General features: G+C 72.0%; 51 protein-coding genes (1 of these 51 cut by a window edge). 26 read left to right on the forward strand and 25 right to left on the reverse strand.

The annotated features are described in order from the left end of the window. Nucleotides 1-49: 49 nt before the first annotated feature. The 4 genes from whiA to uvrC are packed head-to-tail and all read right to left on the reverse strand — an operon-like array spanning nucleotide 50 to nucleotide 5140. Entirely contained in the window at nucleotides 50-1039 is a 990-nt protein-coding gene (gene whiA, locus ACFW9D_RS13910; RefSeq protein WP_188339587.1) for a DNA-binding protein WhiA, read from the reverse strand. Further along, the gene (yvcK, locus tag ACFW9D_RS13915; protein ID WP_188339586.1) at nucleotides 1030-2067 is read right to left on the reverse strand and encodes a uridine diphosphate-N-acetylglucosamine-binding protein YvcK; all 1038 of its coding nucleotides are present in this window, start codon (nucleotides 2065-2067) and stop codon (nucleotides 1030-1032) included. Before yvcK ends, whiA begins: the two co-directional genes overlap by 10 nt. Next, on the reverse strand, nucleotides 2064-3068 hold the full coding sequence (gene rapZ, locus ACFW9D_RS13920; protein ID WP_188339585.1) for an RNase adapter RapZ: 1005 nt from the start codon (nucleotides 3066-3068) through the stop codon (nucleotides 2064-2066). The genes yvcK and rapZ overlap by 4 nt, the downstream gene beginning before the upstream one ends. Then, nucleotides 3065-5140, reverse strand: coding sequence for an excinuclease ABC subunit UvrC (gene uvrC / locus ACFW9D_RS13925; RefSeq protein WP_384621480.1), 2076 nt, complete (start codon nucleotides 5138-5140; stop codon nucleotides 3065-3067). Before uvrC ends, rapZ begins: the two co-directional genes overlap by 4 nt. 87 nt (nucleotides 5141-5227) lie before the next feature. Here uvrC and ACFW9D_RS13930 point away from each other — a divergent pair, with 87 nt between their 5' ends. Further along, nucleotides 5228-6259 (forward strand): LacI family DNA-binding transcriptional regulator, encoded by a 1032-nt coding sequence (locus ACFW9D_RS13930; RefSeq protein WP_384621482.1) that lies wholly within the window; start codon nucleotides 5228-5230, stop codon nucleotides 6257-6259. Nucleotides 6260-6497: 238 nt separating this feature from the next. On the opposite strand, the gene ACFW9D_RS13935 is transcribed toward ACFW9D_RS13930, so the two are convergent. Continuing rightward, nucleotides 6498-8102, reverse strand: a complete 1605-nt coding sequence (locus tag ACFW9D_RS13935) for a glycoside hydrolase family 32 protein (RefSeq protein ID WP_384621572.1) — start codon at nucleotides 8100-8102, stop codon at nucleotides 6498-6500. A 244-nt stretch (nucleotides 8103-8346) separates the two neighbouring features. On the opposite strand from ACFW9D_RS13935, the gene ACFW9D_RS13940 reads away from it, so the two are divergent. From ACFW9D_RS13940 to ACFW9D_RS13950, 3 genes are read left to right on the forward strand one after another with little or no spacing between them, the layout of a single operon-like run. Further along, nucleotides 8347-9762 carry an ABC transporter substrate-binding protein gene (locus tag ACFW9D_RS13940; RefSeq protein WP_384621485.1) on the forward strand — a complete coding sequence of 472 codons (1416 nt, stop codon included), beginning with the start codon at nucleotides 8347-8349 and terminating at the stop codon, nucleotides 9760-9762. After that, nucleotides 9759-10694: a carbohydrate ABC transporter permease gene (locus ACFW9D_RS13945; RefSeq protein ID WP_384621488.1), complete on the forward strand. Its 936-nt coding sequence runs from the start codon at nucleotides 9759-9761 to the stop codon at nucleotides 10692-10694. The genes ACFW9D_RS13940 and ACFW9D_RS13945 overlap by 4 nt, the downstream gene beginning before the upstream one ends. A gap of 23 nt (nucleotides 10695-10717) precedes the next feature. Further along, nucleotides 10718-11617 carry a carbohydrate ABC transporter permease gene (locus ACFW9D_RS13950; RefSeq protein WP_384621491.1) on the forward strand — a complete coding sequence of 300 codons (900 nt, stop codon included), beginning with the start codon at nucleotides 10718-10720 and terminating at the stop codon, nucleotides 11615-11617. A 71-nt stretch (nucleotides 11618-11688) separates the two neighbouring features. Here ACFW9D_RS13950 and ACFW9D_RS13955 read toward each other — a convergent pair whose 3' ends face one another. Both ACFW9D_RS13955 and ACFW9D_RS13960 read right to left on the reverse strand, forming a co-directional pair. Further along, the gene (locus ACFW9D_RS13955) at nucleotides 11689-12120 is read right to left on the reverse strand and encodes a Rieske 2Fe-2S domain-containing protein (RefSeq protein WP_384621494.1); all 432 of its coding nucleotides are present in this window, start codon (nucleotides 12118-12120) and stop codon (nucleotides 11689-11691) included. Between the two features lie 473 nt (nucleotides 12121-12593). Next, nucleotides 12594-14018, reverse strand: coding sequence for a glycoside hydrolase family 32 protein (locus ACFW9D_RS13960; protein ID WP_384621497.1), 1425 nt, complete (start codon nucleotides 14016-14018; stop codon nucleotides 12594-12596). 275 nt (nucleotides 14019-14293) lie between these two features. On the opposite strand from ACFW9D_RS13960, the gene ACFW9D_RS13965 reads away from it, so the two are divergent. Next, nucleotides 14294-15673 carry an oligosaccharide MFS transporter gene (locus ACFW9D_RS13965; protein ID WP_384621500.1) on the forward strand — a complete coding sequence of 460 codons (1380 nt, stop codon included), beginning with the start codon at nucleotides 14294-14296 and terminating at the stop codon, nucleotides 15671-15673. A gap of 127 nt (nucleotides 15674-15800) precedes the next feature. Further along, on the forward strand, nucleotides 15801-16742 hold the full coding sequence (locus tag ACFW9D_RS13970; protein WP_384621503.1) for a carbohydrate kinase: 942 nt from the start codon (nucleotides 15801-15803) through the stop codon (nucleotides 16740-16742). 187 nt (nucleotides 16743-16929) lie between these two features. Here the strand turns inward: ACFW9D_RS13970 and uvrA are convergent, their stop codons facing one another. Further along, on the reverse strand, nucleotides 16930-19944 hold the full coding sequence (gene uvrA / locus ACFW9D_RS13975; protein ID WP_384621506.1) for an excinuclease ABC subunit UvrA: 3015 nt from the start codon (nucleotides 19942-19944) through the stop codon (nucleotides 16930-16932). 288 nt (nucleotides 19945-20232) lie between these two features. Between uvrA and ACFW9D_RS13980 the strand changes: the two genes are divergently transcribed. The 5 genes from ACFW9D_RS13980 to ACFW9D_RS14000 all read left to right on the forward strand — a co-directional run bounded on the left by ACFW9D_RS13980 (nucleotide 20233) and on the right by ACFW9D_RS14000 (nucleotide 24327). After that, entirely contained in the window at nucleotides 20233-20958 is a 726-nt protein-coding gene (locus tag ACFW9D_RS13980; RefSeq protein ID WP_188339574.1) for a maleylpyruvate isomerase family mycothiol-dependent enzyme, read from the forward strand. Nucleotides 20959-20967: 9 nt separating this feature from the next. Further along, nucleotides 20968-21624, forward strand: coding sequence for an MBL fold metallo-hydrolase (locus ACFW9D_RS13985; RefSeq protein ID WP_188339573.1), 657 nt, complete (start codon nucleotides 20968-20970; stop codon nucleotides 21622-21624). Between the two features lie 203 nt (nucleotides 21625-21827). Continuing rightward, nucleotides 21828-22700 (forward strand): ABC transporter substrate-binding protein, encoded by an 873-nt coding sequence (locus ACFW9D_RS13990; protein ID WP_384621575.1) that lies wholly within the window; start codon nucleotides 21828-21830, stop codon nucleotides 22698-22700. Then, on the forward strand, nucleotides 22697-23578 hold the full coding sequence (locus tag ACFW9D_RS13995; protein ID WP_188339572.1) for an amino acid ABC transporter permease: 882 nt from the start codon (nucleotides 22697-22699) through the stop codon (nucleotides 23576-23578). The genes ACFW9D_RS13990 and ACFW9D_RS13995 overlap by 4 nt, the downstream gene beginning before the upstream one ends. Further along, nucleotides 23575-24327, forward strand: a complete 753-nt coding sequence (locus ACFW9D_RS14000) for an amino acid ABC transporter ATP-binding protein (RefSeq protein WP_384621510.1) — start codon at nucleotides 23575-23577, stop codon at nucleotides 24325-24327. The genes ACFW9D_RS13995 and ACFW9D_RS14000 overlap by 4 nt, the downstream gene beginning before the upstream one ends. A gap of 37 nt (nucleotides 24328-24364) precedes the next feature. Here ACFW9D_RS14000 and aroQ read toward each other — a convergent pair whose 3' ends face one another. The 8 genes from aroQ to ACFW9D_RS14040 form a co-directional block, all read right to left on the reverse strand. Further along, complete coding sequence (aroQ, locus tag ACFW9D_RS14005) at nucleotides 24365-24838, reverse strand: type II 3-dehydroquinate dehydratase (protein ID WP_384621513.1); 474 nt, start codon at nucleotides 24836-24838, stop codon at nucleotides 24365-24367. Between the two features lie 84 nt (nucleotides 24839-24922). Further along, entirely contained in the window at nucleotides 24923-26023 is a 1101-nt protein-coding gene (locus ACFW9D_RS14010; RefSeq protein ID WP_384621516.1) for a calcium:proton antiporter, read from the reverse strand. A 97-nt stretch (nucleotides 26024-26120) separates the two neighbouring features. Next, entirely contained in the window at nucleotides 26121-26441 is a 321-nt protein-coding gene (locus tag ACFW9D_RS14015) for a hypothetical protein (protein WP_188339569.1), read from the reverse strand. A 129-nt stretch (nucleotides 26442-26570) separates the two neighbouring features. After that, nucleotides 26571-27560, reverse strand: a complete 990-nt coding sequence (locus ACFW9D_RS14020) for a TerC/Alx family metal homeostasis membrane protein (protein ID WP_188339568.1) — start codon at nucleotides 27558-27560, stop codon at nucleotides 26571-26573. Nucleotides 27561-27798: 238 nt separating this feature from the next. Further along, nucleotides 27799-29706, reverse strand: coding sequence for a TerD family protein (locus ACFW9D_RS14025; RefSeq protein ID WP_384621521.1), 1908 nt, complete (start codon nucleotides 29704-29706; stop codon nucleotides 27799-27801). An 11-nt stretch (nucleotides 29707-29717) separates the two neighbouring features. Continuing rightward, nucleotides 29718-30296 (reverse strand): TerD family protein, encoded by a 579-nt coding sequence (locus ACFW9D_RS14030; RefSeq protein WP_188339566.1) that lies wholly within the window; start codon nucleotides 30294-30296, stop codon nucleotides 29718-29720. A gap of 149 nt (nucleotides 30297-30445) precedes the next feature. Then, entirely contained in the window at nucleotides 30446-32578 is a 2133-nt protein-coding gene (gene uvrB / locus ACFW9D_RS14035; RefSeq protein WP_384621524.1) for an excinuclease ABC subunit UvrB, read from the reverse strand. 72 nt (nucleotides 32579-32650) lie between these two features. Then, nucleotides 32651-33502: an MHYT domain-containing protein gene (locus tag ACFW9D_RS14040; protein ID WP_384621578.1), complete on the reverse strand. Its 852-nt coding sequence runs from the start codon at nucleotides 33500-33502 to the stop codon at nucleotides 32651-32653. A 272-nt stretch (nucleotides 33503-33774) separates the two neighbouring features. Between ACFW9D_RS14040 and ACFW9D_RS14045 the strand changes: the two genes are divergently transcribed. The 3 genes from ACFW9D_RS14045 to ACFW9D_RS14055 all read left to right on the forward strand — a co-directional run bounded on the left by ACFW9D_RS14045 (nucleotide 33775) and on the right by ACFW9D_RS14055 (nucleotide 36687). Continuing rightward, a complete protein-coding gene (locus ACFW9D_RS14045; protein WP_188339563.1) occupies nucleotides 33775-34659 on the forward strand; it encodes a glycerophosphodiester phosphodiesterase family protein in 885 nt (294 codons plus the stop codon). Between the two features lie 78 nt (nucleotides 34660-34737). Then, nucleotides 34738-35313, forward strand: coding sequence for a methylated-DNA--[protein]-cysteine S-methyltransferase (locus ACFW9D_RS14050; protein WP_188339562.1), 576 nt, complete (start codon nucleotides 34738-34740; stop codon nucleotides 35311-35313). A 132-nt stretch (nucleotides 35314-35445) separates the two neighbouring features. After that, nucleotides 35446-36687, forward strand: a complete 1242-nt coding sequence (locus tag ACFW9D_RS14055) for an MFS transporter (RefSeq protein WP_384621581.1) — start codon at nucleotides 35446-35448, stop codon at nucleotides 36685-36687. Here the strand turns inward: ACFW9D_RS14055 and ACFW9D_RS14060 are convergent. Continuing rightward, a complete protein-coding gene (locus tag ACFW9D_RS14060; RefSeq protein WP_188339561.1) occupies nucleotides 36674-37051 on the reverse strand; it encodes a cupin domain-containing protein in 378 nt (125 codons plus the stop codon). The genes ACFW9D_RS14055 and ACFW9D_RS14060 overlap by 14 nt on opposite strands. 217 nt (nucleotides 37052-37268) lie before the next feature. Between ACFW9D_RS14060 and ACFW9D_RS14065 the strand changes: the two genes are divergently transcribed. Beyond that, nucleotides 37269-38174 carry a pseudouridine-5'-phosphate glycosidase gene (locus tag ACFW9D_RS14065; RefSeq protein ID WP_188339560.1) on the forward strand — a complete coding sequence of 302 codons (906 nt, stop codon included), beginning with the start codon at nucleotides 37269-37271 and terminating at the stop codon, nucleotides 38172-38174. Continuing rightward, nucleotides 38171-39100 carry a carbohydrate kinase family protein gene (locus ACFW9D_RS14070; RefSeq protein ID WP_384621528.1) on the forward strand — a complete coding sequence of 310 codons (930 nt, stop codon included), beginning with the start codon at nucleotides 38171-38173 and terminating at the stop codon, nucleotides 39098-39100. Before ACFW9D_RS14065 ends, ACFW9D_RS14070 begins: the two co-directional genes overlap by 4 nt. 236 nt (nucleotides 39101-39336) lie before the next feature. On the opposite strand, the gene ACFW9D_RS14075 is transcribed toward ACFW9D_RS14070, so the two are convergent. Beyond that, nucleotides 39337-40137, reverse strand: coding sequence for a methyltransferase domain-containing protein (locus ACFW9D_RS14075; RefSeq protein ID WP_384621531.1), 801 nt, complete (start codon nucleotides 40135-40137; stop codon nucleotides 39337-39339). Nucleotides 40138-40316: 179 nt separating this feature from the next. On the opposite strand from ACFW9D_RS14075, the gene ACFW9D_RS14080 reads away from it, so the two are divergent. Beyond that, entirely contained in the window at nucleotides 40317-41444 is a 1128-nt protein-coding gene (locus tag ACFW9D_RS14080; RefSeq protein WP_384621533.1) for a magnesium and cobalt transport protein CorA, read from the forward strand. 64 nt (nucleotides 41445-41508) lie between these two features. After that, nucleotides 41509-43842: a PQQ-binding-like beta-propeller repeat protein gene (locus tag ACFW9D_RS14085; protein WP_384621536.1), complete on the forward strand. Its 2334-nt coding sequence runs from the start codon at nucleotides 41509-41511 to the stop codon at nucleotides 43840-43842. Between the two features lie 34 nt (nucleotides 43843-43876). Here the strand turns inward: ACFW9D_RS14085 and ACFW9D_RS14090 are convergent, their stop codons facing one another. Then, the gene (locus ACFW9D_RS14090) at nucleotides 43877-44296 is read right to left on the reverse strand and encodes a CBS domain-containing protein (protein WP_384621539.1); all 420 of its coding nucleotides are present in this window, start codon (nucleotides 44294-44296) and stop codon (nucleotides 43877-43879) included. 124 nt (nucleotides 44297-44420) lie between these two features. Continuing rightward, nucleotides 44421-45053 (reverse strand): uridine kinase, encoded by a 633-nt coding sequence (locus ACFW9D_RS14095; RefSeq protein WP_384621542.1) that lies wholly within the window; start codon nucleotides 45051-45053, stop codon nucleotides 44421-44423. A gap of 86 nt (nucleotides 45054-45139) precedes the next feature. Here ACFW9D_RS14095 and ACFW9D_RS14100 point away from each other — a divergent pair, with 86 nt between their 5' ends. The 3 genes from ACFW9D_RS14100 to ACFW9D_RS14110 all read left to right on the forward strand — a co-directional run bounded on the left by ACFW9D_RS14100 (nucleotide 45140) and on the right by ACFW9D_RS14110 (nucleotide 48193). Next, the gene (locus ACFW9D_RS14100) at nucleotides 45140-45868 is read left to right on the forward strand and encodes a DUF2293 domain-containing protein (protein ID WP_384621545.1); all 729 of its coding nucleotides are present in this window, start codon (nucleotides 45140-45142) and stop codon (nucleotides 45866-45868) included. A gap of 276 nt (nucleotides 45869-46144) precedes the next feature. Further along, nucleotides 46145-46630 carry a DUF1772 domain-containing protein gene (locus ACFW9D_RS14105; protein ID WP_188339553.1) on the forward strand — a complete coding sequence of 162 codons (486 nt, stop codon included), beginning with the start codon at nucleotides 46145-46147 and terminating at the stop codon, nucleotides 46628-46630. Nucleotides 46631-46702: 72 nt separating this feature from the next. Further along, nucleotides 46703-48193, forward strand: coding sequence for a glutamate synthase subunit beta (locus ACFW9D_RS14110; protein ID WP_384621549.1), 1491 nt, complete (start codon nucleotides 46703-46705; stop codon nucleotides 48191-48193). Between the two features lie 28 nt (nucleotides 48194-48221). On the opposite strand, the gene ACFW9D_RS14115 is transcribed toward ACFW9D_RS14110, so the two are convergent. Both ACFW9D_RS14115 and ACFW9D_RS14120 read right to left on the reverse strand, forming a co-directional pair. Beyond that, complete coding sequence (locus tag ACFW9D_RS14115; protein WP_188339551.1) at nucleotides 48222-48494, reverse strand: DUF397 domain-containing protein; 273 nt, start codon at nucleotides 48492-48494, stop codon at nucleotides 48222-48224. After that, nucleotides 48495-49364, reverse strand: a complete 870-nt coding sequence (locus tag ACFW9D_RS14120) for a helix-turn-helix transcriptional regulator (protein ID WP_188339550.1) — start codon at nucleotides 49362-49364, stop codon at nucleotides 48495-48497. It lies immediately after the preceding gene. 361 nt (nucleotides 49365-49725) lie between these two features. Between ACFW9D_RS14120 and ACFW9D_RS14125 the strand changes: the two genes are divergently transcribed. Further along, nucleotides 49726-50127, forward strand: coding sequence for an ATP-binding protein (locus tag ACFW9D_RS14125; RefSeq protein WP_384621553.1), 402 nt, complete (start codon nucleotides 49726-49728; stop codon nucleotides 50125-50127). A gap of 113 nt (nucleotides 50128-50240) precedes the next feature. Next, entirely contained in the window at nucleotides 50241-50678 is a 438-nt protein-coding gene (locus ACFW9D_RS14130) for a hypothetical protein (RefSeq protein WP_188339548.1), read from the forward strand. 7 nt (nucleotides 50679-50685) lie between these two features. Here ACFW9D_RS14130 and ACFW9D_RS14135 read toward each other — a convergent pair whose 3' ends face one another. Then, complete coding sequence (locus tag ACFW9D_RS14135; protein WP_384621556.1) at nucleotides 50686-51456, reverse strand: DUF899 domain-containing protein; 771 nt, start codon at nucleotides 51454-51456, stop codon at nucleotides 50686-50688. Between the two features lie 225 nt (nucleotides 51457-51681). Between ACFW9D_RS14135 and ACFW9D_RS14140 the strand changes: the two genes are divergently transcribed. Next, nucleotides 51682-52533: a serine protease gene (locus ACFW9D_RS14140; RefSeq protein ID WP_384621559.1), complete on the forward strand. Its 852-nt coding sequence runs from the start codon at nucleotides 51682-51684 to the stop codon at nucleotides 52531-52533. A gap of 79 nt (nucleotides 52534-52612) precedes the next feature. Further along, on the forward strand, nucleotides 52613-53152 hold the full coding sequence (locus tag ACFW9D_RS14145) for a 2'-5' RNA ligase family protein (RefSeq protein ID WP_188339545.1): 540 nt from the start codon (nucleotides 52613-52615) through the stop codon (nucleotides 53150-53152). On the opposite strand, the gene ACFW9D_RS14150 is transcribed toward ACFW9D_RS14145, so the two are convergent. Then, a complete protein-coding gene (locus ACFW9D_RS14150) occupies nucleotides 53143-53931 on the reverse strand; it encodes a nucleotidyltransferase domain-containing protein (protein ID WP_384621563.1) in 789 nt (262 codons plus the stop codon). The genes ACFW9D_RS14145 and ACFW9D_RS14150 overlap by 10 nt on opposite strands. A 105-nt stretch (nucleotides 53932-54036) precedes the next feature. On the opposite strand from ACFW9D_RS14150, the gene ACFW9D_RS14155 reads away from it, so the two are divergent. Beyond that, nucleotides 54037-54837 carry a hypothetical protein gene (locus ACFW9D_RS14155; protein WP_384621566.1) on the forward strand — a complete coding sequence of 267 codons (801 nt, stop codon included), beginning with the start codon at nucleotides 54037-54039 and terminating at the stop codon, nucleotides 54835-54837. On the opposite strand, the gene ACFW9D_RS14160 is transcribed toward ACFW9D_RS14155, so the two are convergent. Next, nucleotides 54791-55492, reverse strand: part of the annotated coding region (locus ACFW9D_RS14160) for a glycoside hydrolase family 6 protein (protein ID WP_384621569.1) (this coding region is incomplete at its 5' end). The annotated region continues 229 nt past the right edge of the window; 702 of its 931 annotated nt are in view. The genes ACFW9D_RS14155 and ACFW9D_RS14160 overlap by 47 nt on opposite strands.

Raw genomic sequence — 55492 nt, forward strand, 5'->3', positions numbered from 1 at the left:
CTCGTGGGGCGCCACCACCGGCTCGTGGAGCTTCGGGTCGGCGGGCGGCTCAGCCCGCCAGGTTGTCCGCCATCTCCTCGGTCAGGTTCGACTCCGTGCCCGGGATGCCGAGGTCCTGCGCGCGCTTGTCCGCCATGGCGAGCAGCCGCCGGATCCGGCCCGCGACCGCGTCCTTGGTGAGCGGCGGGTCGGCGAGCGCGCCCAGCTCCTCCAGGGAGGCCTGCTTGTGCTCCATGCGCAGCCGGCCGGCCGCCGCGAGGTGCTCGGGCACCTCGTCGGCGAGGATCTCCAGGGCGCGCTGCACGCGGGCCCCGGCGGCGACGGCGGCGCGGGCCGAACGGCGCAGGTTCGCGTCGTCGAAGTTCGCCAGCCGGTTCGCCGTGGCGCGGACCTCGCGGCGCATCCGCCGCTCCTCCCAGGCCAGCACCGACTCGTGGGCTCCCATACGGGTGAGCAGGGCGCCGATCGCGTCGCCGTCACGGACGACGACCCGGTCCACGCCGCGCACCTCACGGGCCTTCGCCGCGATGGACAGCCGGCGGGCGGCGCCCACCAGGGCCAGCGCGGCCTCCGGGCCCGGGCAGGTCACCTCGAGCGAGCTGGAACGGCCCGGCTCCGTCAGCGAGCCGTGCGCCAGGAACGCCCCGCGCCAGGCGGCCTCGGCGTCGCAGGTGGCCCCCGAGACCACCTGCGGCGGAAGACCCCGGATCGGGCGGCCGCGGCCGTCCACGAGCCCGGTCTGCCGGGCCAGCTGGTCGCCGCCCGCCACCACACGTACGACGAAGCGCGAGCCTCGGCGCAGTCCGCCGGGTGCCATCACGATCAGCTCGGAACTGTGTCCGAAGATCTCGAGAATGTCGCGCTTGAGCCGCCGGGCGGCCATCGCGGTGTCCAGCTCCGCCTCGATCACGATGCGGCCGCTCACCAGGTGGAGGCCGCCGGCGAACCGCAGAATGGCCGACACCTCGGCCTTCCTGCAGCAGGTCCGGGTGACGGGGAGCCGGGCAATCTCGTCCTTCACCGCTGCCGTCATCGCCATGGGCCGATCCTTCCATGCATCCGAAAAATACGGTCGTACGCGGCGGCCAACAGCTCCGGATCGTGCCTCGGAGTTCCGTCGGGCCTGGCCACCGGCGCCAGCTCGACCGCGGCACCGAAGCGCTCCTTGGCGGCGTCGGTGAGGGACTCACGATCGGGCACGGCGGCCTCGTCGGCCAGCACCACGTCCAGGGCGAGTTTAGGGGCGTGTCGTCCCAAAACCTCCAAATGACGCTGCGGTGAGAACCCTTCGGTTTCTCCGGGCTGCGGCGCGAGGTTCAGCGAGAGGACCCGGCGGGCCTTCGTCTCGACCAGCGCGTCCAGCAGTTCGGGCACGAGCAGGTGCGGGATCACCGAGGAGAACCAGGATCCCGGGCCGAGCACCACCCAGTCCGCGTCGAGCACCGCGGCGACCGCCTCCGGGACGGCCGGCGGGTCGTGCGGCACCAGGTGCACGGACTGCACCTCGCCCGGCGTGAGCGCGACCGTGGCCTGTCCGCGGACGGTGTCGATGTCGTCCGGGCGGTCCGGGTCGTGCCCCTTGACCAGGGCCTGGAGCTCCAGCGGCACCGCCGACATGGGCAGCACGCGCCCGTGCGCGCCGAGCAGCTTGCCGACCAGGTCCAGGGCCTGGACGTGGTCGCCGAGCTGCTCCCACAGGGCGACGATCAGCAGATTGCCGACCGCGTGCCCGTTCATCTCCCCCGGCGACTGGAAGCGGTGCTGGATGACGCGGGACCAGGTCTGGCCCCAGTCGTCGTCGCCGCACAGGGCCGCGAGGGCCTTGCGCAGGTCGCCGGGCGGCAGCACGCCCAGCTCGTCGCGCAGGCGCCCGCTGGAGCCGCCGTCGTCGGCGACCGTCACGACCGCCGTGAGGTCACCCGTGATGCGGCGCAGGGCGGCCAGCGACGCGGACAGGCCCATGCCCCCGCCGAGGGCGACGACCTTGGGCGTCGCGCCCCTGCCACGCGCCGGTGTCGTGCGCCTGCTGCGCAGCCGGCTGGTGAGCCGCAGCGTACGTCCCGTCATTCGCGGCCCATGTCCCGGTGGACGACCACGGTCTCCACACCCTGCGCGGCGAGGCGGGCGGCGAGCTTCTCCGAAGTGGCGACGGAGCGGTGCTTGCCACCGGTGCAGCCGACCGCGATGGTCACGTAGCGCTTGCCCTCGCGGCGGTAGCCGGCCGCGATCAGCTGGAGCAGCTCCGTGTAGCGGTCGAGGAACTCCTTGGCGCCGGGCTGCGAGAAGACGTAGTTCGACACCTCCTCGTTGAGGCCGGTGAAGGGGCGCAGCTCCGGGACCCAGTGGGGGTTCGGCAGGAAGCGCATGTCGACGACGAGGTCGGCGTCGACGGGCAGGCCGTACTTGAAGCCGAACGACATGACGGTGGCCCGCAGCTCGGGCTCCTCCTCGCCCGCGAACTGGGCGTCCATCTTGGCGCGCAGCTCGTGCACGTTGAGGCTGGAGGTGTCGATGACGAGGTCGGCGTCGCCGCGCAGCTCGCGCAGCAGTTCGCGCTCGGCGGCGATGCCGTCGACGATGCGGCCGTCGCCCTGGAGGGGGTGCGGGCGGCGCACCGACTCGAAGCGGCGTACGAGGGCCTCGTCCGAGGACTCCAGGAAGACGATCCGCCGCGTGACGTTCTTGGACTCGAGGTCGGCGAGGGACTCGCGGAGGTTGTCGAAGAAGCGGCGGCCGCGGACGTCGACGACCACGGCGATCCGCGCGACGTTGCCCTGGGACCGGGCACCGAGCTCCACCATGGTGGGGATCAGGGCCGGCGGCAGGTTGTCGACGACGAACCAGCCGAGGTCCTCCAGGCACTTCGCCGCCGTGGAGCGGCCCGCGCCGGACATGCCGGAGATGATGACCAGCTCGGGGATGGCGGCCTCGGGGACGCCGGGCGCCTCCGCGTGGTGGGCCGCGCCGGGGGTGTCGGTACCGGGGGCGTCCGTCCCGGCCTTGTCGTCGCTGGCGCCTGGGGTGCTCATGTCCGCTCCGCGCTCGTTCTGTGGGTGGTGCTCGCTCATGGTTCCTGCCCCCGTCGTTCTTCCGGGGTGCCCGCGGTGACGGGTCCCCCGCCGGTCGGCGCGTCCGTCGCGCCGGCCGGTGTCTGCTCTTCGTCTTCCAGGATCTCTCCGGTGGCCGTGTTCACCGCGGGCGCCGCCGGTGCCGCTTGCGCGAAGGCCGCGAGGATCGTCTCGGCCGTCCTGCGGCCTATGCCCGGGACCTCGCAGATCTGGTCGATTGTGGCGGACCGTAGCCGCTTCACCGAACCGAAGTGCTTGATCAGTGCCTGTTTGCGCGCGTCGCCCAGTCCGGGTACGTCGTCCAGGGGACCGGCCTTGAACCGCTTGGCCCGCTTGCTGCGCTGGTAGGTGATCGCGAAGCGGTGCGCCTCGTCGCGGACGCGCTGCAGGAGGTAGAGGCCCTCGCTGGTGCGGGGCAGGACCACCGGGTCGTCCTCACCGGGGACCCAGACCTCTTCGAGGCGCTTGGCGAGGCCGCACACCGCGATGTCGTCGATGCCCAGCTCGTCCAGGGCCCGCCGGGCCGCCGCGACCTGCGGCTGGCCGCCGTCCACGACGACGAGCTGCGGCGGGTAGGCGAACTTCTTCGGCCGGCCGTCGTCCTCGGTGAGCCGCGACTCGACCGGGCCCTCTTCGTCGTCCAGCTCGGTGTCGGACCACTCGGCGGACTTCTCCTGGGCGGCCAGGTAGCGCTTGAAGCGGCGGGTGATGACCTCGTGCATGGAGCGGACGTCGTCCTGCCCCTCGAAGCCCTTGATCTGGAAGCGGCGGTACTCGCTCTTGCGGGCGAGGCCGTCCTCGAAGACGACCATGGACGCGACGACGTCGTCTCCCTGGAGGTGCGAGATGTCGTAGCACTCGATGCGCAGCGGGGCGCTGTCCAGGTCGAGGGCCTCGGCGATCTCCTCCAGGGCGCGCGAGCGCGTGGTGAGGTCGGAGGCGCGCTTCGTCTTGTGGAGGGCCAGTGCCTGCAGCGCGTTGCGGTGCACGGTCTCCATGAGGGCCTTCTTGTCGCCACGCTGCGGGATGCGCAGGGACACGTTCGACCCGCGGCGCTCGGTGAGCCAGGTCTGGATGGGCTCCACGGGGTCGGGCAGCGCCGGGACGAGCACCTCCTTGGGGACCGCGTCCCCACTCTCCTCCCCGTAGAGCTGCTGGAGCGCGTGCTCGACGAGGTCGCCGCTGGTGACGGCCTCCACCTTGTCGGTGACCCAGCCGCGCTGGCCGCGCACCCGTCCGCCGCGGACGTGGAAGATCTGGACGGCGGCCTCCAGCTCGTCCTCGGCCAGGGCGATGAGGTCGGCGTCGGTGGCGTCGGCGAGGACGACGGCGCTCTTCTCCATGGCCTTGCGCAGCGCCTCGATGTCGTCGCGCAGGCGGGCCGCCCGCTCGTACTCCATCTCCTCCGCGGCGGCCGTCATGTCCTTCTCCAGACGGCGGATGTACGTGCCGGTGCGGCCGGCCATGAAGTCGCAGAACTCCTCGGCGAGTTCACGGTGCTCGTCCGGGCTGACGCGGCCGACGCACGGGGCGGAGCACTTGCCGATGTAGCCGAGCAGGCAGGGGCGGCCGGTGCGGGCCGCGTTCTTGAACACGCCCGCGGAGCAGGTGCGGACGGGGAAGACACGCAGGAGGAGGTCGACCGTGTCGCGGATCGCCCAGGCGTGGCCGTAGGGGCCGAAGTAGCGGACGCCCTTCTTCTTCTGGCCGCGCATCACCTGGACGCGGGGGAACTCCTCGTTCATCGTCACGGCGAGGTACGGGTAGCTCTTGTCGTCGCGGTACTTCACGTTGAACCGCGGGTCGTACTCCTTGATCCAGGAGTACTCCAGCTGGAGCGCCTCGACCTCCGTGGACACCACCGTCCACTCCACGGACGCGGCCGTGGTGACCATCGTGCGGGTGCGCGGGTGCAGGTTCGCCAGGTCCTGGAAGTAGTTCGCCAGGCGCTGGCGCAGGCTCTTCGCCTTTCCGACGTAGATCACCCTGCGGTGCTCGTCGCGGAACCTGTACACCCCCGGGGAGTCGGGAATCTGTCCCGGCTGGGGGCGGTAGCTGGAGGGGTCGGCCATGTCAGACACCCTACTGTCGGGCACGGACATCACCGGGGCAGACTAGGGAGCGCCCCGTGATCCCCGCCGCTGAAGGAGAACCCTCGCGTGAAGCGTCCGACCGCCCGTGACGTGGCGGAGCTCGCCGGTGTGTCCCGTGCCGCCGTGTCCTTCGTCTTCAGCGGACGCGCCCAGGGCAACCTCTCAGCCGAGACGCAGCGTCGCATCCGCGAGGCCGCCGACGAGCTCGGCTACCGGCCCGACGAGGTGGCGCGGTCGTTGCGCGGACGGCGCACCGGGGTGATCGGGATGCTCAGCGACGAGATCGCCACCAGCCCGTTCGCCGGGCGCATGGTGCTGGGCGCGATGGAGGCGGCACGCGCGCGTGGGCATCAGATCCTGCTCCTGGAGTCGCGCCGGGACCCGGCCGCGGAGGCCGAGGCGATCGCCGAGCTGCGGGCCCGCCGGGTCGACGGTCTGGTGTACGCGTCGATGGAGCTGCGCACGACGGAGGTGCCGGCGGGGGTCGATCCGGCGCGCACGGTGCTCGCCAACTGCCTGCCGCGCGAGGCGGGTTCGTACGCGGCCGTGGTGGCCGACGAACGGGCGGGCGGGCGCCGCGCGGTGGACGCGCTGATCGCCGCGGGGCACCGTGACATCGCGCTGCTGGGCGGGGCGGTGGGCAACATCGCGGCGGAGGATCGCGCGCGCGGCTTCACCGACGGGATGGGCGCGGCCGGTCTGGAGGTGCGCGAGGCCTGGATGCTGCGGGCCGGCTGGCAGATCGACGAGGGCTACGCCGCGGCGCTGCGGGTGCTCGGTGAGGCGGAGCGTCCCACCGGGGTCGTGTGTGCGAACGACCGGGTGGCGGCCGGGGTGCTGCTGGCGGCGGCCCGGCTGGGCATCGCGGTCCCGGAGGCGCTGTCGGTGGTGGGCTACGACGACCAGGACCACATGGCCGACCGGCTCGTCCCGGCGCTCACCACGGTCGCCCTACCTCATCACGCGATGGGGGCGGCGGCGGTGGACGCGCTGCTCGACGCGGTCGAGCGGGACGAGCCGGTGGCCACGGGCGACGTGGTCCGCCTCCCGTGTCCCCTGGTCGAGCGGGCATCGGTGGCGAAGCCCGGCGAGGCCTGAGCCGACTCCGGACCACCCGGTTCTCTCGGACCATCCGGTTCTCTCGGACCGCCCGGACCGCCCAGACCTCCCGGGCCGCCCGTCCGGCCTCCTGCGCCTCGGCCACCGAGGAGCACGTCATACGTAACACGGGGCGACCGGCGATCAGCGGCTCGGTCCGTCATACGTACAACGGCACTCGTCGAGCCGGGCGCCCGGCACCCGGGTGGCCGGTTGCCGAGTGCCGGATACCCGGGTGTCAGCCGAGGTCGTACGTGATGATCCTCAGGTCCTCGAAGACGGCCGGGCCGCCGGAGGAGTAGAGCGCGATGCGGTCGTCGCCGGGGAGCGGGAAGGCCTGGTGGGTGTGGACGTGGCGGCCGTCCCCGACGAACAGTTCGACGGTGGTGCGGTCGACGAAGACGCGCACGTCGAGGGAGCCGGCGGCGGCGTCGACGGGGGTGTGGGTCTCGGCGGGGCCGCCCGGGGTGATGGTGCCGCCGCGGTTGACGTAGGCGAAGCCGCCGGCGACGTACACGCCGACGTCGATGTGACGCAGTCCGCCGGGCGCCTTGCGGAGCTGGAAGCCGAGGTTCTCGGTCGTGCCGGGTGTCCAGCGGAGCCGGGCGCGGATCTCGTAGGAGGTGCCGGTGACGTCGAGGGCCTTGCTGCCGTCGACGGTGACGTCGCCGAGCTTCTTCGTGCCGGTGGCGTAGCGGTCGAGGGCCGGGGCGGGCCGGGAGGCGAGGTGGTAGGTGCCGTCGCCCGCGCGTTCCAGGGTGAGTTCGCGGGTGAGGGAGTCGGTGCCGTTGAAGCCGTCGGCGACGAGGGTCGGCGTGTTGTGCGGGTAGGTCCAGTTGTTGGTCCAGGCGAAGGCGTACCGGGCGGCGGGGTCGACGGTGCCGTCGGCGGCGCGCTTCTCGCAGGTGACGGCCGCGTAGAAGTCGGGGCCGTGGTCGAGCCACTGGGGTTCGGTGGCGTCGGGGCTGAAGGTGGTGCCGTCGAAGTCGCCGGTCCAGTAGGCGTACGTGGCCGGCAGGCCGCGCTGGGTGCCGTTGGCGGAGGCCGCGAGGATCCAGTGCGCGGTGCCGTCCGCGGCCCGGATCTCGAACAGGTCCGGGCATTCCAGGGTGCCGAGGTCGTCGCGGGTGAAGCCGCTGCGGTACGTCCATGACCGCAGATCGGCGGAGGTGTACAGGCCGATCTTGTGCCCTTCGGCGAGGGCCGCGACCCAGCGTCCGCGTGCCTCGTCCCACAGCACCTTGGGGTCGCGGAAGTCCTTGCCCCCGGGGTTGGGGAGCACCGGGTCGTCACTGTGGGAGGTGAAGGTGCGGCCGTGGTCGGTGGAGTACCAGAGGTACTGGGCCTGGGAGGCGGTGCCGGCGTCGGGCTCCATGGTGATCAGCGCGATGACGGCGCCCGCACCGAACCCGGCGGTGTTCTTCTCGTCGACGACCGCGCTGCCCGACCAGACGTCACCGGCGGGGATGGCGTCCTTGGGGACGGCGACCCCCTCGTCGCGGTACCGGACGAGGTCGGTGCTGGTGGCGAGGCGCCAGGCGGTGCCCTCGGATCCGGTGAGGTAGTCGGCGTTGTAGAGGTAGTAGTACAGGTACTGGCCGTTCACCCAGATCGGGCGCTGCGGATCGTTCTTCCAGTTGTCGGGAACGGTGAAGTGGTAGGCGGCGCGGAAGCTGCCGAGACCGGCCGCTTTCGGTGCCGCGGCCGCGCGGCGGGACGGCAGTGCGGCGGCCGCGAGAGCGGTGGAGCCGACGGACAGCAGCGCGGCGCGCCGGCTCAGCGAGCGCGCGCCGCCGGCCGCGGCGGTGTTCCCGGCCGCGCTCTTCCTGCGTCCGGCGGGCATGTCCTGCGCGGGCACGTCTCGTGCGGGCACCTCTCGTGCGGGCATGGCGAACCGACCTTTCGACCAAGGGGATGTTCCGGCGGGGAACGAGGGAGGGCGGTCGCAACCCTAACTCGTGATAGGTCTTGCCGCGCAAGGGTCTTCGGGCATTTCGAAGAAGCTCGCGCAGCCCTCTTGACGGCGCCGTCCGCACCCTCACATCATCCGGAGGCCACGCCAACTATCACGAGTTAGGCCTCTCGGTATGACCCGGAGTCACTTCCCGCCCAGCCGTCGCACCGTGTTGCGCGCCGGCGGCTGGTCCCTGGCCGCCGGCGGTCTCGCCGCCACCGGCGCGAGCTGGGACCGGCTGACCGCCGCCGACATCCCCGGGCGCGACGGTTCGATGCTCACCGTCGCGGTCCTCGGCGCCGCGATCGACCCGACCATGCAGAAGGTGCTGGCCGACGGATTCCAGGAACTGCACCCGGACATCCCGGTGCGGCTGCTGGCCGTCCAGGCCAAGGACTGGAACGACTTCTTCGCGAAGATCCTCACGCAGATCGCCGCGGGCCGGGCGCCCGATGTGGTGTACGTCGCGACGGAGGGCGTCCAGTTGTTCGCCGACCGCCTCGGCGTCCCGCTCGACGCGCGCGGGAAGCGGGACGCCGCCGAGCTCAAGGAGTACTTCGCCGACGTCCACCCGTCGCTCGTCGAATCGATGATGTACGAGGGCTCGCTGTACCAGCTGCCCGTCGAGTTCAACGCCGCGGACATGTACCTCAGCACCACCGTCCTCCGGCGCACCGGCGTCGAACTCCCGCCGGACGACTGGGACCGTGACGACTTCACCCGCCTCCTGCGCACCATGAAGCGCAAGGGCGGGGCGCACTTCACGCCGTTCTACTGGACCAATCGCCTGTGGGGCGGGGTGGTTCCCTGGCTGTTCGTCAACGACACCAACATCCTGCGCGAGTCCAGGGCTCCGGGCGGGGAGTGGCTGTGGAACTCCTTCTACGACGCGCGGCAGCGCGCGGGCCGCGGCGGGGGCTTCCGCTGGACGACGCCGACCGCCACGGCCGACCGCACCGTCGAGACGTACGAGTATCTCGCCGGTCTCGTCCATGACGGGCTCTGTTCACGGCCCGAGGGCGGCAGCGGCACGAACCTGGTCGGCGCCTTCTCCACCGGCCGGGTCGGCGCGACGCCCGCCGGCGGCTTCTGGGCGGGCGGACTGCACCAGGCGGGCGTGGCGCGCGACGCGTACGACGCCACGTACTTCCCCCGCTGGCGGTCGCAGCGCCACCAGTTCGGCGGGGCGGGCTACGCGATCCTGCGCACCTCCCGGCGCCAGGACGAGGCCTGGGAGTTCGTGAAGTACTCGACCCGCAAGGACGTCATGACCTCGCTGTTCGCGGCGAACACGACGACTCCGGCGCGGCGTTCGCTGCTCACCGCGCAGCGGTACGCGCGGACGGGCCCCGCCCACTGGGACGTCTTCTACGACACCTTCGACCGTTTCCCCACGACCGGCCCGATCCCCGCCCCTCCGCAGGTCGCCGCCGTGGAACTGGCCCTGACCAAGCACACCGCCACCGCTCTCGACTCGCCGCGCAAGGTCGCGCCGGCGCTGCGGGCGATGCAGGCGGACCTGGAGCACGCCATGGAGCGTGGGATATGAGAAGCCGAAGCCGTACGACGGACCGCGCCGCGGGCGGGGTCGCGAGGGACCGGGCGGCGCAGCGGCGGCAGCGATGGACGGCCCGGCTGTTCCTGGCACCGACCGTGATCGGCGTCGTCGTGTTCACCGTGGTGCCGATCGCGGGGTCGGTCGTGCTGTCGTTCTTCCGCTGGAACGTGATCGACCCGGCGCACTACACCGGACTCGACAACTACCGTGCTCTGGCGACCGATTCCTCGGTCCGCGCAGCGTTCGGCAACACCCTGCTGTTCATGGTGTTCGCCGTCTCGCTGCAACTGCTGATCGCGCTCGTCCTGGCGCTGGCCCTGCAGGGCCGGATGCCGAACTGGGTTCGGCAGGCGCTGCGTTCGGCTTTCTTCTTCCCGCTCGTCCTGAGCGCGGCCTCGGTGTCCGTCGTGATGAAGTACCTGTTCAACCAGGACTTCGGGGTCGTGAACTGGCTGATCGGGCAGGCCGGCGCGTCACCCGTGCCCTGGCTGACGGACGAGACGTGGGCGCTGTCCGCCGTGGTCCTCGTCTATGTGTGGCAGCAGTTCGGCTTCTCGTTCCTGCTGTTCGTCGGCGGGCTGGCGAACATTCCGAAGGAGCTCCACGAGGCCGCCGCCGTCGACGGAGCGACCGGGCTGCGCAAGCATCTGCGGATCACGCTGCCGCTGCTCTCCCCCACCTTCCTGGTGGCCTCGGTGGTCGGTGTGATCAACGCCCTGCAGGTCTTCGAGCAGCCCTACGTGCTCACGGACGGCGGGCCGGGCGACTCGACCCGGACCGTGGTGATGGTCCTCTACCAGACCGCCTTCGAGGAGCTCCGGTTCGGCGAGGCCTCGGCGGTCGGCGTCGTCCTGTTCGCCCTGATTCTCGTCGTCACGGCGCTGCAGTTCCGGCTCAGCCGCCGCTTCGTGCACTACCAGTGACTGGTTGGAGAGGTCGACCCGCGATGACCGCAGTTCCCTTCACCGAGAAGACGCGGCGCCCCGAGGGCGGTGGCGTCGCCGCGCGCCTGGGCTCGCTCACCACCCGCCGCCTGGGCGTCCTCGGGCGCGTCGCCGGGCTCGCGCTCGTGGCGCTGCTGACCATCGGGCCCGTGGTGTGGACGGTGTCCACGTCCCTGCGCACGCCCGCCGAGTCCTTCGATCTGCCTCCGCGGATCATCCCGGCGCACGGCACGCTCGACGCCTACCGAGGCGTCTTCCAGCAGCTCGACGTCTGGCTGATCGCGCTCAACTCCGCGCTCGTGACCGGCCTGATCGCGATCGGGCAGATGATCTCGGCCGCGCTCGCCGGGTACGCGTTCGCCCGTCTCGACTTCCGTTTCAAGAAGCCCCTGTTCGGACTGGTCCTCGCCACGATGATGGTGCCGGTCCAGATCACCATCGTGCCCGTGTTCCTGATCCTCAAGGAGATAGGGCTGACGGACACGCTGCTCGGCCTGATCGTGCCGGCCGTGCCGACCGCCTTCGGGACGTTCCTGATGCGCCAGTACTTCCTGACGATGCCCAAAGAACTCGGCGAGGCGGCGATGATCGACGGGGCGGGACCCTGGCGGGTCTTCCGGTCCGTGTACGCGCCCCTGGCCCGACCCGGTCTGGCGATCGTCGGGGTACTCGCCTTCAACTATCACTGGAACGAGTTCTTCCGGCCGCTGATCCTGGAGACCAGCAACGAGAACTTCACGATGCCGCTCGGCCTCGTCTCGCTCCAGGGCAACCTCGGCACCGGGTCGATCTCGGTGGTGCTCGCGGGGGTCGTGCTCTCGATGATCCCGGCGGTCGCCGTGTTCGTCATCGGCCAGCGACCGCTCCGCGAGGGGATCACGTCCTCGGGCCTGAAAGGCTGAGGCCTGCTGAGGCCTGTTGAGGCCTGTTGAAAAGCTGAGGCCGAAGGACCGGAGACGCAGAGGGCCGAGGGTCAGGGCGAGACGATGAGCTTGCCGCCCTCGGCCTTCGCCTTGAGCTCGGTGAGCGGAACGGTCGCCGGCTCGTGCAGCACCTTGCCGGTGGTGGCGTCGAACTTGCTGCCGTGGCAGTTGCACGTCAGCTCCGTACCCTTCAGCATCCGGATCGGGCAGCCCGCGTGCGTGCAGACGGTGCTGAACGCCTTGTACGTCCCGTCCTCGGCGCGGCTCACCACCACGTTCTCGTCGTTGTAGAGCTTCGCCCCGCCCTTCGGGACGTCCTCGGCGCTGCCGAGGTCGACTGGCGCGCTGGGAGCGGCCGCCGAGCCGCCGTCCTCCGGGGAGCACGCGGTCAGCCCGAGCCCGACCGTCCCCGCCACGGCCACCCCGCGCAGAGCGGTACGGCGGGACAGGCGTGCACTGCTGGACAGGGGCGTGCCGGGCATCTGGGCTCCACGTTCGGTGACGGTGCGATCGAGACGCACCCACCGCCCGGCCGACCTGGCCGCCCCTTCGGGCTCCACGTACCGAACGGGAACGGGGGGTACGGATGTGACGATACCGGCGGCGAACGGAACACCCGACGGGCCCCCGGGTGACCTGCGCGACATGCCTGCGGGGTGGGGCGGCGGCGCCATAGCGGCGGGCTCGTCGCGGAGCCGACCGGCGGGGCGGCTGGCCGGCAGGGCGGCTGCGACATCCCGCGCGGACAGGGACCGGGGGCGGGGCGAGAAGCGGGCCGCGCCGGAGTGGGGTGCGGGCGGCAGCGCTGCGGCTGCCGCCCCCACAGATCGGACTGGCAGGGCAGGGCAGCTGCGGTGGCGGCACGAAACAGGACAGCGGCCACCCAGAGGCTGGGCCCCACCAGGCAGAGAGGGCAGAGGCCCCCCAGCCCTGCCGGCCGGAGGACCGTCCCCGCTCACACCCCCTCCACCACCGCCTCCCACGCGGACACCGACACGTCCCCCGCCCCCTGCACCAGGTCCACCGACAGGGGCCCGGCCGGGGCGGGGTACACCTTTTCCGTCAGCACGACCCGGTCGTCCCAGAACGCCTCGATCAGCGGCCCGTCCACGAACACCCGCAGGCGTCCACCCGTGCCGCCGGAGGCCACCGCGACCACCGACGAGGCACGGGGGTACGGGTGCGTGCCCGACGCCGGCGTCGCCGAACGGTCAAGTGTGAGCGAGCCCCGCGTCGGATTGACCCGCAGCTCGACCCCGGTGCCCAGCCGGACCGCGAGTTCCGTGTCGGGCTGGGCGACAGCGATGTCGACCTGCACCTCGTACGCCGCCGGCAGCTCCTCCCCGACCCCGACGGCCCGCCCGCGCAGCCCCGCGAGCTCCCGCGCGGGTGCCACCCTCAGCGAACCGTCCGCGTGCGCGCCGACCTCTCTCGGATACGTGAGGCAACCGGCCCAGCCCGCCGCGACGGATTCGGCCTCGGTGCGTGACTCCCAACTCCAGCCCCACACAAGCGTCCTGTCGTCCTCGACGAGCGCGGTGGGCGCGTAACAGTCCCGGCCATGGTCGAACAGACCTCCCGCGGCGGGCTCGAAACGCAACCCGCCCCCGCCTTCCCCCGCGGGCCTGAGCACACCGGTCAGATACGCGGTCGCGTACGTGATGTCGTCGATCCACAGGGAGAGCAACAGCACCCAGCGCCCGTCCCCCGTCGGCAGCAGTGCCGGACACTCCCAGGCCGTCGCGGGCGCCGCGTGCCGTCCGGCGACGGGGTCGGCCGCGTCAAGCAGCGACCCGGCGTACGTCCACCGCGTCATCGAGTCCACGCGGTAGAGCAGCACGTCGGGCCGCCCGCCCCGGTGCCCCGCACCGACGACCGCCCAGCGCCGCCCCTCATGGGTGAAGAGGTACGGGTCGCGGAACGCGATGAGATCGAGGCCGGGCGGCGGGCCGGGCACGACGGGGTCCGGTTCGGCCTTGAACGAGCCGATGGTCGAATCGGTGGCCCGGGCCAGCATCACGGAGCCGACGCCGTCGCGGCGGTCCATGCCGGTGTAGACGGCGGTCGGGATGCCGTCGTCCACGACCGCGCACCCGGACCAGGCACCGAGCTCGTCGGGCGTGCCCGGCGTGGGGGTCAGCGCGACCCCGTGATCCGTCCAGCGCACGAGGTCCGGGCTGGAGGCATGGCCCCAGTGAATGTCGCCCCAGACCGCCGCGTGCGGGTTGTGCTGGAAGAACAGGTGGTAGCGGCCGTCGTGGAAGAGCGGCCCGTTGGGGTCGTTGCACCAGCGGCCGGCACCGGGCCGCACGTGCAGACGCGGAACGTCCCGGTCGACGGCGACGGCGGGCGGGTACGGACGGGTGGCCCGGTCGGACATGCGCCTTCTCCTTGCTTCTGCTGACTCCTGCCGACTCCACCGAGTTCCGGCGAGGTCTTGATTTCGCGAACCTAACACGTGATAGTTGTGCCGCCCTAGCACGTGACAGGAAAGGTGCGAGGGACTTCGGATCACCGCCCGCCGGAACACCGGGAACCACCCGGAACACCACCGCCCCACCCCCGGTCGCAGTCCGCGGCCGCACACGGACTCCAGGCGGAGCCATTCGTTCCGGCATCATGAACGGGCGCCACAGGCGCGAGGGAGCGCAGCACATGACCGACCAGACCACCGGGCAGGGCCCGACCACGGGGCATCACGGTGCCCCCGCAGTCGCCACCGGCCCGAGCCGCCGCCGGCTGAACTTCACGCTCGTCAGCGCGGCCCTGTTCATGTTCTTCGTGACCTGGTCGCTGTCCTGGTCACTCTTCTCCATCTGGCTGACCCAGGACATCGGCCTCTCAGCCGGCCGCAGCTCCCTCGTGATCAGCGCCAACGCCATCGGCTGCCTGGTCACCATGCCGGTCTACGGCTACCTCCAGGACAAGCTCGGCCTGCGCAAGAACCTCCTGTACTGGGTCTCCGGCCTGATGCTCCTCGTGGGCCCCATGTACATCTACGTGTACGGGCCGCTGCTGAAGACCCAGTTCGCCCTCGGCCTGCTGGTCGGGGCCGCCTATCTCGCCATGGCGTTCGCCGTCGCCGTCGCCACGCTGGAGAGCTACACGGAGCGCCTCGGCCGCTTCCACGGTTTCGAGTTCGGCCGCGCCCGCATGTTCGGCTCGCTGGGCTGGGCCGCGGCGACGTTCTTCGCGGGCCGGCTGTTCAACATCGATCCCCGTCTCAACTTCTGGGCCGCCTCCGTCTCGGCCGCCGTCTTCCTCGTCCTGATCGTCTCGATCCGGGTCACCGACGGGCGTCGCTCGGCCGCCGTGGAAGCCGCCGCCTCCTCCGTGTCGATGGCCGACGTGAAGTCCCTGCTGCGCTACCCGGCCTTCTGGGGGCTCCTGCTCTTCGTGATCGCCGTGACCGCGACGTACAACACGTACGACCAGATGTTCCCCTCGTACTTCGCCTCGCTGTTCTCGACAGCCGGCGAGGGCAACCGGATGTACAGCGATCTCAACTCCGTGCAGGTCTTCCTAGAAGCCGGCGGCATGGCGCTCGCCCCCTTCCTCGTGAACCGGCTCGGCCCCAAGAAGTCCCTGCTGCTGTCCGGCTGCATCATGGCCGCCCGCATCGGCCTGTCCGGTCTCGTCACCGATCCGGCCGCCATCTCCGCGGTCAAGCTGATGCACGCCGCCGAACTGCCGATCATGCTCATCGCGATCTTCAAGTACATCAACCTGCACTTCGAGTCGCGTCTGTCCTCCTCGATCTACTTGGTCGGCTTCCAGCTCGCCGCGCAGTTGGGCGCGGCCGTGATCTCGCCCCTGGCCGGCATCGGCTACGACTCCATCGGGTTCGCCCGCACTTATCTCCTGCTGGCCGGTGTCGTCGCCCTGTTCACCGCGCTCTCGGTCCTCACGCTCCGGCCCGACGCGAAGGCGCTCTCCGGGAGCGCGCTGCCCGACCCGGCCCTCGCCGCACCCGCCGGCCGCGAGAACGCGTCGGAGTCGGGCGAGCACGAGACCCTGCTCCCCGCGAAGCTCTAGCCTGCCCACGGGTGGCATCGGCGCGTGCCCGCGGTGCCACCCGCCCCGCCCGACCTCCACACCGTCGCACCACGCCGCGCCACTCCGCAGCAGCCGCCCCACCCCGAACCACCCGAGAGGAACCACCGTGATCGTCGTCGCCGGAGAGGCCCTGATCGACCTCGTCCCGCAGGGGCCGAACGCCGGTGCCGGGCCGGACGGGGGCCGGGGCCCGCTCCCCGACCTCGCTCCGCGCCTGGGCGGCGGCCCCTACAACACGGCGGTGGCGCTGGGCCGGCTCGGCTCCCCCGTCGCCTTCTGCTCCCGCGTGTCCCGTGACGCGTTCGGCGAGGCCCTTCTCGGCGGGCTACGGAAGGCCGGCGTGGACGTCTCCCCCGTACAGCGGGGCGACGAGCCGACGACGCTGGCCGTCGCCTCCATCGGCGCCGACGGCTCCGCCGGATACTCCTTCTACGTGGAGGGCACCGCCGACCGGCTGTTCGCGGTGCCGGGCGCCTTGCCCGTGGGGACGCGGGCGGTGTCGTTCGGCACCTGCTCGCTCGTGCTGGAGCCGGGCGCCACCGCGTACGAGGAGCTGATGCGGTCCGCCGCCGCCTCGGGGGTCTTCACGGCGCTCGACCCCAACATCCGGGCCGGCCTGATCCCCGACCCGGACGCCTACCGCGCCCGCTTCAAGAGCTGGCTGCCCTCGACGGCCCTGCTGAAGCTGTCCGAGGAGGACGCCCGGTGGCTGGGCGGCACCCCTCAGGAATGGCTGACCGCCGGCCCGTCGGCCGTGGTCGTCACGAGCGGCGGCGAGGGCCTGACCGTCTTCACCCGGGACGGCGCAACCCACTCCGTGCCGGGCGAGGACGTGGACGTCGTGGACACGATCGGTGCGGGCGACACCGTCAACGCGGCGCTGCTGCACGGACTTTCGGCGCTCGACGCCCTCTCTCCCATCGCGCTCGGGCAGTTGAGCGGCGAACACTGGAGCCGGTTGCTGCGCTTCGCCGCCCGCGCCGCGGCGATCACGTGCTCCCGGGCGGGCGCGGAGCCGCCGTACGCCGCCGAGGTCGGCTCCCTGTAGCCGCCTCCTCCAGCCCACACCCCCGCCTTCCCCTCCCTTCTTTCCCTCTCCAGTTGTCAACGTGCGTCCGGCGTCGGCCGGTTGATCAGAGAACGCACAGCGCCCCGCGGGGAGTTCCCACGGGGCGCCGAAAATTTCACGGAGCGTGACGGGGTCGCCACGCACCCGCACTCTCTGTTGTCGCGGTTCAGGCCTTGCGCGTCCGGCTCGTCGCCTTCTTCGCAGCCGCCTTGGTCGCCTTGGCCGTCTTGACCGTCTTCGCGGTCGCGGTCTTCTTCGCCGGAGCCTTGGCCGCCGCGGCGACGGCCTTCTTGGCCGACTTGCGCGTCCGCGCCGCCGGCACCACGGCGTCGCCCACCCGGTCCGCGCCCAGCACGTCCTGGAGGAACTTGCCGGTGTGGCTCGTCGGGACGGCCGCGACCTGCTCCGGGGTGCCCTCGGCGACGACCAGACCGCCTCCGTTGCCCCCCTCCGGGCCCATGTCGACGATCCAGTCGGCCGTCTTGATCACGTCGAGGTTGTGCTCGATCACGATGACCGAGTTCCCCTTGTCGACGAGGCCCGACAGGACCGTGATCAGCTTGCTGATGTCCTCGAAGTGCAGACCGGTGGTCGGCTCGTCGAGCACGTAGACCGTGCGGCCCGTCGAACGCTTCTGCAGCTCGCTCGCGAGCTTCACGCGCTGCGCCTCACCGCCGGAGAGGGTCGGCGCCGACTGCCCGAGACGGACGTAGCCGAGGCCCACGTCGTTGAGTGTCCTCAGGTGACGGGCGATCGCCGGGACCGCCTCGAAGAAGCCGAGGGCCTCCTCGATCGGCATGTCCAGGACCTCGGCGATGGACTTGCCCTTGTAGTGGACCTCCAGGGTCTCGCGGTTGTACCGCGCACCGTGGCAGACCTCGCACGGGACGTAGACGTCCGGGAGGAAGTTCATCTCGATCTTGATCGTGCCGTCGCCCGAGCAGTTCTCGCAGCGGCCGCCCTTGACGTTGAAGGAGAAGCGTCCGGGCAGGTAGCCGCGCACCTTGGCCTCGGTGGTCTCGGCGAACAGCTTGCGGACGTGGTCGAAGACGCCCGTGTACGTCGCCGGGTTCGACCGCGGGGTGCGGCCGATGGGCGACTGGTCGACGTGCACGACCTTGTCGACGAGATCGTCGCCCTCGACCCGCGTGTGGCGGCCGGGGACGGACCGCGCGCCGTTGAGCTCGCGGGCCAGGTGCGTGTACAGGATGTCGTTGACCAGCGTCGACTTGCCGGAGCCGGAGACTCCGGTGACCGCCGTGAGGACGCCCAGCGGGAAGGACACGTCGATGTCCCGCAGGTTGTTCTCCTTGGCGCCGTGGACGGTCAGGCGGCGCGAGGGGTCGACGGGCCGGCGGATGTCGGGGACCGGGATCGACTTCTTGCCCGACAGGTACTGGCCGGTCATCGATTCCGCGTTGCCCAGCAGCTCCTTCAAGGGGCCGCTGTGCACGACCTTGCCGCCGTGCTCGCCCGCGCCGGGGCCGATGTCGACGACCCAGTCGGCGACCTTGATCGTGTCCTCGTCGTGCTCGACCACGATGAGCGTGTTGCCCATGTCGCGCAGGCGGACGAGGGTCTCGATCAGCCGGTGGTTGTCCCGCTGGTGCAGGCCGATGGAGGGCTCGTCGAGCACGTAGAGGACACCGACGAGGCCGGACCCGATCTGGGTGGCGAGACGGATGCGCTGGGCCTCGCCGCCGGAGAGGGTGCCCGCCGCGCGGTTGAGCGACAGGTAGTCGAGGCCGACGTCGACGAGGAAGCGGAGCCGCTCGTTGACCTCCTTCAGGACGCGCTCGGCGATCTTCTTGTCGCGCGCGTTCAGCGTCAGCTGGGCCAGGAAGTCGGCGCAGTCGCTGATCGACATGGCCGAGACCTCGGCGATCGACTTCCCCATGACCGTGACGGCCAGGACGATCGGCTTCAGGCGCGTGCCCTCACAGGTGGGGCAGGGCACCTCGCGCATGTAGCCCTCGAAGCGCTCGCGGCTGGAGTCCGACTCGGCCTCGCTGTGGCGGCGCTTCACGAAGGGGACGGCGCCTTCGAAGGGCGTCGTGTAGACCCGCTCGCGCCCGTACCGGTTGCGGTAGCGGACCTCGATCTGGGTCTTGTGGCCGTACAGGAGCGCCTTCCTTGCACGCTGCGGCAGCCCCGCGAAGGGGATGTCCGTACGGAAGCCGAGGGCGTCGGCGAGTGCCCCGATGAGGCGGCCGAAGTAGTCCTTGGTGTGGCCGTGCGACCAGGGGTGGATGGCGCCCTCGTCCAGCGACTTGTCCTCGTCGGGGACGATCAGCTCCGGGTCCACCTCCATGCGGGTGCCGATGCCGGTGCAGTCGGGGCAGGCGCCGAACGGCGAGTTGAACGAGAAGGAGCGGGGCTCGAGCTCCTCGAAGGACAGGTCGTCGTGCGGGCAGTACAGGTGCTCGGAGTACATGCGCTCGCGCTCCGGGTCGTCCTCGGGGAGGTCGACGAAGTCGAGCACGACCATGCCGCCCGACAGGCCGAGGGCGGTCTCCACGGAGTCGGTGAGGCGGCGCTTGGCGGAGTCCTTCACCGTGAGGCGGTCGACGACCACCTCGATGGTGTGCTTCTCCTGCTTCTTCAGCGTGGGCGGCTCGGAGAGCTGGACCGTCGTGCCGTCCACGCGTGCGCGGGCGTAGCCCTTCGTCTGGAGGTCGGCGAAGAGGTCGACGAACTCGCCCTTGCGCTCGCGCACGAGCGGCGACAGGACCTGGAAGCGGCTGCCCTCGGGCAGCTCGAGGACCTTGTCCACGATGGCCTGCGGCGACTGGCGGGCGATCGGGCGGCCGCACTGCGGACAGTGCGGCTTGCCGATGCGCGCGAAGAGCAGGCGCAGGTAGTCGTAGACCTCGGTGATGGTGCCGACCGTGGACCGCGGGTTGCGCGACGTGGACTTCTGGTCGATCGAGACGGCCGGTGAGAGGCCCTCGATGAAGTCGACGTCGGGCTTGTCCATCTGGCCGAGGAACTGGCGGGCGTACGAGGACAGCGACTCCACGTAGCGGCGCTGTCCCTCGGCGAAGATCGTGTCGAAGGCGAGCGAGGACTTGCCGGAGCCGGACAGACCGGTGAAGACGATGAGGGAGTCGCGCGGAAGGTCGAGCGAGACGTTCCGGAGATTGTGCTCGCGCGCACCACGGACGATGAGACGGTCGGCCACGCCGGTCCGCACCTTTCTTGAGTGAAGTGACAGGGGCGGAGCCCCCGTCCCCCGAGGTCGGGCGTCCCGGGCGGGCCGCGTCGCGACGGACGCGGGAGGCCCGGGAGGACTGCCCTTACGAAGACTAGAGGGAGCCACTGACAACGCCGGTCGGATTCCCTGATGGGTAACAAACCCGGACCTTCAAGAATGCCCGACGCCGCACGCGAGCCTATAGCACGTACATTCGATTTCAGTGAGGGGCAGGCGACCTTCACCCGAACGTGTGGCCCGACTATCGTCGGCGTCATGAGTGATCATGTGCGCGACCTGGTGTCTGTACGCGAAGCGACCGACCGGCTGCTCGCCGCTGTCGCCACCCTGGACAACGCCGCCGTGAGCGAGCCGTCACGGCTGCCCGGCTGGAGCCGGGGCCACGTCCTCGCCCACCTCTCCCGGAACGCGGACGCGCTCGTCAACGTTCTCGCGGGCCTGCCGATGTACGCGAGCGCCGAGGCGCGCGACGCCGACATCGTGCGGGACGCCCCGCGCGAGCTGCGCGATCAGGTGGCGGACCTGCGGGCGAGCGCCGAGCGGTTCCAGCGCAAGGGTGCCGAGGAGGCCGACTGGGCCCGCACGGTCGAGCTGCGCAACGGCGTCAAGGACGCGGCCGGCAACGTGCCGTTCCGCCGCTGGATCGAGGTGGACCTGCACCACGTGGACCTCGGGATCGGCTACGAGCTGGAGGACCTCTCGGCGGAGTTCACCCAGCGCGAGATCAACTTCCTCGCCCGGCGCTTCCGCGACCACCCGGGCCTGCCGCCGGTCCTGATCAAGCAGGACGACGGCCGGATGGTCTCCACGGGCGCGGTGCAGAGCCCCACCGTGGAGGAGATCGAGGACGGCGCGGTGCCGCCGCTCGGCATCGTCGTGCGCGGACGCCAGGCGGACCTCCTGGGCTGGCTCTCGGGCCGCCGGGACGGCAGCGCACTGACCGTCGACCGGGGCACGCTGCCCTCCCTGCCCCCGCTATAGGCTGATCCCATGACGTACAGCGGAGCAGTGAAGGTCGGCGGCCCGGCGGACGTGCACGAGCTGCGGGACCTGATGATCTCCAAGGTCGCGGTCGGCCCGATGGACAACAACGCGTACCTGCTGCGCTGCCGGGCGACCGACCAGCAGCTCCTGATCGACGCGGCGAACGAGCCGGCGACCCTGCTGCGCCTCATCGGTGACGACGGCATCGCCGCCGTCGTCACCACCCACCGGCACGGCGACCACTGGCAGGCGCTCGCGGAGGTCGTCGAGGCGACCGGCGCGCGCACGTACGCGGGGCGCGACGACGCCGAGGGCATCCCCGTGGCGACGGACGTGACCGTCGCCGACGGGGACGTGATCGAGTTCGGGAACGTGCGGCTCACGGCCCGCCATCTGGTGGGCCACACGCCGGGCTCCATCGCGCTCGTCTACGACGACCCGCACGGCCACCCGCACGTCTTCACGGGCGACTGCCTCTTCCCGGGCGGCGTGGGCAACACCTGGAAGGACCCGAAGGCGTTCGCCAGCCTCATCGACGACGTGGAGACGAAGCTCTTCGACGTGCTCCCCGACGAGACCTGGGTCTACCCGGGGCACGGGAACGACACGACGCTGGGCGCCGAGCGCCCGGGCCTCCCGGAATGGCGCGCCCGCGGTTGGTGACCCCGCAGACCTCGTAGTCCCCGTAGACCCCGTAGGGACCCACTTGGGCGCGAGCGCGCGAGCACGCGAGCACGCGCGCACGCGCGCAAGTGGGGGCGGGCCGGCCGCTGTTCACAATGCAGCAACACCGTTCCACTATGCGGACAGTTGCCGGCCTGATCTCGACAGGTGAGGCCGCGCACTGTCAGTCTCCCGCCATGCCCATGCCTCTCGCCCGGCGCGTCGCGCGCCTCGCCGTCTGCTCCGCCGTCGTCCTCGTCACCGCTTCGGCCTGCGCCCCCGAGCCCGAGAAGAAGGCCTCGGGGAACGCCACGACGGCCGCCTCCTGCGCTCCGGGCGAGCTGGCCACGGTCGCCTCCGGGAAGCTCACCGTGGGCACGGACAAGCCCGCCTACGCCCCGTGGTTCGAGGACGACGACCCGGCCAACGGGAAGGGCTTCGAGTCCGCCGTCGCCTACGCCGTGGCGAAGCAGCTCGGCTACGACAAGGGCCAAGTGGTCTGGCAGACCGTGCCGTTCAACAGCTCCTTCGCCCCGGGCGCCAAGAAGTTCGACTTCGACATCAACCAGGTGTCGATCAGCGACCAGCGCAAGAAGGCCGTCGCGTTCTCGTCCGGCTACTACGACGTGCGCCAGGCCGTCGTCGCCCTGAAGACGTCCAAGGCCGCCAAGGCGAAGAGCGTCGCCGACCTCAAGGACGTGAAGCTGGGCGCCCAAGTGGGCACCACCAGCCTGGACTTCGTCAACGACCTCGTGAAGCCCACCCAGAAGCCGTCCGTCTACCAGAAGAACGACTTCGCCAAGTCCGCTCTCAAGAACGGCCAGGTGGACGCCATCGTCGTCGACCTGCCGACCGCCTTCTACATCACGGGCGCCGAGGTCACCGACGCCGAAGTGGTGGGCCAGTTCGAGAACACGACGGGCACGCCCGAGCGGTTCGGCCTCGTGCTCGACAAGGAGAGCGCGCTGACCTCGTGCGTCTCCGGCGCCGTGGACAAGCTCCGCGACAACGGCACGCTCGCCTCCCTGGAGAAGAAGTGGCTCTCCGAAGCCGTCGACGCTCCGGTGCTCAAGTGACCGTCACCAAGGAGGCGTCCGCCGTCGAGGACGCCTACGTACCCTCGGAGCGCCGTCTGGCGCGCGAGCGGCACAAGCGGGTCCGCGCGCGCCGGGCGACGGCCGTGGCGGCGCTGAGCACCCTGGTGACCGGCGCGGTGCTGTTCCTCGTCGTCGTCAACTCCCCCGGCTGGGAGCGGACGAAGGAGACGTTCTTCAGTGCGCACTACGCGCGCGTGGCGCTGCCCCAGGTCCTGGACGGGCTGTGGCTGAACGTGCGCCTTCTTGTGGTGTGCGGCGCGTGCGTGCTCGTCCTGGGGATGCTGCTGGCGCTCGCGCGGACGCTGCGCGGCCCGGTCTTCTTCCCGCTGCGCGCCCTGGCGACGGCCTACACGGACTTCTTCCGCGGACTGCCGCTCATCATCTGCCTGTTGCTCGTCATCTTCGGCGTGCCCGCGCTGCGCCTCCAGGGCGTGACGACGGATCCGGTGCTGCTCGGCGGCGCCGCGCTCGTGCTCACGTACTCGGCGTACGTCGCCGAGGTGTTCCGGGCCGGCATCGAGTCCGTGCACCCCTCGCAGCGGGCCGCCGCGCGCTCCCTGGGGCTGAGCAACCGGCAGACGCTGCGGCACGTGGTGATCCCCCAGGCGGTGCGCCGTGTCGTGCCGCCGTTGCTGAACGACCTGGTCTCGCTCCAGAAGGACACGGGCCTGGTCTCCATCGGCGGGGCGGTGGACGCCGTGTACGCGGCGCAGATCATCGCGAGCAAGGACTTCAACTACACGCCCTACGTGGTGGCGGGTCTGGTGTTCGTCGCGCTCACGATCCCCATGACCCGGTTCACCGACTGGGTGACGGCCCGGATGGACCGGCGCCGGGCGCAAGGAGGTCTCGTATGACCGAGCCGGTGCTGCGGATGGAGTCCGTCCGCAAGACGTTCGGCGAGACGGTGGTGCTGCGGGACGTCGACCTGGACGTGCCGCAGCACACCGTGACCGCCCTGATCGGCGCCTCGGGGTCCGGCAAGTCGACCCTGTTGCGCTGCGCCAATCTCCTGGAGGAGATCGACGACGGGGCGATCTGGCTGGACGGCGAGGAGATCACCGACCCGCGCGCGGACGCGGACGCGGTGCGCCGGCGGATCGGGGTGGTCTTCCAGGCCTACAACCTGTTCCCGCACATGACCGTCCTGGAGAACGTGACGCTCGCGCCGCGCCGGGTGCACGGCGTGCCCCGCGAGAAGGCCGAGGAAGAGGCCAGGGGGCTCCTGGAGCGGCTCGGGCTCGGGGCGAAGGCCACGGAGTACCCGGACCGGCTCAGCGGCGGCCAGCAGCAGCGTGCGGCGATCGTGCGGGCCCTGGCCGTGCGTCCCCGGCTGCTGCTGCTCGACGAGATCACCGCCGCCCTGGACCCGGAGCTCGTCGGTGAGGTCCTGGACGTCGTGCGCGACCTCAAGGGCGAGGGCATGACCATGGTGCTGGCGACGCACGAGATGAGCTTCGCGCGCGAGGTCGCCGACCAGGTGTGCTTCCTGGACGGCGGTGTCGTCCTCGAACGGGGCGCTCCGGAGGTGGTGTTCGAGGACCCGCAGGAGGAACGCACGCGGAAGTTCCTGCGCCGCATCGTGGAGGCGGGCCGTCTGAACTGAGCGCCGCGTGCGCGTGCCTCGGGCGCCCGTGGACCGCTCAGGCCCCCGCGGCACCGGGTGCGGCGAGCGCGGCGACGCGCTCCACGCCGAACGCGTAGCCCTGTACGCCGCATCCCGCGATCACGCCGTCGGCGCGCAGCGACACGTAGGAGTGGTGCCGGAACTCCTCGCGCTGGTGGATGTTCGAGATGTGGACCTCGACCACGGGCAGTCCGTCGCAGGTGTTGAGCGCGTCGAGGATCGCGACGGAGGTGTGCGAGTAGGCGGCGGGATTGATGACGATGCCGACGTGGTTCTCGCGGGCTTCGTGGATCCAGTCGACGAGTTCGCCCTCGTGGTTGGACTGCCGGAAGTCGACGGTGGCACCGTGCGCGGCGGCCGCCTCGACGCACAGGGCCTCGACGTCGGCGAGCGTGTCCCGGCCGTAGATCTCGGGCTGCCGCTTGCCCAGCAGGTTCAGGTTCGGACCGTTGAGAACCATGATCGGGGCGGTTGCGAGGGTGTGCGGCACGAGGACCTCCGTACGTCGGGCGTTTGCTCCCTGTGGGTCTATCACGCGGGCGCGCCGCCCAACGGGGCGTATCGGTCCGCGGGATCAGGGCGTGACCGCGAGTTCCACGTAGGCGGCCAGGATGACGAGGTGGACGCCGCCCTGCAGCGGGGTCGCCCGGCCGGGGACGACGGTCAGTGTGCTGACGATCAGGGTGAGCGCGAGCAGCACCATGTGTGTGGCGCCGAGGCCGAGGACGAGGGGGCCCGACAGCCAGAACGAGGCGATGGCGACGGCGGGGACGGTCAGGCCGATGCTGGCCATCGCGGAGCCGAGCGCGAGGTTGAGGCTGGTCTGCACGCGGTCGCGGCGGGCCGCGCGGAGGGCCGCGATGGTCTCCGGCAGCAGGACGAGCAGCGCGATGATCACGCCGACGACGGCGTGCGGCATGCCGGCCGCCTCCACGCCGTGCTCGATCGTCTTGGAGACGCCCTTGGCGAGGCCCACGACGCCGACCAGGGCCAGGCCGAGCAGCCCGAGGCTGATCAGGGCGGTGCGGGTGGTCGGCACGTCGGCGTGGTCGTCCGCGTCGATGACCTCGCCGTGCTTGGTGATCGGCAGGAAGTAGTCGCGGTGCCGGACGGTCTGCGTCGCGACGAAGAGGCCGTACAGGACGACCGCGGCGACGGCCGCGAAGATCAGCTGCGAGGTGGAGAACTCGGGGCCGAGCTTGCTGGTGGTGAAGGTCGGCAGGACCAGGCAGAGGGTCGCGAGGGTGGCGACGGTGGCGAGGGCTCCGCCGGTCCCCTCGGACTGGAAGACGGCCACGCGGTGGCGCAGCGCGGCGGAGAGCAGGCTGATGCCGACGATGCCGTTGCAGGTGATCATGACGGCGGCGAACACCGTGTCCCGGGCGAGGGTGGCGCTCTTGTCTCCGCCGTCGGCCATCAGCGTGACGATGAGAGCCACTTCGATGATGGTGACGGCGACGGCGAGGACCAGGGAGCCGAAGGGTTCGCCGACGCGGTGGGCGACGACCTCGGCGTGGTGGACGGCCGCGAGGACGGACGCGGCGAGGACCACGGAGGCGATCGCGACCACGGCACCGGGCAGATCGCGCCCCCAGGTGAACCCGAGCAGGACGACGGCCACCACCGGGACGACGACGTACCACTGTGTGGCGAGGGCCCGGAGTCTGGTGATCATGCCTCGATGGTGCCCGGGGGCGGGCGGGGGCGCGACTTCGGCGCGGGCCGTCAGGGGTGTGCCGGGCGGCGGCCTCGTGCCGGTGCGGCGGGCTGCCTCACTTCAGCTCGCGGGAGTCGGTCAGGTCGCAATTGGTGAAGACCGGCGGGCGCGTGCACAGGGCGACGAGCTGCTCGCTGAGTTTGTTGATCTCGGGCCGGTCGTTGTTGCGCATCGCGTCCTCGTAGGACTCGAACTCCACGATGGCGAGATGCCGGCCCTCGGTGTCCCGGTCCGTAAGCATCATGCGGTGCGTGGGCGCGCTGTCGGGGCGCGGCGACTGCGCCATCATCTGCTTCTCGAAGTCGAGGAGAAGCGCTCTCACCTCGTCGATGCGTTGCGTCTCGAAGTCGATGATCTGAACGAATTTCTGGCTCATGGGGTCCATCCCCGTCGTGCCGTGGCTCCCCGGGGCGGGCAGCCCTCATAGCCAAACAAGCACCGGGAGGCGCGTGCGGCAACCGGACGCCGCACCTCCCGGTGCTGGTGTTTTCTACGCCTGTCGTGGTCAGGCCTCGACGCTGTCCTTCGGAGTCTCTTCGGCGGCTTCCCGCTCGGCCTGCTTCTTGGAGGCGATGAGGCTCGTGATCGTCGTGATGACGAGGACGCCGCAGATGACGGCGAGCGAGACCGGGATGGAGATCTCGGGCACGTGCACCCCGGACTCGTGCAGCGCGTGGAGCACGAGCTTGATGCCGATGAAGCCGAGGATCACCGACAGGCCGTAGCTGAGGTGGACCAGCTTGCGCAGCAGACCGCCGATGAGGAAGTACAGCTGGCGCAGGCCCATCAGCGCGAACGCGTTGGCCGTGAAGACGATGTACGGGTCCTGGGTGAGGCCGAAGATCGCGGGGATCGAGTCCATCGCGAACAGCACGTCGGTCATGCCGATGGCGAGCATGACGACCAGGAGCGGCGTCATGACCTTCTTGCCGTGCTGCTGGATGAAGAGCTTGGTGCCGTGGTAGCGGTCCGCGACGCCGAACTTCTTCTCGATGGACTTCAGGAGCCTGTTCTCCTCGAACTCCTCGTCCTCCTCGTCCGCCATGGCCTCCTTGATGAGCTTCCAGGCGGTGTAGATGAGGAAGGCACCGAAGAGGTAGAAGACCCACGAGAAGCTGGCGATGATCGCCGCGCCGGCCGCGATGAAGATCGCCCGCAGGACGAGCGCGATGAGCACGCCGAAGAGCAGCACCCGCTGCTGCAGGTGGGACGGCACCGAGAACTTCGCCATGATCAGGATGAAGACGAAGAGGTTGTCGACGCTGAGCGACTTCTCGGTGATGAAGCCCGCGAAGAACTCGCCGCCGGCCTGTCCGCTGCCCCAGATCGTGATGCCGACGCCGAAGAGCGCGGCGAGCACGATCCAGACCACCGTCCAGATGCCCGCTTCCTTGATCGACACGTCATGGGGCTTGCGCCCGATGAAGAAGTCGACCGCGATGAGGGCACACAGACCGAGAACGGTCAGTACCCAGAGAGTGATCGATACGTCCACTGCGCCTCCGGCGTCGTACGGCTACTGATCAGCGTCGTCGCTGCCGGAGGTCTCTTCCACCCGGGCGCGGGGACCGCGCCGCGGGCCGACGCCCCGGGATCCACGGCATCGGGCCGGGTCCGTACTGACGGGAACGTCGCGCAAGGAGTACTCCCCTCCGCGTAAAGGAGAGTACCCGAATGCACCATGGAAGGTAAAGGTTTAAGTAAAGTGCAGACCAAGTCTGCAGGTCAGGGGATCAGAGACCTCTTTCCCTTCGGAGGTCCGTCCGCGCTCTGGCGACCTCGGCGAGGACCTGGGACAGCACCGCGCTGCCGTGCGGGACGGCCGGCGGCTCGTACGTCCACGCGTGCCCGACCCAGGGGTCGGCCAGGTGGTCGTCGGGTACGGGCGTCAGGCGGAGCAGCGCGCGCCACAGCGGGTCCAGGAGCGGCCCGTACTCGGCGGCGTCCGCGCGGTCGGCGACCAGCATCAGGTGGACGCCGACCCGTGGGCCCTCGTCCGCGAGATAGCGCAGCCGGGTGACGGCCCGGTCGTCGAAGCCGTGCGGGAAGTCGTGCACGATCAGAAGCTGCTCGGCGATGTCCAGGTCGGGCGGCAGCGCGTCCGCGGCGCCGGCCCGGACCGCCATCTGCACGAGGTCGACGCGCTCGGTCAGCCGGGCGAGCGTCTCGGAGACACCGGCCGCTCCCCTGGCCACCGGTCCGGCGAGCACTCCCGCGTCGACGAGCGGGGCGAGCGCTCCCGCCGCCGTGCCGGCCGGATCGACGACGTGGACGCTGAACTCGCCGGCCGGGTAGGCGGCGAGGAGCCGGGCCGCGTGCAGGACCGCGGTGTGGGCCGCGCGGGAGCGCAGCTCGTCGGCGTCGGTGAGCGCGTCACCGGCCGCGGCCCCGGAGTCGATCCACAGGCCGCGCTCCAGCGGCAGCCGCACCAGCATCGGGATGCCGATCCCGGCGGCGTCCCCCTCGGGCAGCCGCAGGTCGCCGAGCCGGACCGCCATGGGCATCTCCATGGGGCTGCGGTAGGCGTGCCAGCAGGGGTTGTCCCAGCGGGCGTACGGGGCCGGGAGCGCGGGCTCGACGACGTCGGCCTCGGCGGCGAGCTGGGCCAGGTCCCGGTCCAGGGCCTCCCGCGCGCGGTCGACGAGGGCCTCGTGCTTGGCCCGGGCGGCCTCGCGCGCCGCGTCCGCCTGGCCGCCGATGCGGCTGCGCGGGTCGGAGAGGACCTGGTCGAGCTCCTGCTCCATACGGGAGTCGGCGAAGTCGACGGCGCTGCGGTAGGCGGCCGTGCTGCGGGCCATGTCCTCGAACATGCCCCAGACCTGGTTGTAGAGCCGCTCCTCCATGGACCAGCCGGTGGCGTCGCCCGCGACCGGGGTCGCGGGGCGGTCCGGCTGGGCCGGTGCCGGTGCCGAGGGCGGCGGGGGTGCCTGGCGGCCCGGGTGGCTGTAGTCGATCGGGCCGCCCGAGGACGGGGTGCTGCTCGGGGGCTGCGTGGTGGGCGGCAGGCCACCCGTGGCGGCGCCGGCCGCCGCCGTCTGGCGGACCTGCGTCTCGTCGCTCGACCGGGGCGGCGGCGCGACCACTCGGGCCAGTCCCCGCGCGACCGCGTCGTGGACGGCGCCGGCCAGGGCGGGCGCGTCGGTCAGGCCCTGGTCGGCGAGGAGCGCGGCGAGGCCGTCGGCGTAGCCCTGACCGATCGCGCGCACCTTCCAGGCGCCCGCTCGGCGGTACAGCTCCAGGGCGACGACCGCGGACTCCGTGTCGAGGTCGGTGATCGTGTAGCTGGCCTGCTCGGTGCCGTCGAGGCCGGTGACGGCGAGGAACGGGGCCGCGACGGCACCGAACCGGGTCGGGCCGCCGGTGCCGGGCGGCAGGGCGAGGAGCACGGTGACGCGGTGCACGTCCTGCGGCATCGCGTCGAGGTCGACGGCGATGCGGTGGTCGGCCGCCGCCTGACGCGGGACCTCCAGGCCCGGGAGCGAGGGCGCGCCGGGATGGGCCACGCGCGCGGTGCCGTGCACGGCACCGCGGTCGTCGGCGAGCGTGGCGCCCGCGACGACCGGGTGCCCGGCCGACACCCGGATCTCCAGACGGGTCTCGGTGAGGGGGTGGTTCTGCCCCCTCACCAGTTCGGCCGCCATCTCGGGCCCCGCTACAGGGCGGGCAGGATCGCGGGCATCAGGTCCTGGAACGTACGGCCGTTGGCCGCGTTGCCCAGGGCCGTCATCTTCCAGCCCGCTCCGGCACGGTGGACCTTGGCCATGATCTGCGCCGTGTACTGGCCGCCGCCGTCCAGCGTGTAACGCGCGAGCTCCTGGCCGTTCGACTCGTCGACCAGGCGGCAGAACGCGTTCTGCACCTCCTGGAAGGTCTGCCCCGTGAACGAGTTGACCGTGAAGACGATCTGGTCGATGTGGACCGGCACGCGCTGCAGGTCGACGAGGATCGCCTCGTCGTCCCCGCCCTGGCCGACGCCGCCGACCAGGTTGTCCCCGGTGTGGCGGACCGAGCCGTCGTCGCTGACGAGGTGGCGGAAGAAGACCACGTCGACGGGCTGCTTGTCGGCGAAGAGCACCGCCGAGGCGTCCAGGTCGATCTCGCGGGTGCGCGAGCCGAACAGGCCGCGGCGCGGGGCCGCCTGCCAGCCGAGCCCCATGCGCACCGCGGTGAGGGTGCCTCCGTCCTGCTTCTCCAGGCTGATGGCCTGACCCTTGGTCAAGTCGATGCCCACGCGCTGTCCCCTCTCGAACCGTCCCCTGTTGCCGCGGCCTGCGCTCGCGGTTGGTCCAAACCCTAGAGGGCGGCACCGACAGCGCCGCCATGCCGGGCGGGGTTTGTGTCGTTCTTGCAACACAGCAGGTGCCCCCGCCCGGGCGCGGGTCAGGCGATGCCCGCCTCCCTCATCTGCCTCAGTTCCTTCTTCATCTCCGACACCTCGTCGCGCAGGCGTGCCGCGATCTCGAACTGGAGGTCCGCGGCGGCGGCCCGCATCCGCTCCGTCAGTTCCTCGATCTGCTCGGAGAGTTCGGCAGCGGGGCGGTCGGTGGGCTTCGCCGGCTCGGACTTGCCGCGCTTCTTCTTGGCCGCTTCCTTGCCGAGGGTGGGCACCGGGGCCTTGAGGCCCTTCCCGTCCTTGCCGCCCTTGCGGTAGCCGCTGCCGAGCAGTTCCTCGGTGTCGACGTCCTCGCGCGCGATGGACGCGACGATGTCGTTGATCTTCTTCCGGAGCGGCTGGGGGTCGATGCCGTGCGCCTCGTTGTAGGCGATCTGCTTCTCCCGGCGGCGGTTGGTCTCGTCGATGGCCTTCTCCATCGCCGGGGTGATCTTGTCGGCGTACATGTGGACCTGGCCCGACACGTTGCGCGCCGCGCGGCCGATCGTCTGGATCAGGGAGGTGCCGGAGCGCAGGAAGCCCTCCTTGTCGGCGTCGAGGATCGCCACCAGGGAGACCTCGGGCAGGTCGAGGCCCTCGCGCAGCAGGTTGATGCCGACCAGGACGTCGTACTCGCCGGCGCGCAGCTCGCGCAGCAGCTCGACGCGGCGCAGGGTGTCGACGTCGCTGTGCAGGTAGCGCACCTGGATGCCGAGCTCCAGGAAGTAGTCGGTGAGGTCCTCGGCCATCTTCTTGGTGAGCGTGGTCACCAGGACGCGCTCGTCCTTCTCGGTGCGCGTGCGGATCTCGTGCACCAGGTCGTCGATCTGCCCCTCGGTGGGCTTGACGACGACCTCCGGGTCGACGAGGCCGGTGGGGCGGATGATCTGCTCGACGTAGCCGTCGGAACGGGCGAGCTCGTACTGGCCCGGCGTCGCCGACAGATAGACGGTCTGGCCGACGCGCTCCTGGAACTCCTCCCACTTCAGCGGGCGGTTGTCGAGCGCGGACGGCAGCCGGAATCCGTGGTCGACGAGGGTGCGCTTGCGGGAGGCGTCGCCCTCGTACATGGCGCCGATCTGCGGGACCGTGACGTGCGACTCGTCGATGACGAGCAGGAAGTCGTCCGGGAAGTAGTCCAGCAGCGTGTTCGGCGGAGAGCCGGGCTCGCGGCCGTCGAAGTGCATCGAGTAGTTCTCCACGCCGGAGCAGGAGCCGATCTGGCGGAGCATCTCGAGGTCGTACGTGGTGCGCATGCGCAGCCGCTGGGCCTCGAGCATCTTGCCCTGCTTCTCGAGCTCGGTGAGGCGCTCCCCGAGCTCCTTCTCGATGTCGTTGGCCGCGCGCTCCAGGCGCTCGGGGCCCGCCACGTAGTGCGTGGCCGGGAAGACGTAGAGCGACTCGTCGTCGCTGATGACCTCGCCGGTCAGGGGGTGGAGGGTGGAGAGGGACTCGATCTCGTCGCCGAACATCTCGATGCGGACGGCGAGCTCCTCGTACACGGGGAAGATCTCGATGGTGTCGCCGCGGACGCGGAAGGTGCCGCGCTGGAACGCCAGGTCGTTGCGCGTGTACTGGATGTCGACGAAGCGGCGCAGCAGGTCGTCGCGGTCGATCTCGTCGCCGACCTTCAGCTGGACCATGCGGTCCACGTACTCCTGCGGGGTGCCGAGGCCGTAGATGCAGGAGACGGAGGCGACCACGACGACGTCGCGCCGGGTCAGCAGCGAGTTCGTCGCGGAGTGGCGCAGGCGCTCCACCTCCTCGTTGATCGAGGAGTCCTTCTCGATGTAGGTGTCCGACTGCGGGACGTAGGCCTCGGGCTGGTAGTAGTCGTAGTACGAGACGAAGTACTCGACCGCGTTGTTCGGCAGGAGCTCGCGGAACTCGTTGGCCAGCTGGGCGGCCAGCGTCTTGTTCGGCGCCATCACCAGGGTGGGGCGCTGCAGCTTCTCGATCATCCACGCCGTGGTGGCGGACTTGCCGGTGCCGGTCGCGCCGAGGAGGACCACGTCCTTCTCACCTGCGCGGATGCGCTGGTCCAGCTCGGCGATGGCCGCGGGCTGGTCACCGCTGGGCTGGTAGGGGCTGACGACCTCGAAAGGCGCCACCGTGCGTTCGATCTTCGATACGGGCCGCATGGGATCCACCGTACGACCCACCACTGACAACCGGGTGCGAAGCGGCGTCGGGCCGGGCGTCCGGCGGTGCGGTCACCAGCGCTGCGGGGTCCGCGAGGGCTGCTTGTCGGGGGCGCGGCGGGGGCGCGGGATCCGGGCGGCGGGGGCGCCCACCTGGCGGGCGGCGTCCCGGGCGTCGCGCCAGTCGGGGCGGCCCATGACCATCATCGGGTCGAACAGGACGACCACCCCGGCCAGCAGGAGGAAGCACAGGGGGCCGATCAGCATGGGGGCGAGGATGCCGGCGGCCGAGTCCCCCGCGGGGCTGCCGGTCGCGGCGCCGTGCAGCTGGACGCTGACGCCGGCCATCCCCATGTAGTGCATGCCGGACACGGCGAGCCCCATGACGAGGCTCGCGCCGAGGCTCCACAGGATGCCGCGCACCTGGACGGCCGCCCACAGGGCCGCCGTGGCGGCCACCATGGCGATCAGCACGGAGGCCCCGACGGTGTACGTGTTGTACTGAAGCGTCCCGTGGAGTCGCATTCCGGCCATGCCCAGGTAGTGCATCGAGGCGACCCCCAGGCCGGTGATCGTCCCTCCGGTGAAGAGGGCCGGGCCGCTCGCTCCCTTGTAGCCGACGATGAAGACGCCCACGCCCACCATGACGACGGCGACGCCGAGGCTCGCGAAGGTCGTCGGTTTGTCGTAGTGGATCGGCACCCCGCGCACGGTGAAGCCCATCATCGCGATGAAGTGCATCGTCCAGATGCCGGAGCCGATGGCCGCGGACCCGAGGGCGAGCCAGCCGGCCCTCCAGGTGTGCGCCACATGGAGGGATCTCGTGGTGCAGCGCAGGCCGAGCGCGCCTCCCAGGCAGGCCATGAGATACGCCACCACCGGAGTGACGAGTCCATAACTGAAGCCGTCGACCGTGCCCTGCATACGACGCAGCCCTTCCACCCTTTTGCCCCTACATGTCCTGCACGTTCCCCTTCTGCCAACGGCCACCGGGGTGACCGTGGTTGAGGCTGAGAGTAGAACCCTCACAGGAACGTTCGAACGATTTTCCGGCAAAGACCTGGCCCGTACGTCACGGGGTGGGTCGCAGTTGGATAACGCCGTTCAACCCCTGACCATTCTTCGCCTGTTTGGCGTTGGCCCCGCGGTGTCAGTCTCATGCGAGTCCGTGATGTCACGACCCATGAGGAGCAGACGTGTACGCACGCGCAGCAGCCGCACTCACCTCGGTGACGGGATCCGTCGTCGTCGCCGTCCTGGTCCTTCCCGGCACGGCGCAGGCCGCCGACGGAACCGGCAGACAGGTGGTGATCGCGCACCGCGGCGCCTCCGCCTACGCCCCGGAGAACACCCTGGAGGCCGTCGACAAGGCGGACGAACTGGGCATCTCCTGGGTCGAGAACGACGTGCAGCGCACCAAGGACGGCGCGCTCGTCGTCATCCACGACAACACGCTGTCCCGCACCACGAACGTCGAGCAGGTCTACCCCGACCGGGCCCCGTGGAACGTACGGGACTTCACGGCCGCCGAGATCGCCAAGCTGGACGCGGGCAGCTGGAAGGGCGCCCAGTTCGCCGGCGCGCGGATCCCGACGCTCCATCAGTACCTGGAGCGGGTGGACCGCAACCACCAGCGGCTGCTCCTGGAGATCAAGTCGCCCGAGCTCTATCCCGGCATCGAGGACCAGATCCTGCGTCAGCTCGGCCGGGACGGCTGGCTGCGGCACAGCCGCGTCAAGCACCGCCTCATCGTCCAGAGCTTCAGCGCGGACAGCGTGAAGACCGTGCACCAGCGCCGCCCCGACATCAAGACCGGCTTCCTCGGCACGCCCGCCGTGGCCGACCTGCCCGCGTACGCGAAGTTCGCGGACCAGATCAACCCCTCGCACACGACGATCTCCGCCGGCTACGTCGACGCGGTCCACGCGCTCAAGGGCCCGCACGACAAACCGCTCGAGGTCTTCACCTGGACCGTGAACGACACGGCGAACGCGGTGAAGGCGATCGGGTTCGGGGTCGACGGGATCATCACGAACAACCCGGACGTCGTCCGCGACGCCGTGGACGCCATGTCGTACTGACCGTCGCGGATCGGCTCCGACCGCCGGGCGAACGGCTCCGGCCGGGCGTTGTCAGTGCCCGGCCGTACCGTGGTCGGCATGGACTCCATCGGCGGCACCGGGCAGGACGGGCGGAACGAGAGCGCACGGGTCGTGTGGACCGTCGTGGGCAGCGACATCGGTCCGCTGCTGCTGGCGGCGACGGACACGGGGCTCGTGACCGTCGGCTTCCACGCGACGGACGCCGTGCGCGACCACATGCTCGGCCGGCTCGCCTCCCGCTTCGGGACCGAGCCGGTCGAGGCGCCCGACGCACCGCTGCTCGCGGAGGCGAGAGCCCAGCTGGCGGACTACTTCGCCGGGCGCCGGCACACCTTCGAGCTGCCGCTCGACTGGTCGCTCAGCGCGGGCTTCAACCGGGAGGTGCTGCGCGAGCTGGCGACCGGGGTGCCGTACGGGTCGGTCGTCGGGTACGGGGATCTGGCGCGCCGGGTCGGCCAGCCGGGAGCGGCGCAGGCGGTCGGCGCGGCGATGGGGTCGAATCCGCTGCCCGTCGTGGTGCCGTGCCACCGGGTCGTGGAGAGCGACGGGGGCATCGGCGGGTTCGGGGGCGGACTGGAGACGAAGCGGAAGCTGCTCGCGCTCGAAGGGGTGTTGCCCGAGCCGCTGTTCTGAGAAGGTCCCGGGGGCGGGACGCGGTGATCGGTACGGGGTGTGCAGGGGGTGGGGTCGTTGGGTGCGGGTTCGCTGGAATCGGGTGAGACGCCGGACGCGCAGGAGGTGCGCGCCGAGCCGGCCGGGGACGCGGTGGAGCGCTCCGGCGGGGTCGGTGAGGCCGTCCAGAGACGTACGCAGCGGGTGCTCGTCGCCTCGCAGATCCTCGGCGGGCTCGGCACCGCCACCGGGATCGCGCTGGCCGCGGTGCTCGCCAAGAAGGTGAGCGGCGACGAGGCGCTGTCCGGGCTGGCGTCCACGGCCAGCGTGGTGGGCACGGCGGTGCTGTCGATGCCACTGGCCGCGTTGATGAACGCGCGCGGGCGGCGGGCCGGGCTCGTCCTCGCCTATCTGGTGGGCGCGGCCGGCGCGCTGCTGACGGTGGTCGCCGCCGCGATGGGGAACTTTCCGCTGCTGCTCGTGGGCCTCGCCGGGTTCGGCGCCGCGTCCTCCGCCAATCTGCAGGCGCGCTACGCGGCGGCCGACCTGGCCGAGCCCGACCGGCGGGCGCGCGCCATCTCGACCGTGGTGTGGGCGACGACGATCGGCGCGGTCCTCGGGCCGAACATCGCGGCGCCCGCGGGCCGCAGCGTGACCGGGCTCGGCATCCCGGAGGAGTCCGGGCCGTTCGTGTGGGCTGCCGGGGTCTTCCTGATCTCCGCCGTCCTCGTGCATCTGCTGCTCAGACCCGACCCCCTGCTGACCGCCCGGGCGCTGGCTCCGGCGGCGGAGCAGTCGGCCGAGGCGCGCTCGCTGCGCGCGGGGTTCGCGGCCGTGTCCGCGTCGCCCATGGCCCGGCTCGCGCTGGTGACGGTGGCGGTGTCACACACGGCGATGGTCTCGGTCATGTCGATGACCCCGGTCGACCTGGAGCACCACGGCGCCGGCATCGAGCTGATCGGGCTCGTCATCAGTGGTCACATCGCCGGCATGTACGCGTTCTCGCCGGTGATGGGGCGGCTCGCGGACCGGTTCGGGCGGCTGACCGTGATCGGGCTCGCCGTGGGGCTGCTGGCGCTGGCCGCCCTGCTCGCGGGGACGGCGGGCGGCAGCCATGTGCGCAGTGCGGCCGGGCTGTTCGTACTGGGGCTCGGCTGGTCGGCGGGGCTGGTCGCCGGTTCCGCGCTGCTCACCGACTCGGTGCCGCAGGCCGCGCGCGCCGCCGCGCAGGGGTTGTCGGACCTGACGACGAGTCTGGCGGCGGGCATCGGCGGTGCGACGGCCGGTCTGGTGGTCGCGACGGCGAGCTACGCGTGGCTGAACCTGGCGGCGGCCTGTCTCCTGCTGCCGCTCGGCGCGCTCGCCCTGTTCACGAGACGGTTCAGCTCAGGCTGATCTGGTAGGCCTTGCGCAGCGTCTCGTGCACGGTCCACGTCGTCCGGTCGCCCTCGCGCAGCACGGCGGCGGTGCCGGGGCCGAGCTCCAGGGTGTCTCCGCCCTCGACCTCGACGGTGGCGCGTCCGCTGACGACGACGAACAGCTCGTCGGCCTCGGTGTCGGTGACCACACCCGGCGTGATCTGCCAGATGCCCCGCAGCTGCTTGCCGTCGGCGGACTCCCACAGGACCGCGCCGGTGACTTCGGGGGTGCCCGAGACGATCTGGGCGGGGTCGAGCGGCTCCGGCTCCAGGGTCACGTCGGGGACGTGGACGGCGAAGGAGGGGACGGGGCCGGTGGTGGGCTGAGCGTTCGTGGTCATGGCCGGACCCTAGTTGACCTGCGCCCCCGCGCTCACTGGACGCCTCGTAGCGTCGTACGGCCGCCGACTGGACGGGCCGTCGAGCCGTGGGCCGTCGCGCGGGGAAGGCCGGGGCCGCGCGTGTGGCGATCTCCCGGGCGGTGTTTGAGGAGGAGGCCCGTCCGCCAGGGATCACAGGGACGGCACATCCGGGTCCGACCGGCGGAGGGATGACGGCATGGTGGTCGTGGCGGACGAGGTTCGGGACGCGCTCGCGCAAGGGCGTCCGGTGGTGGCACTGGAGTCGACGATCATCGCGCACGGGTTGCCGAGGCCGCGCAACCTGCAGGTCGCGGGCGAGCTGGAGCAGCTCGTGCGGGACGCGGGTGCGGTGCCCGCGACCATCGCGGTGCTCGACGGGAAGCCGTACGTCGGCCTGGACAAGGGGCAGTTGGAGCGGGTCGCGAGCGAGGACGGCATCCGCAAGCTCAGCCGGAGGGACCTTCCGCTGGCGTTCGCCACGGGGGCGAGCGGGGCGACCACGGTGTCGGCCACGGCGCTGCTGGCGGCGCTCGCGGGGGTGCGGGTGTTCGCGACGGGCGGGCTCGGCGGGGTGCACCGGGGCTGGACGGAGACGCAGGACGAGTCGGCGGACCTCGGACTGCTCGCGCGGACGCGGATCACGGTGGTGTGCGCGGGCGTGAAGTCCGTCCTGGACGTTCCTGCGACGCTGCAGCGCCTGGAGACACTCGGGGTGTCCGTCGCGGGGTACGGGACGGATCGCTTCCCGGGGTTCTACCTGGCCGACTCGGGTGAGCCGGTGGACTGGACGCTGCGCTCGCCGGACGAGGTCGCGGCGGTGATGCGGGCCCAGGACGAGCTGCCCGGTACGGACGCGGCGCTGATCGTCGCCAACCCCGTACCGGAGGCGGAGCAGCTGGATCCGGTGCTGCACGCGCGTGTGCTGGAGAACGGGCTGCGGGAGTGCGCGGAGCGTGAGGTGAGCGGGCAGGCGGTGACTCCGTTCCTGCTCGACTATCTGGTGCGGCACACGGCCGGCGCGTCCCTGGAGGCGAACCTGGCGGCGGTGCGCGGGAACGTGCGGCTCGCCGGGCGGATCGCGGTCGCCTGGGCGGGGGCGTGACGCCGCGCGGGCTGCTGGTGGTCGGGGATGTCGTCACGGACGTCGTGGCGCGTCACCACGGGCCGCTCGCCGCGGGGACGGACACGCAGGCCGCCATCCGTACGGTGCCGGGCGGAGCGGGGGCGAACGTGGCGTGCTGGGCGGCGTACCGGGGGTGCCCGGACGTCACGCTGCTCGGCCGGGTCGGGGCGGAGTCCGCGCGCTGGCACGAGGAGGCGCTCGTACGGGCCGGGGTGCGGCCGCGCCTCGTGGTGGATACCGACGCGCCGACCGGGTCGGTGGTCTGCCTGGTGGACTCCGCGGACGGGGGCGAGCGGACGTTCCTGACGGACAGCGGGGCCTGTCTGCGGATCGGGCCCGAGAATTGGTCGGCCGGTCTGCTCGACGGGGTCGGCTGGCTGCACCTGTCCGGGTACCTGTTCTTCTCGGCGACCGGGCGGGAGCTGGTGGCGGCCGCCGTGCGGGACGCACGCGCGCGGGGCGTGCCCATGAGTGTGGATCCGGCGTCGGCGGGATTTCTGCGGGAGTTGGGCGCCGAGCGGTTTCTGGAGCTCGCGGAGGGGGTGGACGTGCTGCTGCCCAGCCGGGACGAGGCGGTGCTGCTCGCGGGCGGGGCCGGCGGAGGTGGAGGTGCCGGTGGAGTGGACGGGGCCGCGGCGGAGTTGAGCGGGCGGTTCTCCGTGGTGGTCGTGAAGGCGGGGGCGGAGGGGGCCTGTGTGGCGTGGGGCGGAGTGGTGCGGGAGTGGGTGAAGGCGGCGGCGGGGGTCGTGGTGCGGGATGCGACGGGGGCGGGGGACGCCTTCGTGGGGGCGGTGGTGGGGGCCCGGGTGCGCGGGACCTCGTGGCGAGGCGCGTTGGAGGACGGGTGCGGGGCGGGGGCGGTGGCGGTCGGGGTGGTCGGCGGCCGGCCGCCGCGCGGTTCCTAGGGACCGCAGCCTGATGCGCCAACTGGGTCGCCCGTTCGTCCCGTTGGCGGCCCCGGCCTGTGGGGCTACCGACCTGTGGGCTACCTGCCTGTGGGGTCACCTGCCCGTGGGGTCACAGGCCCGTGGGGTCACAGGCCGGTGCGGGCCGCCCGCGCAGTGACCCGCGCCCCTGAAGGCATGCGCCTTCGCCGCGCCTTCAGGAAGCGTGCGCGGCCGGCCACGACGGCGCACGGCCGTCAGGGCTTCTTGCCCCAGGCCGAGATCAGCGGGGAGGTCGCCAGGTCCATCGTGCCGTGGGAGATGTTGGCGAGGTGGCGGTCGATCTCCTCGTTCGTGGCGAGGCCCGCCTGCACCAGGGACCCGCGGACCTGCTCGACCGTGGCCGCCTCCAGCGCCGTGCAGGCGGGCGAGGCGACGGGGAAGTACGCGTCGGCCTCGACCTGGCGCAGGCCCGCCGCCCGCAGCAGCCCCGGGAGCTTGCGCCCGTACGAGAGATCCGCCCCGCGCCTGGCGAGCAGCGAGCGGAAGCCGTGGCGCAGGCGGTTGGCGAGCTGCTCCTCGGGGCCGCGCTCGTCGGGGCAGAGCAGGGGCTGGAGCGCCGGGTCCGCGTCCTCCACGAGGAGCCGGCCGCCGGGCCGCAGCGCGCGGATCATCGACTGCAACGCCCGCTCCCGGTCCGGGACATGGACGAGGACGAGCCGCGCGTGGACCAGGTCGAAGGACTCGGCGGGCGGCTCGTCGGCGCCGATGTCGTGCCGGCGCACCTCGACGGGCGGGCGCGGCGCGCTGTGCTGCCAGGACGTGTCGATGTCGGTGGCGAGGACACGTCCGGTCGGGCCGACCTTGCGGGCCAGCCAGGAGACGACGGACGTGCCGCCGGCGCCGACCTCCCAGCAGCGCCAGCCGGAGCCGATGCCGAGCCGCTCGATGTGCCGGAACGTCGTGGGGTCGAACAGCGCCGACAGGGCGTCGAAGCGCTGCCCCGCCTCGGGCTGCTGGTTGTCCAGGAGGTACGCGTGGCCGCCGGATCGCATCATGCTCAGATCATCGCAGCAGGCTCCGACCACACCGGACATTTCGGAACGGAATCCTCCGTTCCCCCAGGCCCTGACGCGTGGTCGGCGTTCGCTGGCAGACTGGCCCGCCAGGTCGTCCTCGTCGCGAGGACGTCCCGGTCAGACACGAGTACGTGAGAATCCGGCGCGAGGAGCCGAGCATGTCGATGGCGGGCAATCTGCGGAAGGTCGGCAGCCTGCGCAAGGTGGGCGGGCTGCGCAGAGTGGCACGGCTGGCGCGCCGGCGGCCCCGGGTGGACCTGAGCCATCCGGCCCGCTCCCCGCTGGGGTCCGCGGTGGTCAACTGCGTGACGTACGTCGACGGGCGGCGCAAGGAGGGCGAGCACGACCTGCGCGAGGCCGTGCGTCGGGTGCGCAAGAGCGAGGAGGGCTTCGTCTGGCTCGGCCTGCACGAGCCGACGGAGTCGGAGATCGCCGAGGTCGCCGAGCTGTTCGACCTGCACCCGCTGGCGGTCGAGGACGCGGTGCACGCGCACCAGCGGCCGAAGGTGGAGCGGTACGGGCAGACGCTGTTCGCCGTGCTCAAGACGGTCTGCTACGTGGAGCACACGCAGGTCACCGCGACGAGCGAGGTGGTCGACACCGGCGAGATCATGGTGTTCGTCGGCAGCGACTTCGTCATCACGGTGCGGCACGGCCGGCACGGCTCGCTGGGTCCGGTGCGCGAGGGCCTCGAGGCGGATCCGGAGCAGCTGGCCAAGGGGCCCGCGGCGGTGCTGCACGCGATCGCGGACGGCGTGGTCGACGACTATCTGACGGTGCTCGACGAGTTCCAGGCCGACATAGACGAGGTCGAGGCGGCGGTCTTCGCGCAGAACGGCGCGAAGGTCGACCCGGGCCGGATCTACCAGCTCAAGCGCGAACTGCTGGAGCTGAAGCGGGCGGTGGTCCCGCTGTCCCGGCCGGTGCTCGAGCTCGCCGGGCGGCCGCTGCCGTCGGTGCCGCCGGAGATACAGGCGTACTTCCGTGACGTCTCGGACCATCTGCTGCGGGCGGCGGAGCAGATAGCGGCGTTCGACGAACTGCTCAACTCGATCCTGCAGGCGCACCTCGCGCAGGTGACGGTCGCGCAGAACGAGGACATGCGCAAGATCACGGCGTGGGCGGCGATCGTGGCCGTGCCGACGATGGGCTGCGGCATCTACGGAATGAACTTCGACCACATGCCGGAGCTGCACTGGCGCTACGGCTATCCGCTGATGCTGTCGGTGATCGCCGGGCTCTGTCTCGTCGTGTACCGGGGGTTCAAGCGCAACGGCTGGCTGTGAGGAGGCGCCGGGGGCGGGGCGCACTATTCTGTACCGTCCATGTCAGCGCCCAGGGGGATGAGCGATGCCTTTGCGGGAGGACGATCCCGAGTCGATCGGCGGCTACCGGATCGAGTCGCGGATCGGCACGGGCGGCATGGGGGTGGTGTACCGCGCCCGCACTCCGTCGGGCCGCACGGTCGCGGTCAAGGTCGTGCACGCCCAGTACGCGGACGACCCGGAGTTCCGGGCGCGGTTCCGTCAGGAGGTCCGGGCCGCGCGCCGGGTGAGCGGGGCGTTCACGGCTCCGGTCGTGGACGCGGACCCGGACGCGGCGCGCCCCTGGATGGCGACCGTGTACGTCGCCGGGGACACGCTCGCGCAGCGGGTCGCCGAGCAGGGCACCCTGGACTGGCCGCAGTTGCGCCGGCTCGGGGTGGAGCTGGCGGAGGCGCTGCGGGAGTTGCACCGGGCGGAGGTCGTGCACCGCGACCTGAAGCCGAGCAATGTGCTGCTGCTCGGTCCGGGCCGGGCCGACGAGGGCGGCCCTGACCCGGACGGGGCGGCGGGTGCGGTGCGGGTCATCGACTTCGGCATCTCGCGGGCCGCGCAGAGCGATGTGCGCACGCAGACGGGCATGGTGCTGGGGTCGCCGCCGTTCATGGCGCCCGAGCAGTTCAGCAGTCCGCGGGACGTGGGGCCGCCGGTCGACGTGTTCTCGTTCGGGGCGCTGCTGGTGTACGCGGCGACGGGCCGCAGCCCGTTCGAGGCGGAGAACGCGTATCTGGCGGCGTACCAGACGGTGCATCACGCACCCGAACTGGGCGCGCTGCCCGCCGAGTTGCGGCCACTGGTGCTGTCCTGCCTCGCGAAGGCGCCGCAGGAGCGGCCGACGCCGGACGCGCTGCGGGAGGCGCTGGCCGCGCTGCCGGAGCAGGTGTCCGGTGACGGCGAGCCCGCACCGACCGGCACGGCGGGCGGCCCGACCCTGGCGCTCAGCCGTGGTGACGCGACGGTGCCGGACGCGTCCACGCGGGGCGGCGGCGAGAGCACCGGCGCCGACCTGACCGCCGTCACGCCGCACACCCCTCGCGGATCGCGGCGCCGGCGCATCACTGTCGCGGCGAGTGCGCTCGCCGTGGCCCTGGTGGCGGCCGCCGGGATCTCCGTCGCCGTACGGGGCGGCGCGGCCGGCGAGGAATCGGTCGCGCGGCAGGGCGCACCGGCCTCCGTGCCGGGCTGGCGGCCCTGGACGACGTCACTCGCCAAGGCGCCGGAGAACGGCAAGGACGGCAAGCACGGGTCCAAGGTGTCGGATCCGCGGGAGCTGATGCCGGACTCGTACCAGTGCACTCCGTCGCGGCTCGGCGTCTACTGCGCATCGTTCACCACGACCCTGATCAAGCTGGACCCGGCGTCCGGCGAGGTCGACTGGAAAGTGCCGATGGGAGACGCGGGCCGGTCGGGCGGCAGGCTGACGAACCCCGTGGTGGCGGCGGGCGAGGGACTCGTCTTCACGTTCAGCGGCGACGGCACGCAGGGCGTGGACGCCTACGACGCCGGCACGGGCCACCGGGTGTGGCGGAAGAAGGGCCCGCACTCCGAGTTCGCGCTGATGAGCGGGGTACTGGTCGTGCATCTGGGCGAGTTGGGCCCGTCGTCCACGGCCCGGTACGCGGCGTTCGACCCACGCAGCGGGAAGGAGCTGTGGCGGCGCACGCTCACCGCGGACTCGCCGAGCCCGCTGTACGCGGGGGCCGACGGGACCCTCGTCGCGGACCTGCGCCGGGCGAAGGCGGGCGTGCGCACGGTGGAGCGGCTCGACGCCCGTACGGGCCGCACGCTGGGCCGGGCGCAGGCGCCGAAGGGCGATCTGTGGCTGGCGACGGTGCGGGGGAACCGGGCGTACTACGCGCGCTGGGAGAACGACACGGGCGTCTCCTCCCGCGTCTTCGTCCAGGACCTCATATCGGGCCGGGTCCGCTCCGTGGACTTCCCCTGGGCCGTCGAGCCGGAGGCGCCGCCGCTGGTCGTGGGCGACACCATGTACCTCTTCGACTACGCGAACGAGATCGTGCTGGCGCTCGATCTGAAGCGCGGGAAGGCACTGTGGACGACCTCGCGCGAGCTGCGGCTGTTCAGCGAGCCGACGGTGAGCGGCGACACGCTGTACGCGACGACGCCGGGCAACAGCGTGGTGGCGATCGACACCCGCACCGGCAAGGAGCGCTGGCGCACCCGGCCTCCCGTGGAGCCCGCCGGGCAGCAGGGCGGGCCGAAGGGCGGCGGCGGCACGATCGACCAGCGATCGCCCAGCGGGACCGGCCCGCTCCGGGTCGGTGACGTGTTCTACGGGGTGACCGGGGACGGCGCGTTCTCGGTGGCCGTGCCGGGGAAGGGAGCACGGCCACCGAGATGACGACGGCGCGGAGTGCGCGCCGGACCGGCGCGGGTCAGGACTTCGCGTACACGCTCTCGACCCAGGCGGCGATCTGGTCGTCGTTCAGATGCATGGCCAGGTCGGCCTCGCTGATCATGCCGACGAGCTTCTTGTCCTTGATCACGGGCAGGCGGCGGATCTGGTGGTCCTGCATCTCGTGGAGGACCTCACCGATGTCGGCGCCGGCGTCGATCCAGCGCGGGGTGCCCTTGGCCATCTCGCCCGCGGTGACCTTGGCGGGGTCGTGCCCCATGGCGACGCAGCCGACCACGATGTCGCGGTCGGTGAGGATGCCGCACAGCCGCTCGTTCTCGTCGCTGATGGGCAGGGCGCCGACGTTCAGTTCACGCATCAACTGGGCGGCGCGGTCCAGGGTTTCGTGGGCGGGGATCCAGCGTGCGCCGGAGTGCATGATGTCCGCGGCGGTGGTCATGGTGGTACCTCCCGATGCCGGGTCGAAGGGGGGTTCCCGGCGCCGTCCCTCATTCTCGTCCCGGTCGGTACTGGGCGCATGTCATGGCTTTGACCTGTGCCTTCTCGCTCCGCGTTCGCTCTGTTCAGCCGTTCCAGGCGGGGTGGCGGGGGTCGTCGGCGCGGATGACGACGTCGGCCGCGGCGCCGGGGCCGGTCTCGTCGTCGTAGCGGGCGAAGGCGGGGAGGGTCCACTGCTCGGGCTCGGGGGTGCGGCGGCGCAGGGCGCCGGCGGACAGGCTGATGTGCACGGTGAGGTCGAAGGGGAACCAGTGGTTGAGGAGGAACGGGCCGTGCAGCAACAGGGGGCTGCCGGGCGGGAGTTCGACGTAGTCGCTGCGGGTCGCCCGGTCGGTGACCGGGTCCCACAGGTCGGGCAGGACGCGGCCGGTGCCGTCCGCTTCGAGGGGGCCGAAGACCTCGCGCCACAGGGCGCCGGTGTCGAGCCAGCCGCTGTAGTAGGCCTCGGTGTCCTGGTGGCCGTACTCCAGGCGGAGCGAGGCGGGCCGCAGGAAGCCGTCCGCGGGCACGACCAGGCAGGAGCGGCCGCGGACGCGCAGGGCCTCGGCGACACGGCCGGCGAGATCGCCGGGGCGGGCGGCCGGTGCGCCGTCGAAGGCGATCCGCGGCCAGGGAGAGCCGTCGGCCGGGGCGAGGTCGAGCAGGCGCTCGGCGAGGGTGTCGCCGAGCCGTTCCCAGGTGATCGCTTGGAGTCGCACGGGTCCATGATGCCGGGGCCCGCCCGGGTGACCACGCGCGGTGCCCAGGGGGTGCCGGACAGTGCCCGGCCGGGCATGGAACGGGTATGAGCAGCGTCGTACCGTCGTCGCCCCTCGCGGTGCGCGGCCCCCTCGTGTTCCAGCCCGTCCGGCGCCAGAGGTGCGCGGTGTGCCGGAGCGGGCCGCTCCGGCTGCTGGTCCTGGACGAGGGGCGGCCGCGCTGTCTGGACTGCGCGGATCTGGCGCATCTGGTGTTCCTGCCGCGCGGGGACACGGCGCTGACGCGGCGGGCGCGGGAGGAGAGCGGGCTGTCGGCGGTGGTCGTGCGCTTCCATCGGCGGCGCGGCCGGTACGAGCGGCAGGGGGTGCTGGTCGAGCCGACGGCGCTCGCACGGGCGGAGGCCCGCTGTCTGGCGGACGCGGAGGCGCGGGCGCGGCGGCGGGAGCGGGACGCGGCGCGGCGGGCGGTGCGCGACGAGTTGTTCGTGGCGGCGTTCGCGGCGGAGATCCGGCGGCTGTTCCCGGGGTGCCCGGTGGAGCGGGCCGAGGCGATCGCCGCGCACGCGGGGGCGCGGGGCAGCGGCCGGGTCGGGCGGACGGCGGCGGGCCGGGCGTTGTCGGAGGGCGCGGTGCGGGCGGCGGTCCGGGCGGGCGTACGGCATGTGGAGACGCCGTACGACGCGCTGCTGATGTCAGGGGTGCCGTGGCGGGAGGCGCGGGCGCGGGTGGCCGCGCCGGTGGAGGCGGTGCTGGCGGCGTGGCGGATGCGGGGCGCGGGGGACGAGCCGGCTCGGGCCGAGCCCGAGGCGTCCTGAGCCAGGACCCCGAACCCGAGCCCCGCCCCCGAACTCGGAACCCCCTGAGCCCGGACCCGGAACCCAGAACCCCTGACCCCTGACCCCGAACCCCGAACCCGGAGCCCCGAACCCCGAACCCGGAAACCGGAACCCCGGACCCCTCCCCTCCGCTCCCCTCGTCACACCGCCCCTCCCCTAATTACCCGCCGCCCTCCACCGGACTGCGGCATGATCTCGGGGTCGGTGGCGGCGGGGCCGTACGGGGCCGGGGGCCGGCCGGCCGAGGGGGTTGGCATGATCGAAGGACCGTACTTCGTGCTCGTGGTGTTCGGGGCCCTGTGGTGCGGGCTCGCCGCGGGCGTCTTCGTCGCGTTCTCGACGTTCGTGATGCGCGGCCTCGGCGCCCTGCCGCCGGACCGCGGGATCGCCGCGATGAACGCGATCAACGTGGCCGCCGTGAACCCGGCGTTCATGGTCGTCTTCCTCGGCGCCGCCGCGCTGTGCGCCGTGATCGCCGTCGTGACGTTCGTGCTCTGGCCCGAGCAGGGCACCGTCGAGCTGCTGCTGGGCTGCGCGCTGTATCTGGTGGGGTCGTTCGGCGTGACGGTGCTGGCGAACGTCCCGCGCAACGAGGCGCTGGCGAAGCTCGCCGGTGACGAGGAGGCCGAGGCGAGCGCCGCGTACTGGGGGACGTATCGGAGCGAGTGGTCGGGCTGGAACCACATCCGCAGCGGCGCCTCCCTGGCCGCCTCCGCCTCCTTCCTGCTCGCGCTGACCTGAGCCGGCCTGAGATGTCCCGGGGCCGGGCCGGACGTATCGTGGCGAAAAGAGCCGCGGCGTAGGGAGACGGCCATGGCCGACCCCAAGGGCTTTCTCAGGACGCCCCGGCGGGAGGCGCCGCGCCGCCCCGTCGAGGAGCGCGTCCGGGACTGGGACGAGGTGTACGTGCCGGGCGGTCTGCTGCCGATCGTCGGCGGGCAGGCCGACCGGTGCATGGACTGCGGCGTCCCGTTCTGCCACGACGCGTGCCCGCTCGGGAACCTGATCCCGGAGTGGAACGACCTGGTCGCGCGGGACGACTGGCGGGCGGCGAGCGAGCGGCTGCACGCCACGAACAACTTCCCGGAGTTCACCGGCACGCTCTGCCCGGCCCCCTGCGAGGCCGGCTGTGTGCTCGCGATCAATCAGCCCGCGGTGACCATCAAGAACGTGGAGCTGGCGATCGCCGACCGCGCATGGGACGAGGGCTTCGTGTCCGTGCGCCCGCCGGAGCGCCTGTCTGGCCGCAGCGTCGGCGTGATCGGTTCGGGGCCCGCGGGGCTCGCCGCGGCCCAGCAGCTGACCCGCGCGGGCCACACGGTCGCGGTGTACGAGCGCGACGACCGGCCGGGCGGGCTGCTCCGGTACGGCATCCCCGCGTTCAAGATGGACAAGCGCCGGCTGGAGCGCCGGCTGCGGCAGCTGGCGGACGAGGGCGTGCGGTTCCGTACGTCGACGGAGGTCGGCCGGGACGTCGGGGCGGCCGAGCTGCGGGCCCGGCACGACGCGGTCGTGATCGCCACGGGTGCCACGCAATGGCGCGAACTGGATGTGCCGGGGCGCGACTTGACCGGGATCCACCAGGCGATGGAGTACCTGCCGCTGGCGAACCGGGTGGGCGAGGGCGATCTGCCGGTCTCGCCGCTGAACGCCGAGGGCCGGCACGTCGTGATCGTCGGCGGCGGTGACACGGGCGCGGACTGCCTGGGGACGGCGCTGCGCGAGCGGGCCGCGTCCGTCACCCAGCTCGACATCTACGGCAGGCCGGGCGACGAGCGCGACGAGGAGGCGGAGCCCTGGCCGACGTATCCGAAGCTGTACCGCCTGTCGCCGGCGCACGAGGAGGCGGACGAGCTGAGGTCGTCGCCGCCGGCGCACGCGGACGCGCGGCTGTTCGCGGCGTCGACGCTGCGGTTCACGGGGGACGAGCGGGGCCGGGTGCGGGAGCTGCATCTCGTGGAGGTGGACGCGGGCCGGCGGCCGCGGCCGGGGACGGAGCAGGTGCTGCCCGCCGATCTGGTGCTGCTCGCGCTGGGGTTCCAGGGGCCGGAGCGGCGGCCCGGGGGTCTCGTGGACCAGTTGGGGCTCGGCGCGGACGCGCGGGGCGGGCTGGCCCGGGACGCGGGGTTCGCGACGCCGGTGCCGGGCGTGTTCGTCGCCGGGGACGCGGGACGCGGGCAGTCGCTGGTGGTGTGGGCGATCGCGGAGGGCCGGGCGGTGGCCGCGGCGGTCGACCGGTGGCTGACGGGGGCGACGGTGCTCCCGGCCCCGATCGGTGCGCACGACCGGCCGATGACCGCGTGACGGTCCCCGCGGCCGGCCCCGGAGCGGTTCAGGACAGCAGGAAGTCGGCGGCGCCGGCCTTGGCGCCCTCGATGAACGCGGTGATCTCACCCGGGGTGTAGATCAGCGCGGGACCGTCCGGGTCGGAGGACTGGCGCACGGCGACGCGGCCGTCGGCCAGCTTCATGGCCTCGACGCAGTTGCCGCCGTTGCCCCCGCTCCAGGGCTTGTGCCAGCCCTCGGTGCCGAGTTCGCGCGCGGGCATGCCGTTGTAGACCGGCTCGCCGTCCACGCCTCGTATCCGGTCCTTGATCCGGTCCATTCAGAGCTCCTTGCGGAGATCGCTCAGGATCTCCTTTGTGCGTTGTGCCGTCGCGGCGTGCGCCGCCATGCGGTCCATGACCTCCAGGTGGGTGGCCACCTCGGGGCGCGCGTCGAGGTAGACGGCGCCGGTCAGGTACTCGCTGTAGACCATGTCCGGGAGTTCGGGCACGGCGAAGCGGAACAGGACGAAGGGTCCGTACGTGCCCGGGTGCGGGCCGGACGCGAACTCCGCGACCTGAAGCGTGACGTTGGGCAGCTCCATCACGTCGAGCAGACGGTCGAGCTGGGCGCGCATCACGTCCGCGCCGCCGACCGGGCGGCGCAGCGCCGTCTCGTCCATGACCATCCACACGCGGGGCGCGTCCTCGCGGGTGAGCAGGGCCTGGCGCCGCATCCGCAGGTCGACGTGGCGGTCGACGACCTCCGGGTCCTCGACGAGCGCCCGGCCGACGGCCCCGGAGCGGAGCACGCCACGCGCGTAGTCCGCGGTCTGGAGCAGTCCGGGCACGAAGTGCGGCTCGTACGACCTGATGAGGGAGGCGGCGCCCTCCAGGCTGACGTACATCGAGAACCAGCCGGGCAGGATGTCGTGGAACCGCTGCCACCAGCCCGGCTTGTTCGCCTCCTCGGCGAGCTGTACGAACGCCTCGGCCTCGTCCCGGTCGACGTCGTAGGACTTCAGGAGCAGCTGGAGGTAGGGGATCTTGAGGGCGACCTCGGCGGTCTCCATGCGCCGGATGGTCGCGGCGGTCACGCGCAGTACACGGGCGGCGTCCTCGCGCTTGAGCCCCGCGCTCTCCCGCAGGTCCTGGAGACGCCGGCCGAGCACGACCTGGCCGACCGTCGGCGCGGACCGCGGTTCGCTCACGCCCCTGCCCTCCCAGTAGTCCCTGTGTCGAGTTCCAGCCGCGGAAGAAGACCCGGAACCATCAGGTCACCGGCCGATTCCCCGCGGTCCACCCCCATTGGGCGCCGCGCGACGAGCTGTTGGCAGCAGTGTGCCATGCCCGCTCCGCGCGGCACACTGCACTCTGCACTTTTCAGAGTGGCTCTTGCCAAGTGTTCACGACGGGGAGATAGTGGCAAGCGTGACTCCGTCCGCGCCTTTAGGAACAGCAGCCCGCGAAGCTACGCTCGGTGACCTTTCCGGTACGCCGTTCGGGCCACCGGCCCGCCGCAGCAGCTTCGAACTGGCTCCCCACCCGGGCTCCGCCGCACAGGCCCGGCGCATGACGCGTGCCCATCTCACGGGATGGGGCGCGTGCGAGGACACCTGCGACGCGGCGGCTCTCGTCGTGTCCGAACTGGTCACGAACGCGATCGTGCACACCGCCAGCCGCCGGATCCACTGCGAGCTGCACGAGCTGTGCGACGACGCGGGCGAGCGCGTGCGGATAGCCGTGCGCGACGAGGGCCGGATGCCCGGCGACACCGCTCCGGCGGGCCGTGTCGCACCCGAGGAGGAGCACGGCAGGGGGCTTCTTCTCGTGGCCGCGGTCTCCAGCGCGTGGGGCGCTCAGGAGACCGGGCCGGGCCTGGTCGTATGGGCCGAACTGCCGCGCGACGGAGGGCAGGGCGCCGCCGCGGGCCCGATGCCCGAGGCCTCCGGCCCCGCCGAGTGGTCCTGGTGAACGGCCACTGCGCGCAGCCGGCTTCAACGGCTGCGCGGACGGCCTGAACGTACTGGTGAACGTCCGCCCCGAGCTGTTCGGCGGAGAACGACGAGCGTGCTGAGCGGGAACGGATGGGCGTGTTGACGACGAGGACGATGCACCTGGACTCGCTGGTCGGCCTCGCGCGGCGACGGCCGATGTCGAGCCCCGTCCCACCGACCCTGCGCCTGGGCGTTCCTGACGGCATGACGGCACCGCTCGGCTGCGACGCGGTGTCCGTCCCCGAGGACTTCGCCCGCGCGATGACGCACCGGCTGCCCCGCATGGGCTGTGTCTACGCGGACGGCGCGCACTGGTGGTGGATCGTGCCCTCGGACTCGGACGTGGCCCTGGAGTGGCCCGCGCCCGCCCGGTACACGACGGGCGCGCTGGTGCCGGACGCCCGGCGCACACCCGCGCTCATCCACTGCCCCGACGGGGCCGTGCCGTACACGCCGCCGATCCCGCTGTACCTGGCCCTGTGCCGGGTGACGGGGACGACGCCGTCCTGGTCCCGCTCGGCGGCCTGAGCGGGCGTCAGTCGACGTACTCGTCGTGGTAGCGCACCGCCGCGGGGGGGGCGGGGGGGCCCGGCGCCGCGGGCCGCCCCCCCCGGCGCCCCCCCCCCCCCCCCCCCCCCCAGGGGGGGGTGGTCGCGCCCGCGGGGGCGCCGAGCGCCGAGGACCGCCCCGCGGGCAGCTCCCACGCCTCCTGCCGTCCGAGTGCGGTGAGGTCCAGCAGGTTCGTGGTGAAGCCGATGCCGTCGAGGCCGCGGTCGAACGTCGAGTACGTGTGGAAGACCCGCTCGCCGTCGCGCAGGAAGCAGCTGATCGCGGGGCGCTCCTGGAGGCAGCCGCCGACCTCCACGGTGGTGCCGAAGTCCTGGTTGAAGTCGCTGAGGTTCGAGGAGTACCAGGGCACCGTCCAGCCCATGCGGGCCTTGAACGGCAGGATCTTGGTGAACGGGGCGCGGGAGACGGCCGCCAAGGCGGTGCCGCGGGCCCGCAGGTGCGCCAGGTGCCCGATCTGGTCGAGGAATCCGGAGCAGCTGGGGCAGCCGGCCTCCCACTCGGGCGCGAACATGAAGTGGTAGACGACGAGTTGGGTCCGGCCCTCGAACAGGTCGAGCAGCTCGGCCTTGCCGTCCGGCCCCTCGAAGACGTACAGCTTGTCGATCTCGACCATGGGCAGCTCGCGCCGTCGCGCGTTCAGTGCGTCGCGCGCCCGGGTCGCCGCCTTCTCCAGTGCGAGCAGTTCCTCACGGGCGGCGCGCCACTCCTCGTGCGTGACCACCTTCGGCAGCCCCATGGTTCCTCCTCGGATCGGGGTCTCTGGGAGGTGTGACCGGGGGTGTGCGCGGAACTCATCGCTGCCGCCGAAGTTTTTTCCGTCAATTCTCGTGGGGTTCTCGGGGGTTCCCCGAATGTTCGCTGAGGGTGCACTGTTGTCCGCTGAGCCCGACACCATCACAATGCTCATGCCAAACATGGCGCTCGGTGCACCACTCTCACCTCGGGAGAGGAACCCCCCACTATGAAGAAGTCTCTCGTCGGCGCGCTCTTCGGCGTGCTCCTGCTGGGCGCGACCGCCGCCCCGGCCACGGCCCTCGGCGACACCGCGACGTCCCAGCACGCGGCGAAGGTCAAGCCCAGGGCCGTCAGCTTCGCCGGCACGGTGGCGCTCAGCAACTGTTCCGGCTCGGTCGTGCGGGTGCCGAACTCGCAGCCGACCGACCCGGCCCTGGTGATGTCCAACGGCCACTGCCTGGAGTCCGGTTTCCCCGGCCCGGGCGAGGTCGTCGTCGACCAGCCCTCGACCCGCAGCTTCAGCCTGCTCAACTCGTCGGGCAGCAAGGTCGCGACGCTGCGCGCGAGCAAGGTCGCGTACGGGACGATGACCGACACGGACGTCTCGCTGTACGAACTCACCAGCACCTACCAGCAGATAGAGAGCTCCTACGGCATCAAGGCCCTGGAGCTGTCCGCGGACCACCCCACCCAGGGCACGGCGATCAGCGTCGTCTCGGGCTACTGGAAGAAGATCTACAACTGCTCGATCGACGGCTTCGCCTACCGGCTCAAGGAGGGCGAATGGACCTGGAAGGACTCGGTCCGCTACACCTCGGCCTGCGACACGATCGGCGGCACCTCCGGCTCCCCGGTGCTCGACCAGGCGACCGGCAAGGTCGTCGCGGTCAACAACACCGGCAACGAGAGCGGTGAGGAGTGCACGGACAACAACCCGTGCGAGGTGGACGAGAACGGCCAGGTGACCGTGCGCCAGGGCATCAACTACGCCCAGCAGACGTACGGGATCGTGCCCTGCGTCGGCACGGGCAACAAGATCGACCTGTCGGCTCCGGGCTGCGCCCTGCCCAAGCCGTGACCTGACCGGCCCGTCCTCGCGCCCCGCCCCACAGGGGGCGCGGGGACGGGTCTCCGGCACCGGTGTGACACTGGGGCGCGTGACCAGGGACGACACGGAACCGGACGACGGCGGATGGCCGGACGTCGCGGGCGACACCGCCCTGACGATCCACGTCCCGGAGGCGGACGCGCTGGTGCGCACCCCGTCCCGGGCGCACGTCACGGTGCTCTACCCGTTCCTGCCGCTCCCCCGCCTCACCGGCGCGCCGGACGCGCGACTGGCCGCCCTCTTCGCCTCCGTGCGCCCCTTCACCCTGACCTTCCGCGAGACGCGCCGCTGGCCGGGCGTCCTGTACCTGCCGCCGGAACCGGACGATCCGCTGCGCGCCCTGACGAAGGCGGTCCGCGATCTGTGGCCGGAGGCCGTCCCCTATCGCGGTGTCTTCGGGCACGAGGGCCTCGACCCGCATCTCACGCTGGCGAGCGGAGACGGTACGGACGCGCTGCCCGCCCGCGACTTCACCGCGGCCCTGCCCGTCCGGACCCGGGTCGAGGAGGTCCGGCTGATCGTGACGGACGGCCCCGGGACCGGCTGGCGGGACGTCCGCGCGTACCGGCTCGGCGGCGCTCAGCCCTGACCGCGTGCCGCGCGCACGACACCCTCCAGCAACTCCTGTGCCCGGTCGACGAGTCGGCCCGGGTCGGGCTCGGCGAGGACGTCGTCGATGCCCCGCAGTCCGGCGCGGGCCAGCAGCCGCTTCTCGTTGGTGACCCATTCCCCGCGCGCGGCGAGCACGGCGTGCGCGGCCTGCATCGCGGCGACGCTCACGGCGCCGAGGACCTCGGCGCGGCCGCCGTTCGGCACGTTCCCCGCGCGCGCGTACCCGAGTGTCATGGCGGCCTTGCCCCACCATTCCCCGGCGGCGGCCTCGCGCAGCGCCGCCGGATACCGGTCGACCGCGGGAGTCGTGCCGCGCAGGACACGGTTGAGGGCGAGTTCGGCGACGACGAGGTAGCTGGGGATGCCGGCGAGGTGGAACATGAGCGGCTCCCAGCGGAACCGGCCCGCCTCGGCCTCCTTCACCTCGTGCTCGACCTCGTCGAGGTCGCGGTAGTGCACGTCGACCCGCCGCCCGTCGACGACGAGCCAGGCGCCGCCGTTGAACACGCCGCCGCCCCAGCCGCCGATCTCGGATGCCTCGCCCTCCCAGCCGAGGTCCCTCAGGTCCTGCGGGTCGAAGGGGCCCCGGTAGTACACGGCGAGGTCCCAGTCGCTGGACTCCTTGTGCGTGCCCTGGGCCCGCGATCCGCCGAGCGCGACGGCGTGGACGTGCGGCAGGGCGGCGAGGCGGTCGGCGAGGGAGTCGAGGAAGGCGGCGTCCTGGTCGAGGGCGCTCTCGGTGGTCTCGGGGTCCATGGGACAGCACGGTAGCGGGAGTTCGCCGCCGGTCGGTTGTCAGTACCCCGCTGTACGGTGGCCGCAGTTCCACACATGATCCACATCCACGGGGGATGCGCAGCCATGAGTTCGACCTTGCGCGGGCCGAGTGCCCCGCACCCCGCCGCGCGGTCCGGGCGGCGGCCCGGGTGTCTCGCGGCGCCGTTCGTCCTCGCGGGCCGCGTCTTCCGGCCGGCCCGCCCGGACCGGGTGACCGACGGTGCCATCGAATCGGCCCAGATCGCCCGCACGGCCATCGGGATCGTGGCGACGCTCTGGCTCGTGTACGCGTACCCGATGCGCCAGTCGGTCGGTTCGTTCGCGATGGACAAGTTCGCGGAGACGCTGCTGAGCACGGGGGTCCTCGTGGTGGCGGGGCCACTGGCGCTCGCGGTGTTCGTGGCCGCCGCGCGTCCGCCGCTGCGGGGCGTGTACCTGCGACGGCTGAGCGGTCCGCTGCGCGGCTTCGCGGCACTGCTCGCGGCCGTACTCGCCCTGGCGCTGCCCTCGTTGACGAACGGGGGCGTGGCGCTGGACGGGCCGCTGTACTACGTGTTCCTGATCGCCGGGCTGCCGCTCGTCCTGTTCGCGCTGCCGTTCGCGCTCACCGCGTGCGTGCTCTGCGTCCACCACGCGTTCCGCACCGCCGACGTGCACGAGGTGCTGCCGCCGCTGCTGTCCCCGCTGCTGGTGTGGGCCATGTTCGGCGTGCAGGTGCTCGACGACGCGCCGGTCGCCGCTCCGCTGCCGGTACGGATCCTGTTCCTGGCCGGTCCCCCGCTGTCGGTGACGGCCCTGTCCTGGTGGGAGCTGAGACGGCTGCGCACGCACTTCGGCATCACGCTGCGCGGGGCGCTGAACCGCCAGGGGCCGGCGCGCCCGTGAGCGGGGGCGTGCTGTTGCGGGCCAGTTCCAGCGCGCCGCTCTCCCACCACTGGCCCGCCGGGGGCCCGCCGCGGCAGGTCCCGTCGGACTCGCCGGGCCGCTTGATCCAGAGGTAGGCGTCGAGGGCGGGGTCCGCCGTCCCGGTGGTGGGCGGGGTGCCGAGGGCGCGGCCGGGCGGGTTGCACCAGGCGTCGGTGCCTTCGTAGGGGCCGTTGCCGTTGCGGCTGCTGTCGATGACGAAGTGCGGGGTGCCGCCGAGCGCGGCGAGGAGCCGGTGGCCGTAGGCGGACGTCTCGGCGTTCGTGCGGTAGTTGGCGACGTTCAGGGCGACGCCGGTGGCCGCGGCGACGCCCGAGCGGCGCAGGGGGTCGACCAGGCGGGCGGGGTCGGGGATCCAGCCCGCGTTGCCGGCGTCGAGGTAGACGCGGGTCCCGGGGCGGGCGGCGAGGCGCTGGACCGCGTAGGACAGGAGGGCGTAGCGCTCCTCGGTGTCGGCGCCGGGGCAGCCCGCGACGGCCGAGGCGACGGCGTCGGGCTCCACGACGACGTAGGCGCCGCCGCTGCCGAGGCCGGAGGCGAGGGAGTCGATGTAGGCGCGGTAGGCGGCGGCGTCGGGGGCGCCGCCCGCGGAGTAGGAACCGCAGTCGCGGTGCGG

The organism is Streptomyces sp. NPDC059524, assembly GCF_042749255.1.
Classification (GTDB): domain Bacteria; phylum Actinomycetota; class Actinomycetes; order Streptomycetales; family Streptomycetaceae; genus Streptomyces; species Streptomyces xanthii.

What these genes read in the sequence shown, in the direction of transcription:
- ACFW9D_RS14065 (WP_188339560.1), top strand. Translation starts at nt 37,269, where the DNA reads ATGGTGGTCGTGGCGGACGAGGTTCGGGACGCGCTCGCGCAAGGGCGT.
- ACFW9D_RS14080 (WP_384621533.1), top strand. Translation starts at nt 40,317, where the DNA reads ATGTCGATGGCGGGCAATCTGCGGAAGGTCGGCAGCCTGCGCAAGGTG.
- ACFW9D_RS13965 (WP_384621500.1), top strand. Translation starts at nt 14,294, where the DNA reads ATGACCGACCAGACCACCGGGCAGGGCCCGACCACGGGGCATCACGGT.
- uvrB (WP_384621524.1), bottom strand. Translation starts at nt 32,578, where the DNA reads ATGCGGCCCGTATCGAAGATCGAACGCACGGTGGCGCCTTTCGAGGTC.
- yvcK (WP_188339586.1), bottom strand. Translation starts at nt 2,067, where the DNA reads ATGACGGGACGTACGCTGCGGCTCACCAGCCGGCTGCGCAGCAGGCGC.
- ACFW9D_RS14130 (WP_188339548.1), top strand. Translation starts at nt 50,241, where the DNA reads ATGGGCGTGTTGACGACGAGGACGATGCACCTGGACTCGCTGGTCGGC.
- ACFW9D_RS14140 (WP_384621559.1), top strand. Translation starts at nt 51,682, where the DNA reads ATGAAGAAGTCTCTCGTCGGCGCGCTCTTCGGCGTGCTCCTGCTGGGC.
- ACFW9D_RS14040 (WP_384621578.1), bottom strand. Translation starts at nt 33,502, where the DNA reads ATGCAGGGCACGGTCGACGGCTTCAGTTATGGACTCGTCACTCCGGTG.
- uvrC (WP_384621480.1), bottom strand. Translation starts at nt 5,140, where the DNA reads ATGGCCGACCCCTCCAGCTACCGCCCCCAGCCGGGACAGATTCCCGAC.
- ACFW9D_RS13990 (WP_384621575.1), top strand. Translation starts at nt 21,828, where the DNA reads ATGCCTCTCGCCCGGCGCGTCGCGCGCCTCGCCGTCTGCTCCGCCGTC.
- ACFW9D_RS14000 (WP_384621510.1), top strand. Translation starts at nt 23,575, where the DNA reads ATGACCGAGCCGGTGCTGCGGATGGAGTCCGTCCGCAAGACGTTCGGC.
- ACFW9D_RS14015 (WP_188339569.1), bottom strand. Translation starts at nt 26,441, where the DNA reads ATGAGCCAGAAATTCGTTCAGATCATCGACTTCGAGACGCAACGCATC.
- ACFW9D_RS13950 (WP_384621491.1), top strand. Translation starts at nt 10,718, where the DNA reads ATGACCGCAGTTCCCTTCACCGAGAAGACGCGGCGCCCCGAGGGCGGT.
- rapZ (WP_188339585.1), bottom strand. Translation starts at nt 3,068, where the DNA reads ATGAGCGAGCACCACCCACAGAACGAGCGCGGAGCGGACATGAGCACC.
- ACFW9D_RS14110 (WP_384621549.1), top strand. Translation starts at nt 46,703, where the DNA reads ATGGCCGACCCCAAGGGCTTTCTCAGGACGCCCCGGCGGGAGGCGCCG.
- ACFW9D_RS13940 (WP_384621485.1), top strand. Translation starts at nt 8,347, where the DNA reads ATGACCCGGAGTCACTTCCCGCCCAGCCGTCGCACCGTGTTGCGCGCC.
- ACFW9D_RS14050 (WP_188339562.1), top strand. Translation starts at nt 34,738, where the DNA reads ATGGACTCCATCGGCGGCACCGGGCAGGACGGGCGGAACGAGAGCGCA.
- ACFW9D_RS14085 (WP_384621536.1), top strand. Translation starts at nt 41,509, where the DNA reads ATGCCTTTGCGGGAGGACGATCCCGAGTCGATCGGCGGCTACCGGATC.
- ACFW9D_RS13955 (WP_384621494.1), bottom strand. Translation starts at nt 12,120, where the DNA reads ATGCCCGGCACGCCCCTGTCCAGCAGTGCACGCCTGTCCCGCCGTACC.
- ACFW9D_RS14125 (WP_384621553.1), top strand. Translation starts at nt 49,726, where the DNA reads ATGACGCGTGCCCATCTCACGGGATGGGGCGCGTGCGAGGACACCTGC.
- ACFW9D_RS14060 (WP_188339561.1), bottom strand. Translation starts at nt 37,051, where the DNA reads ATGACCACGAACGCTCAGCCCACCACCGGCCCCGTCCCCTCCTTCGCC.
- ACFW9D_RS14105 (WP_188339553.1), top strand. Translation starts at nt 46,145, where the DNA reads ATGATCGAAGGACCGTACTTCGTGCTCGTGGTGTTCGGGGCCCTGTGG.
- ACFW9D_RS13935 (WP_384621572.1), bottom strand. Translation starts at nt 8,102, where the DNA reads ATGCCCGCCGGACGCAGGAAGAGCGCGGCCGGGAACACCGCCGCGGCC.
- ACFW9D_RS13960 (WP_384621497.1), bottom strand. Translation starts at nt 14,018, where the DNA reads ATGTCCGACCGGGCCACCCGTCCGTACCCGCCCGCCGTCGCCGTCGAC.
- ACFW9D_RS14155 (WP_384621566.1), top strand. Translation starts at nt 54,037, where the DNA reads ATGAGTTCGACCTTGCGCGGGCCGAGTGCCCCGCACCCCGCCGCGCGG.
- ACFW9D_RS14100 (WP_384621545.1), top strand. Translation starts at nt 45,140, where the DNA reads ATGAGCAGCGTCGTACCGTCGTCGCCCCTCGCGGTGCGCGGCCCCCTC.
- ACFW9D_RS13985 (WP_188339573.1), top strand. Translation starts at nt 20,968, where the DNA reads ATGACGTACAGCGGAGCAGTGAAGGTCGGCGGCCCGGCGGACGTGCAC.
- ACFW9D_RS14010 (WP_384621516.1), bottom strand. Translation starts at nt 26,023, where the DNA reads ATGATCACCAGACTCCGGGCCCTCGCCACACAGTGGTACGTCGTCGTC.
- ACFW9D_RS14090 (WP_384621539.1), bottom strand. Translation starts at nt 44,296, where the DNA reads ATGACCACCGCCGCGGACATCATGCACTCCGGCGCACGCTGGATCCCC.
- ACFW9D_RS14075 (WP_384621531.1), bottom strand. Translation starts at nt 40,137, where the DNA reads ATGATGCGATCCGGCGGCCACGCGTACCTCCTGGACAACCAGCAGCCC.
- whiA (WP_188339587.1), bottom strand. Translation starts at nt 1,039, where the DNA reads ATGGCGATGACGGCAGCGGTGAAGGACGAGATTGCCCGGCTCCCCGTC.
- ACFW9D_RS14115 (WP_188339551.1), bottom strand. Translation starts at nt 48,494, where the DNA reads ATGGACCGGATCAAGGACCGGATACGAGGCGTGGACGGCGAGCCGGTC.
- ACFW9D_RS14150 (WP_384621563.1), bottom strand. Translation starts at nt 53,931, where the DNA reads ATGGACCCCGAGACCACCGAGAGCGCCCTCGACCAGGACGCCGCCTTC.
- ACFW9D_RS14135 (WP_384621556.1), bottom strand. Translation starts at nt 51,456, where the DNA reads ATGGGGCTGCCGAAGGTGGTCACGCACGAGGAGTGGCGCGCCGCCCGT.
- ACFW9D_RS13945 (WP_384621488.1), top strand. Translation starts at nt 9,759, where the DNA reads ATGAGAAGCCGAAGCCGTACGACGGACCGCGCCGCGGGCGGGGTCGCG.
- ACFW9D_RS14025 (WP_384621521.1), bottom strand. Translation starts at nt 29,706, where the DNA reads ATGGCGGCCGAACTGGTGAGGGGGCAGAACCACCCCCTCACCGAGACC.
- ACFW9D_RS13980 (WP_188339574.1), top strand. Translation starts at nt 20,233, where the DNA reads ATGAGTGATCATGTGCGCGACCTGGTGTCTGTACGCGAAGCGACCGAC.